The sequence below is a fragment of the Actinomadura craniellae genome, assembly GCF_003289645.1.
Taxonomy (GTDB): Bacteria; Actinomycetota; Actinomycetes; order Streptosporangiales; family Streptosporangiaceae; genus Actinomadura_D; species Actinomadura_D craniellae.
In genome coordinates, this window is sequence record NZ_QLYX01000002.1 from 1 (window position 1) to 57,671 (window position 57,671).

The 57,671-nt window shown below is 73.7% G+C and carries 38 protein-coding genes and 1 rRNA gene (1 of these 39 running past the window's edge); 19 read left to right on the forward strand and 20 right to left on the reverse strand.

What is annotated here, in order from left to right; genetic code table 11:
- Positions 1 to 108, reverse strand: a 16S ribosomal RNA gene (locus DPM19_RS03665); the annotation flags it as partial.
- Between the two features lie 594 nt (positions 109 to 702).
- On the opposite strand from DPM19_RS03665, the gene DPM19_RS03670 reads away from it, so the two are divergent.
- Complete coding sequence (locus DPM19_RS03670) at positions 703 to 1,461, forward strand: hypothetical protein (protein ID WP_111863386.1); 759 nt, start codon at positions 703 to 705, stop codon at positions 1,459 to 1,461.
- Here the strand turns inward: DPM19_RS03670 and DPM19_RS03675 are convergent.
- Positions 1,375 to 2,202 (reverse strand): putative RNA methyltransferase, encoded by an 828-nt coding sequence (locus tag DPM19_RS03675; protein WP_111863387.1) that lies wholly within the window; start codon positions 2,200 to 2,202, stop codon positions 1,375 to 1,377. The genes DPM19_RS03670 and DPM19_RS03675 overlap by 87 nt on opposite strands.
- A 7-nt stretch (positions 2,203 to 2,209) precedes the next feature.
- The gene (locus DPM19_RS03680; RefSeq protein WP_111863388.1) at positions 2,210 to 2,563 is read right to left on the reverse strand and encodes a thioredoxin family protein; all 354 of its coding nucleotides are present in this window, start codon (positions 2,561 to 2,563) and stop codon (positions 2,210 to 2,212) included.
- Positions 2,564 to 2,694: 131 nt separating this feature from the next.
- Here DPM19_RS03680 and DPM19_RS03685 point away from each other — a divergent pair, with 131 nt between their 5' ends.
- Together DPM19_RS03685 and DPM19_RS03690 are read left to right on the forward strand one after the other, a co-directional pair.
- Positions 2,695 to 3,648, forward strand: a complete 954-nt coding sequence (locus tag DPM19_RS03685; protein WP_111863389.1) for a sigma-70 family RNA polymerase sigma factor — start codon at positions 2,695 to 2,697, stop codon at positions 3,646 to 3,648.
- Between the two features lie 92 nt (positions 3,649 to 3,740).
- On the forward strand, positions 3,741 to 5,090 hold the full coding sequence (locus DPM19_RS03690; RefSeq protein ID WP_111863390.1) for a class II 3-deoxy-7-phosphoheptulonate synthase: 1,350 nt from the start codon (positions 3,741 to 3,743) through the stop codon (positions 5,088 to 5,090).
- 94 nt (positions 5,091 to 5,184) lie between these two features.
- On the opposite strand, the gene DPM19_RS03695 is transcribed toward DPM19_RS03690, so the two are convergent.
- The 3 genes from DPM19_RS03695 to DPM19_RS03705 are packed head-to-tail and all read right to left on the reverse strand — an operon-like array spanning position 5,185 to position 8,080.
- Entirely contained in the window at positions 5,185 to 5,553 is a 369-nt protein-coding gene (locus DPM19_RS03695; protein WP_111863391.1) for an ATP-binding protein, read from the reverse strand.
- Positions 5,554 to 5,557: 4 nt separating this feature from the next.
- Positions 5,558 to 5,869 carry an STAS domain-containing protein gene (locus DPM19_RS03700; RefSeq protein ID WP_233509835.1) on the reverse strand — a complete coding sequence of 104 codons (312 nt, stop codon included), beginning with the start codon at positions 5,867 to 5,869 and terminating at the stop codon, positions 5,558 to 5,560.
- A gap of 57 nt (positions 5,870 to 5,926) precedes the next feature.
- Positions 5,927 to 8,080: a SpoIIE family protein phosphatase gene (locus DPM19_RS03705; RefSeq protein ID WP_233509836.1), complete on the reverse strand. Its 2,154-nt coding sequence runs from the start codon at positions 8,078 to 8,080 to the stop codon at positions 5,927 to 5,929.
- A 124-nt stretch (positions 8,081 to 8,204) separates the two neighbouring features.
- Between DPM19_RS03705 and DPM19_RS03710 the strand changes: the two genes are divergently transcribed.
- Together DPM19_RS03710 and DPM19_RS03715 are read left to right on the forward strand one after the other, a co-directional pair.
- Positions 8,205 to 12,347: a HAMP domain-containing protein gene (locus DPM19_RS03710; protein ID WP_111863393.1), complete on the forward strand. Its 4,143-nt coding sequence runs from the start codon at positions 8,205 to 8,207 to the stop codon at positions 12,345 to 12,347.
- On the forward strand, positions 12,347 to 13,009 hold the full coding sequence (locus DPM19_RS03715; protein ID WP_111863394.1) for a response regulator: 663 nt from the start codon (positions 12,347 to 12,349) through the stop codon (positions 13,007 to 13,009). Before DPM19_RS03710 ends, DPM19_RS03715 begins: the two co-directional genes overlap by 1 nt.
- 72 nt (positions 13,010 to 13,081) lie before the next feature.
- Here DPM19_RS03715 and gltX read toward each other — a convergent pair whose 3' ends face one another.
- A complete protein-coding gene (gene gltX / locus DPM19_RS03720; protein ID WP_111863395.1) occupies positions 13,082 to 14,482 on the reverse strand; it encodes a glutamate--tRNA ligase in 1,401 nt (466 codons plus the stop codon).
- A gap of 22 nt (positions 14,483 to 14,504) precedes the next feature.
- Positions 14,505 to 15,089, reverse strand: a complete 585-nt coding sequence (locus tag DPM19_RS03725; protein ID WP_111863396.1) for a TIGR03086 family metal-binding protein — start codon at positions 15,087 to 15,089, stop codon at positions 14,505 to 14,507.
- An 87-nt stretch (positions 15,090 to 15,176) separates the two neighbouring features.
- On the opposite strand from DPM19_RS03725, the gene DPM19_RS03730 reads away from it, so the two are divergent.
- Both DPM19_RS03730 and DPM19_RS03735 read left to right on the forward strand, forming a co-directional pair.
- Positions 15,177 to 15,998 carry a helix-turn-helix domain-containing protein gene (locus tag DPM19_RS03730; RefSeq protein ID WP_111863397.1) on the forward strand — a complete coding sequence of 274 codons (822 nt, stop codon included), beginning with the start codon at positions 15,177 to 15,179 and terminating at the stop codon, positions 15,996 to 15,998.
- A complete protein-coding gene (locus DPM19_RS03735; protein WP_233509838.1) occupies positions 15,995 to 16,636 on the forward strand; it encodes an NUDIX hydrolase in 642 nt (213 codons plus the stop codon). Before DPM19_RS03730 ends, DPM19_RS03735 begins: the two co-directional genes overlap by 4 nt.
- An 8-nt stretch (positions 16,637 to 16,644) precedes the next feature.
- On the opposite strand, the gene DPM19_RS03740 is transcribed toward DPM19_RS03735, so the two are convergent.
- The 6 genes from DPM19_RS03740 to DPM19_RS03765 form a co-directional block, all read right to left on the reverse strand.
- Positions 16,645 to 17,175: an HAD domain-containing protein gene (locus tag DPM19_RS03740; RefSeq protein WP_111863399.1), complete on the reverse strand. Its 531-nt coding sequence runs from the start codon at positions 17,173 to 17,175 to the stop codon at positions 16,645 to 16,647.
- A 42-nt stretch (positions 17,176 to 17,217) separates the two neighbouring features.
- Positions 17,218 to 18,357 carry an ARPP-2 domain-containing protein gene (locus DPM19_RS03745; RefSeq protein WP_111863400.1) on the reverse strand — a complete coding sequence of 380 codons (1,140 nt, stop codon included), beginning with the start codon at positions 18,355 to 18,357 and terminating at the stop codon, positions 17,218 to 17,220.
- Positions 18,354 to 19,742, reverse strand: coding sequence for a hypothetical protein (locus tag DPM19_RS03750; protein WP_233509839.1), 1,389 nt, complete (start codon positions 19,740 to 19,742; stop codon positions 18,354 to 18,356). Before DPM19_RS03750 ends, DPM19_RS03745 begins: the two co-directional genes overlap by 4 nt.
- A 307-nt stretch (positions 19,743 to 20,049) precedes the next feature.
- Entirely contained in the window at positions 20,050 to 20,412 is a 363-nt protein-coding gene (locus DPM19_RS03755) for a VOC family protein (protein ID WP_111863402.1), read from the reverse strand.
- Positions 20,413 to 20,463: 51 nt separating this feature from the next.
- Entirely contained in the window at positions 20,464 to 21,096 is a 633-nt protein-coding gene (locus DPM19_RS03760) for a helix-turn-helix domain-containing protein (RefSeq protein WP_111863403.1), read from the reverse strand.
- Between the two features lie 30 nt (positions 21,097 to 21,126).
- Positions 21,127 to 22,419 (reverse strand): acyl-CoA dehydrogenase family protein, encoded by a 1,293-nt coding sequence (locus DPM19_RS03765; RefSeq protein WP_111863404.1) that lies wholly within the window; start codon positions 22,417 to 22,419, stop codon positions 21,127 to 21,129.
- 109 nt (positions 22,420 to 22,528) lie between these two features.
- On the opposite strand from DPM19_RS03765, the gene DPM19_RS03770 reads away from it, so the two are divergent.
- The 4 genes from DPM19_RS03770 to DPM19_RS03785 all read left to right on the forward strand — a co-directional run bounded on the left by DPM19_RS03770 (position 22,529) and on the right by DPM19_RS03785 (position 28,194).
- Positions 22,529 to 23,584 carry a phosphotransferase family protein gene (locus DPM19_RS03770; RefSeq protein WP_325050192.1) on the forward strand — a complete coding sequence of 352 codons (1,056 nt, stop codon included), beginning with the start codon at positions 22,529 to 22,531 and terminating at the stop codon, positions 23,582 to 23,584.
- Positions 23,585 to 23,745: 161 nt separating this feature from the next.
- Positions 23,746 to 25,392: an ABC transporter ATP-binding protein gene (locus tag DPM19_RS03775; RefSeq protein ID WP_233509840.1), complete on the forward strand. Its 1,647-nt coding sequence runs from the start codon at positions 23,746 to 23,748 to the stop codon at positions 25,390 to 25,392.
- On the forward strand, positions 25,389 to 27,158 hold the full coding sequence (locus DPM19_RS03780) for an ABC transporter ATP-binding protein (protein WP_111863406.1): 1,770 nt from the start codon (positions 25,389 to 25,391) through the stop codon (positions 27,156 to 27,158). The genes DPM19_RS03775 and DPM19_RS03780 overlap by 4 nt, the downstream gene beginning before the upstream one ends.
- A 259-nt stretch (positions 27,159 to 27,417) precedes the next feature.
- Positions 27,418 to 28,194 carry a sulfite exporter TauE/SafE family protein gene (locus DPM19_RS03785; protein WP_111863407.1) on the forward strand — a complete coding sequence of 259 codons (777 nt, stop codon included), beginning with the start codon at positions 27,418 to 27,420 and terminating at the stop codon, positions 28,192 to 28,194.
- A gap of 82 nt (positions 28,195 to 28,276) precedes the next feature.
- On the opposite strand, the gene DPM19_RS03790 is transcribed toward DPM19_RS03785, so the two are convergent.
- The 3 genes from DPM19_RS03790 to DPM19_RS03800 are packed head-to-tail and all read right to left on the reverse strand — an operon-like array spanning position 28,277 to position 46,876.
- On the reverse strand, positions 28,277 to 28,498 hold the full coding sequence (locus DPM19_RS03790) for an MbtH family protein (RefSeq protein ID WP_111863882.1): 222 nt from the start codon (positions 28,496 to 28,498) through the stop codon (positions 28,277 to 28,279).
- Between the two features lie 38 nt (positions 28,499 to 28,536).
- Entirely contained in the window at positions 28,537 to 45,804 is a 17,268-nt protein-coding gene (locus DPM19_RS03795) for a non-ribosomal peptide synthetase (RefSeq protein WP_111863408.1), read from the reverse strand.
- 58 nt (positions 45,805 to 45,862) lie between these two features.
- Complete coding sequence (locus DPM19_RS03800) at positions 45,863 to 46,876, reverse strand: iron-siderophore ABC transporter substrate-binding protein (protein ID WP_111863883.1); 1,014 nt, start codon at positions 46,874 to 46,876, stop codon at positions 45,863 to 45,865.
- A 182-nt stretch (positions 46,877 to 47,058) separates the two neighbouring features.
- On the opposite strand from DPM19_RS03800, the gene DPM19_RS03805 reads away from it, so the two are divergent.
- The 3 genes from DPM19_RS03805 to DPM19_RS03815 are packed head-to-tail and all read left to right on the forward strand — an operon-like array spanning position 47,059 to position 49,956.
- Complete coding sequence (locus DPM19_RS03805; RefSeq protein WP_233509841.1) at positions 47,059 to 48,081, forward strand: FecCD family ABC transporter permease; 1,023 nt, start codon at positions 47,059 to 47,061, stop codon at positions 48,079 to 48,081.
- Complete coding sequence (locus DPM19_RS03810; RefSeq protein WP_111863410.1) at positions 48,078 to 49,133, forward strand: FecCD family ABC transporter permease; 1,056 nt, start codon at positions 48,078 to 48,080, stop codon at positions 49,131 to 49,133. The genes DPM19_RS03805 and DPM19_RS03810 overlap by 4 nt, the downstream gene beginning before the upstream one ends.
- A 1-nt stretch (position 49,134) precedes the next feature.
- Positions 49,135 to 49,956, forward strand: a complete 822-nt coding sequence (locus tag DPM19_RS03815; RefSeq protein ID WP_111863411.1) for an ABC transporter ATP-binding protein — start codon at positions 49,135 to 49,137, stop codon at positions 49,954 to 49,956.
- Between the two features lie 28 nt (positions 49,957 to 49,984).
- On the opposite strand, the gene DPM19_RS03820 is transcribed toward DPM19_RS03815, so the two are convergent.
- On the reverse strand, positions 49,985 to 51,301 hold the full coding sequence (locus DPM19_RS03820; RefSeq protein WP_111863412.1) for a lysine N(6)-hydroxylase/L-ornithine N(5)-oxygenase family protein: 1,317 nt from the start codon (positions 51,299 to 51,301) through the stop codon (positions 49,985 to 49,987).
- A gap of 222 nt (positions 51,302 to 51,523) precedes the next feature.
- On the opposite strand from DPM19_RS03820, the gene DPM19_RS03825 reads away from it, so the two are divergent.
- Both DPM19_RS03825 and DPM19_RS03830 read left to right on the forward strand, forming a co-directional pair.
- Complete coding sequence (locus tag DPM19_RS03825; RefSeq protein ID WP_111863413.1) at positions 51,524 to 52,471, forward strand: methionyl-tRNA formyltransferase; 948 nt, start codon at positions 51,524 to 51,526, stop codon at positions 52,469 to 52,471.
- The gene (locus DPM19_RS03830) at positions 52,468 to 53,727 is read left to right on the forward strand and encodes an ArgE/DapE family deacylase (RefSeq protein WP_111863414.1); all 1,260 of its coding nucleotides are present in this window, start codon (positions 52,468 to 52,470) and stop codon (positions 53,725 to 53,727) included. The genes DPM19_RS03825 and DPM19_RS03830 overlap by 4 nt, the downstream gene beginning before the upstream one ends.
- Here the strand turns inward: DPM19_RS03830 and DPM19_RS03835 are convergent.
- Entirely contained in the window at positions 53,717 to 54,340 is a 624-nt protein-coding gene (locus DPM19_RS03835; protein WP_111863415.1) for a hypothetical protein, read from the reverse strand. The two genes, DPM19_RS03830 and DPM19_RS03835, sit on opposite strands and share 11 nt — an antisense overlap.
- Before the next feature lie 568 nt (positions 54,341 to 54,908).
- Between DPM19_RS03835 and DPM19_RS03840 the strand changes: the two genes are divergently transcribed.
- The gene (locus tag DPM19_RS03840) at positions 54,909 to 55,946 is read left to right on the forward strand and encodes a permease (RefSeq protein WP_111863416.1); all 1,038 of its coding nucleotides are present in this window, start codon (positions 54,909 to 54,911) and stop codon (positions 55,944 to 55,946) included.
- On the forward strand, positions 55,943 to 56,671 hold the full coding sequence (locus tag DPM19_RS03845) for a TIGR03943 family putative permease subunit (RefSeq protein WP_158566687.1): 729 nt from the start codon (positions 55,943 to 55,945) through the stop codon (positions 56,669 to 56,671). The genes DPM19_RS03840 and DPM19_RS03845 overlap by 4 nt, the downstream gene beginning before the upstream one ends.
- A 76-nt stretch (positions 56,672 to 56,747) precedes the next feature.
- On the opposite strand, the gene DPM19_RS03850 is transcribed toward DPM19_RS03845, so the two are convergent.
- A complete protein-coding gene (locus DPM19_RS03850) occupies positions 56,748 to 57,086 on the reverse strand; it encodes a hypothetical protein (RefSeq protein WP_111863418.1) in 339 nt (112 codons plus the stop codon).
- 199 nt (positions 57,087 to 57,285) lie between these two features.
- Between DPM19_RS03850 and DPM19_RS03855 the strand changes: the two genes are divergently transcribed.
- Positions 57,286 to 57,671, forward strand: the start of a protein-coding gene (locus tag DPM19_RS03855; RefSeq protein WP_111863419.1) for a helix-turn-helix domain-containing protein. The gene runs 532 nt beyond the window's last position; the window shows 386 of its 918 coding nt (coding positions 1-386); it begins with the start codon at positions 57,286 to 57,288; its stop codon lies off the right edge, out of view.

The window sequence follows — 57,671 nt, forward strand, 5'->3', positions numbered from 1 at the left end:
ACTCACCCGTTCGCCGCTCGAGTACCCCGAAGGGCCTTTCCGCTCGACTTGCATGTGTTAAGCACGCCGCCAGCGTTCGTCCTGAGCCAGGATCAAACTCTCCATCAAGGCCACACGACACACCCACAAAGCAGGCAGGCGCGCCAAACCTCGGAAAATCCAAACCCAGCAAACACAACCCCCCACAAAAAGAAGGGCTGCGCATTGCCTCAAAGAAATCCCCACCCCAGATCCTACAGACCCAGAGCAACGGGGTGACCCCCCACAACATGGGAGGCCGAAAGGCACTGGCTTTTAACACGCTGTTGAGTTCTCAAGCAACAGACACACCCAGCCGGTAGCCGCTTCCGCGGCATCCCCTCCGGGGCAACCCTTCAAGCTTACCCCACTCTACCCTGGCGTCAAACTCATCTTCTTCAAGATCTTTTTGACGGGCTTCGCGGGCCCCGAGACACCCACCAGTAACTCTCACTGGGGCTCCTCGGGATCGCCCTCGGGCCGGCCACCTTGCGGCGTCCTGCATCCCGTGTGGGCAGGTTCATCATCGTACCCCATCCTCGGATCACCTAAACCGGGCCCTGGCGCAACTTCTCCCATGGCGATCCGTCCCATGCGGTACGGTTCCGCCCACCCTCGGCACGTTCCGGACTCCGGTCCGGCGCTCTCCCAGGCCACGCCACCGGCCGGGGAAGGGACGGCAGCATGACCGCACACGTCGGCCCCCGTGGCTCCGCGGAACGTCTCGTCATCGCGGCGACCATCGGCCCGACCATCCACGACACCCATGCCTGGCGCTTCCAACCGGCTCCCGGCCTGATCGAAATCGTCGCCGACCCCGCCCGGTTCCGTCCCCGGCGTGACCCGAGGGCCAGGGAGGTGCACCTGAGCTGCGGTGCCGCGCTGACCAACCTGCGGCTGGCCGCCGCCCAGCTCGGCCGGCAGCCGGTGTTCCGCCTGCTGCCCGACCCGTCCCGCCCCGCCCTGCTGGCCACGGCCCGGCTGTCGGGCCGGCATCGTGTCTGCCGCAGCGAGCGCCTGATGTACGCGGCGACGCTACGGCCGTTCCCCGCCCTCCCCGCAGCCGGCGTTCCCCCGCCACGAACCGTTCTGACCGAGCTCGCCGAGGCGGCCCGGCTCGAGGGTGCCGCGCTCCGGTTCGCGCCCCAGGATCCGGCGACCGCCGTGCTGGTCACCGGAGGCGACTCCCCCGCCCAGTGGCTGCGGGCGGGCCAGGCGTTGCAGCGCGTGCTGCTCACGGCCTCGATCCATGCCGTCTCGGCGTCCTTCGCCTACGCCGTGGACGGCGGCCCGCCACGGGACCGCCTGCACCACGGGGACGTTCCGCAGGTGGTGTTGCGGCTGGCCCGGCGGACGCTACCCCGGCATCGCGCGGTACACCACGAGCTCGAACGACACCGGGACGGTGACGGGGTCCGGCAGCCGGGCCACGCGCTCTCGTAGTTCCGCGCCCGGGATGTGATGGGCGCTCGGCCCCATCCCCACCAGGGTCAGCACCTCCGGATGGGGCAGCACGAGCTCGTCCTCCCGGATCTCCCCGTCCTCCCGGCGGAACCGGCCGGCCAGTGCCTCGCCGACCCGGTCTGCCTTGCGTGGATCCACCGTCAACAGCCCGAGCGCCTCGACCAGCGGGCCGAGGTGCCGGGCCGTCGGGGTCACCACGTACAGCGTCCCGCCGGGCCGCAGCACGCGGTGGAACTCGGCGGCGTTGCGCGGCGCGAACACGTTCAGTACCGCGTCCGCCGCGGCGTCGCGCAACGGCAGCGGCCGCCACAGGTCCGCCACCACCGCACCGATCCGGGGGTGGGCGCGGGCGGCCCGGCGCATCGCGTGCTTGGAGACGTCCAGCGCCACGCCCGTGACGTCTGCGGCCTTCCCGAGCACGGCCGCCAGGTGGTGGCCGGTGCCCGCTCCCGCGTCCACCACGCATCCACCGCCGACCCGGTCCGCGAGCAGGTCGGTGAGGGCGCCGAACCGGCCGGCACCAAGGAACTCCGCGCGGGCCCGCACCATGTCGGCCGTGTCGGCGGTGCCCGGCCGGACATGCCCGGGCAGCAGGTTCACGTAACCCTGCCGGGCCACGTCGAACGCGTGCCCGGCGGGGCAGCGCAGCATCCCGGGAGCCGCCGAGAGGCCCGCCTGGCACACCGGGCAGCGCAGGAGGTCGACGATGTCATTCAGCACGGGACGGTCAGGACGGCAGCCTCTTGCGGACGTCTTCCATGTCCAGCTCGCGCACCCGCTCGATCACGCTCTCCAGGGCGCGCGGGGACAGGGCGCGCGCCTCGGAGTAGACGATCACTCCGTCGCGGATGGCCATCACCGTGGGGATGGACCGCACGTCGAACCGCTGCGCCAGCCCCTGCTCGGCATCCGTGTCGATCTTGCCGAAGACGATGTCGGGGTGCGTCTCGGACGACTTCTCGAAGACCGGGCCGAAGCGCCGGCACGGGGGGCACCAGGTGGCCCAGAAGTCGACCAGGACGATTCCCTCGCCCTGCGCCACCGCGTCAAAGGTCTTCTCGGTGAGCGTGACCGTCGCCATGTCAGAAGCTCCTCGTATGGGGGTATCAGGCGGTAGAGCGGTGAAGTGCTTCCCCGGTATTCCCCAGTGGGAATCACGGAGCGGTAATCAACGTTGTCAGGTCAGGGAGATCGCACCGAAGAAGGGTCAGGATGGCTGCAACCCGTGCCAAGGGCACCAAGGTCGAGACCCCCGACAAGGACCTGGTCGGAGCATATCTCGACGCGATCGGACGCACACCCCTGCTGGACGCCCAGCAGGAGGTCGACCTGGCGAAGGCGATCGAGGGAGGCCTGTACGCCGAGCACCTGCTCGAAGAGGGGCCGTTCCCCGGGGGCACGTCGCCGGAGGAGCTTCAGGCGGTCGTCGACGCCGGATTGCGCGCCAAGCAACGCTTCGTCGAGGCGAACCTGCGGCTGGTGGTCTCCATCGCCCGCAAGTACCCGACCGACGCGCTTCCGCTGATTGATCTGATCCAGGAGGGCAACCTGGGGTTGATGCGCGCGGTGGAGAAGTTCGACTACCGCCGCGGCTTCAAGTTCTCCACCTACGCGACCTGGTGGATCCGGCAGGCGATCGGGCGCGGGCTGAGCCACACGGCCCGCACCATCAGGTTGCCGGTGCACGTGGAGGAGGAGCTGTCGCGGCTGCGGCGGGCCGAGCGCTCGCTCGGCCGTGAGCTGGGGCGCGAGCCCACCCGGGACGAGCTGGCGGCGGCACTGAGCGTCACCCCGGCCCATGTCACCGAGTTGCTGCGGTGGCGGCGCGACCCCGCGAGCCTGGACGCGACCGTCGACGACGCGGGCGAGACGGCGATGGGCGATCTGCTGGAGGACCCCGAGGGCGTCACTCCGGAGGCCGAGATCCTGGCCCTGGACGATCTCGTGGGCCTGACCCGGCTGCTCTCCCAGCTGTCGGCCCGGGAGGCGGCGATCGTGCGCGCCCGGTTCGGCCTCGACGACGGCCAACCGCTGTCGTACGCGCAGATCGGGGCGCGGTACGGGCTCAGCCACAACCGGGTCCGCCAGATCACCGACCGGTCGCTGCGCCGGCTACGGCAGCTGGCGGCCGAGGAGGAGCGGCCCGGCCGCGCCGTGGCGGCCTGACCTGTCCGGTCGCCTTCGGCGGGCGGGCACGTCGCCACCACGGTGCGGGCGGGGGTTTGGCACTCCGCCAAGGTGGCTTAGCCTTGGGTCGTGTGAGCACCGAACAGAGCACGTTCGATCTCGATTCCTGGCGTACCCGGCCCGCCCTGCAGCAGCCGCAGTGGGATGACCCGGAGGAGGTCCGGTCCGCCACCGCGGAACTGGCCGGGTTGCCGCCGCTGGTCTTCGCCGGCGAGTGCGACCAGCTCAAGGAACGGCTGGCCGCGGTGGCCCGTGGCGAGGCCTTCGTCCTCCAGGGCGGTGACTGCGCCGAGACCTTCTCGGGCGCGTCCGCCGACGCGGTCCGCAACAAGCTCAAGACGCTGCTGCAGATGGCGGTGGTGCTCACCTACGCCGCGAGCGTGCCGGTGGTGAAGATCGGCCGGATGGGCGGGCAGTTCGCCAAACCGCGCTCCAAGCCGACCGAGACCCGCGACGGGGTGGCGTTGCCCGCCTACCGCGGCGACGCCGTCAACGGCCTGGAGTTCACCCCGCAGGCGCGGCGGAACGACCCGAGCCGGCTGGTCCGGGCCTACCACTGCTCGGCGGTCACGCTGAACCTGTGCCGGGCCTTCACCACGGGTGGGTACGCGGACCTGCGTCAGGCACACGCATGGAACCAGGACTTCGTGGCGGGCAGCCCCGCCGGGCAGCGCTACGAGCGGCTGGCCGGAGAGATCGACCGGGCGCTGTCGTTCATGGCGGCCTGCAAGATCGACCCCGAGGAGTTCCACGGGGTGGAGTTCTACTCCAGCCACGAGGCATTGATCCTGGAGTACGAGCGGGCGCTGACCCGCATCGACGCCCGTACGGGCCTGCCCTACGACGTCTCGGCGCACATGGTGTGGATCGGCGAGCGCACCCGTGACCTCGACGGCGCGCACGTGGAGTTCCTGCGGCAGATCCGCAACCCGATCGGGGTCAAGCTGGGCCCGACGACCTCTCCCGACGACGCGCTGGCGCTGATCGACCGGCTGAACCCCGACCGCGAGCCGGGCCGGCTGACGTTCATCACCCGGATGGGGGCCGGGCGCATCCGGGACGGGCTGCCGCCGCTGGTCGAGAAGGTCTCCCAGAGCGGCGCACCGGTGGCGTGGGTCTGTGATCCGATGCACGGCAACACCTTCGAGGCACCGAGTGGCCACAAGACCCGGCGGTTCGACGACGTCCTCGACGAGGTCGCCGGGTTCTTCGAGGTGCACCGGGCGCTGGGCACCCATCCGGGCGGCATCCACATCGAGTTCACCGGCGACGACGTGACCGAGTGTGTGGGCGGCGGCCACGAGATCGTCGAGGACGACCTGCACCAGCGTTACGAGACGGCCTGCGACCCCCGGCTCAACCGGAGCCAGTCGCTGGACCTGGCGTTCATGGTGGCGGAGATGTACCGCGAGACGCGCTGAGGGACGTTCCCCCGCCCGGTTCAGGCGGTGCCCGCCACCGCCCTCGGCTCGCTCGGTCGCTGCCCGGACCGCACGGCCGCTCCGCGCCTTCGGCTCAGACGGTCACTTCGGCCCAGACGACCTTGCCGCCCGGTACCGGCTCGGCGCCCCAGTTCTCGGCGTACTCGTCGACGATCAGCAGGCCTCGGTGGGCCTCGTCCATCGGGCCGGGAACGATCAGCCGGGGCAGCCGGGCGGCCCGGTCACGGACTTCGATCCGGACCCGTCCATCCTGGTGGGACAGCCGCAGTTCCAGTGTGGTCCCGGCGTGGCGGACGGCGTTGGCGACCAGTTCGGCCACGATGGCGGTGACCTGCTCCTCGCGTTCCAGCAGCGCCCAGGTGCGCATCGCCCGGGTGGCGGCTCGGCGCGCGTATTCGACCGCCTCCGTTTTGGGGGCGGCACGGAGCGTGGTCTGAGTCATGGCCTCATCCGTCGGCGGCCGGGTCTCCGATCAGGAACTTGTCGAGACCAGTGGTCCGCAGAACGTTCTCCACCCTGCCGTAGGCTCCCGTCACGGTGAACGTCGCGCTCTGCGCCCTGGCGTGCTTGTAGGCGCGGACCAGGACGTTCAGCCCGGAGGAGTCACAGAAGTCGACGGCGGTGAGGTCGACCACGATCACCTTGTTGCCCGCATCGACCAGTTCGGTGAGCCGTTCGCGCAGCTCCTCCGAGGAGTGCAGGTCGATGGAACCGCGCGCGGCAACCGTCGCGCGGCCGTCCTGTTGTGTCGTATGCAAGGCAAGCCCCACACCGCCACCCTAGAACATGTTTCGCCCGAGGCGCGATCGCACGGCTCAGGAGACGCGCAACACGATCAGTGCCACGTCGTCGCCGGAGGGCTCGGGGCCGTAGTCGCGGACGGCCCGCTGGATGTGCGCGGCGACCGCCCCGGCGCTCAGCCCGGCGCACTCGGCGAGGAGCCGTTCCAGCCCTTGGGCGTCGCCGAGCAGCCGGTTGCCGGCCCGCCGCTCGGTCACCCCGTCGGTGACGCACAGCAGGACCTGTCCCCGGTGCAGTTCGATGGTGTCGGCGGTGAAGTCGACCTCGTCGAACACCCCCAGCAGGGGTTGGGGCGTGCCGACCTCCCGCACCCGGCCGTCGGGGTCGAGCACCAGCGGGGGCGGATGGCCGGCGCTGACCATCGCGATCCGCATCCCGTCGGCGCCGGGCCGGGGGGTGATCTCGCCGTGCAGCAGGGTCAGCAGCCGGCTGCGGGCGCCCTCGCCGAGGATGAGCGCGTTCAGCCTGGCCAGCACGGCCGGTACGCGCATGCCCTCGGCGGCGAGGATGCGCATCGCCTGCCGGGCCAGCCCGGTGACGGCCGCGGCGGCCGGCCCGGTGCCGCACACGTCGCCTATCGCGAAGCGCCAGGTGGGCCGGCCGGTGGTCGGGTCGGGGGCGCAGCTGAAGACGTCGTAGAAGTCGCCGCCGACCTCGCTGCCCTCGCCCGCGGGTTCGTACACCACGGCCACCTCCAGCCCCGGGATGGCGGGGATGTCGGGAGGCAGCAGGCTGCGTTGCAGCGCCTGGCTCATCGCCGTCTGGGCGGAGTAGAGGCGGGCGTTGTCGACGGCCAGCGCGGCCCGCCGGCTCAGCTCCTCGGCCAGGTCGAGCGCGCCGCGGGGGAAGTGGTCGCCGGCCGGCCGGCCAATGACGATCATGCCGATCCGGCGGCCCCGGGCGACCATCGGGAACCCGTAGACGGTGTCGTCGGCGATCGGGCCGGCCGTCTCCCGGGCGGACTCCGGTGCCGCGCTCCAGGCGGGCCAGGGGCCGGGTACCTCGATCGGCGGGCCGGGCGGCAGGTGGTCGAGCAACCCGCGCAGGCCGTCCGACTTGTTCTCGTCGGTGTGCCAGACATAGGAGGGGCCGGCGGTCCCGGTGTCGTCCACGGTGTAGACGGCGCACCAGGTGGCCAGCCTGGGTACCACGAGTTGGGCCACGAGCGCCATGGTGCGCTCCTGGTCGAGGGTGCCGGCGAGCAGGTCGCTGGCCTCGGCGACGAAGCTCAGCCAGCCCCGCCAGGACCGCTCGAGCTCGCCGAGGCGGGCACGTTCCAGGGTGAGCGCCATCTCATCGGCGATCCGGGCGATCCGGGAGCCGTCGGACTCCTCGAACCTGCCGGGTTCGGCGGCCGTCGCGACGAGCAGCCCGATGAGCCGTCCCTGGGCCTGGAGCGGGGCGCCGACCAGGGAGCCGGCGCGCATCGCCGTGGCGAGCGGCCGGTCGGCCCCGTCCCGCCACACCCAGGGGGTACCGCCGATGTCTCCGGCGCCGCCCATGGTCAGCTGGGTCGTCGGGACGTCGGCGGGCAGCCCGGCGGACGCCTCCAGGGTGAGCCGGCCGTCGCGCTCGGCCAGCAGCACGGCCGCGCCGTCGGCCGACAGCAGGTCGCGGACGGCGTCGACGGTGCCCGCCACGGCGTCCACGGCCATGTCGGCACGGGACCGCCGCGCCTCCACCGGCGGGGCGGCGGAGACGGTGAAGTCGACCGGGAGCGGCGCGGGGCCGGTGGCCCCCCGGGAGAGGCGGAACCAGATGCCCTTGGTCGTCCGGTCGTAGTTCACCCCCCAGGCGGTGGCGAGCCGGGCCACCGACGGCAGGCCCCGCCCGCCGGACGCCTCGAGGCCGGGCATGGCGGGGCGGCGCAGCGGGTGGTGGTCGCAGACTTCGATCTGCAGGTCGTCGTCCTCCAGCCGGCAGCGGACCTCGAACGCGGTCCCGGCGTAGGCGACCGCGTTGGTGGCCAGTTCGCTGGTGGCCAGCACCGCGTCGTCGGCGAGTTCGGGCACCTGCCAGTCGGTCAGCACCTCGCGCACGTAGCGGCGTGCCTCGGCCACCGAGCCGGCGGAAGAGGGGAAGTGGGCGGACGCCGTCAGCGGGCCCGCCGGCCGGGTGCCGTCCTGCGGCGGCCCGGAGTCGGTCTGCTCCACCGTCTGCCGCTCCAACGCGGGCTCCCTGGGCTCGAAGAGGGGATACGGAACTCATCCATCGTGACAGACTGCTCATTGTGCGGCCCACAGGCGTGTCCGTCGTTCCGGGCGCACAGATCGTGGGCCAGGAGGAAAGCCTATGCCTCGAACCGCCTCCCGTTCGCGGGTCGGGTCGAACTCGCGGCGCGACACCACGCCGCGTTACAGCGACGCGGACCTGAAGCCGCTGCTGGACGCGCTCGCGGCGGTCCGGGACGGGAACTTCCGTCCCCAGGAGATCTCCGCGGAGGGCGCGGTCGCGGAGGCCGCCGCCCTGCTGGACGAGATCCGGGAGAACGGTGCCCACCTCGCCGGCGGGATCTCCGAGGTGCGCAGGGAGATCGGCCGCGAGGGCCATGTGCGCGAGCGGCTGGCCCCCGGGACGCTCAAGGGCTCCTGGGCGTCGGCGGTCAACGACACCAACGCGGTCATCGACAAGCTGACGGACCTGGTGACCGGGATGGGCCGGGTCGTGGAGGCGGTGGCCGCGGGCGACCTCAGCCAGCGGGTCGAGCTGCGGGTCGGCGGGCGGCCGATGCGCGGGGAACTGCTGCGCATGGGCCGGTCGGTGAACCAGATGGTGGAGCAGCTCGACCAGTTCACCTGGGAGGTCACCCAGGTGGCCCGCGAGGTCGGCACCGAGGGCCGGCTCGGCGGGCAGGCGCCGCTCCGCGGCATGTCCGGGCGCTGGCGGGACGTGACCAGTGCGGTGAACGTGATGGCCAGCCGGCTGACCGCCCAGGTGCGCGACATCGCCGTGGTGACGACCGCGGTGGCCCAGGGCGACCTCACCCGCCAGGTCACCGTGGAGGCCACGGGCGAGCTGCAGGAGCTCAAGCTCACCGTGAACACGATGGTCGACCAGCTGTCGGCGTTCGCCGACGAGGTCACCCGCGTCGCCCGCGAGGTCGGCACCGAGGGCCGTCTGGGCGGGCAGGCCAACGTGCGCGGGGTCAGCGGGGTGTGGAAGGACCTGACCGACAACGTCAACGGGATGGCCTCCAACCTGACCACCCAGGTGCGCAACATCTCGCAGGTGGCGAACGCGGTGGTGGCCGGGGACCTGAGCCGGAAGATCACCGTTGACGCGCAGGGCGAGATCCTCGATCTGAAGCTGGCGATGAACACGATGGTCGACCAGCTGTCGGCGTTCGCCGACGAGGTCACCCGCGTCGCCCGCGAAGTCGGCACCGAAGGCCAGCTGGGCGGCCAGGCGCAGGTGCAGAACGTCAGCGGGGTGTGGCGCGACCTGACCGACAACGTCAACGGGATGGCCTCCAACCTGACCTACCAGGTCCGCAACATCGCCCAGGTCGCCACCGCGGTGGCGCAGGGCGACCTGAGCAAGAAGATCACCGTCGACGCACAGGGCGAGATCCTCCAGCTCAAGGACACCCTGAACACGATGGTGGACCAGCTGTCGGCGTTCGCCGACGAGGTCACCCGCGTCGCCCGCGAAGTCGGCACCGAAGGCCGCCTGGGCGGGCAGGCGCAGGTGCACGGGGTCAGCGGGGTGTGGCGCGACCTGACCGACAACGTCAACGGGATGGCGAACAACCTCACCGCCCAGGTCCGCAACATCGCCCAGGTCACCACCGCGGTGGCGCAGGGCGACCTCACCAAGAAGATCACCGTTGACGCACAGGGCGAGATCCTCCAGCTCAAGGACACCTTGAACGCGATGGTGGACCAGCTTTCGGCGTTCGCCGACGAGGTCACCCGCGTCGCCCGCGAAGTCGGCACCGAAGGCCAGCTGGGCGGCCAGGCGCAGGTCCGCGGTGTGCGCGGGGTGTGGCGCGACCTGACCGACAGCGTCGACTCGATGGCGAGCAACCTCACCGCCCAGGTCCGCAACATCGCCCAGGTCACCACCGCGGTGGCGCACGGCGACCTGACCAAGAAGATCGACGTGGACGCCCGCGGCGAGATCCTGGAGCTGAAGACCACCATCAACACGATGGTCGACACGCTGTCCTCGTTCTCCTCCGAGGTGACCCGGGTGGCCCGCGAGGTGGGCAGCGAGGGCCGGCTGGGCGGGCAGGCCGAGGTCGAGGGCGTCTCGGGCACCTGGAAGCGGCTGACCCAGAGCGTGAACGAGCTGGCCTCCAACCTGACCACGCAGGTCCGGGCGATCGCCGAGGTGGCCAGCGGGGTGGCCCAGGGCGACCTGACCCGGTCGATCACGGTCGAGGCCCGGGGCGAGGTGGCCGAGCTCAAGGACAACGTCAACCTGATGGTCGCCAACCTGCGCGAGACCACCCGGGCCAACGAGGAGCAGGACTGGCTCAAGACCAACCTGGCCCGGATCGGCGGGCTCATGCAGGGACACCGCGACCCGATGCAGGTCGCCGGGCTCATCATGAGCGAGCTGACCCCGACCGTGTCGGCCCAGTACGGCGCCTTCTACCTGGCCCGTCCGGGCGAGGACGGCCCGACGCTGACGCTCATCGCGGGGTACGGCGTGCGCCGGGACACGATCGGGTCGAAGTCGTTCGCGCTCGGCGAGGGGCTGATCGGGCAGTCCGCGATCGAGCGGCGGCCGATCACCATCACCGACGCGCCGGGCGACTACGTCAAAATCGGGACCGGGCTGGGCTCGGCGGCGCCGACGAACATCGTCGTGCTACCGATCGTGTTCGAGGGCGAGGTCCTGGGCGCGATCGAGCTGGCCGGCTTCACCGCCTTCAGCAAGGTGCACATGGCGTTCTTCGACCAGTTCGCCGAGAACCTGGGCGTGACGATCAACGCGATCATCGCCAACACCCGGACCGAGTCGCTGCTGGGCGAGTCGCAGCGGCTGGCCCAGGAGCTGCAGGAACGTTCCGACGAGCTGCAGCGCCAGCAGGCCGAGCTGCGCCGCTCCAACGCCGAATTGGAGGAGAAGGCCGCGCTGCTGGCCAAGCAGAACCGCGCCATCGAGATCCAGAACTTCCAGATCGAGCAGGCCCGGCGGACCCTGGAGGACCGGGCCGAGCAGCTGGCCATGTCCTCGCGCTACAAGTCCGAGTTCCTGGCCAACATGTCGCACGAGCTGCGCACTCCGCTGAACAGCCTGCTGGTACTGGCCAAGCTGCTGTCGGAGAACCCCGGCGGCAACCTCACCGACAAGCAGGTCGAGTTCGCCAGGACGATCCACGACTCGGGAACCGACCTGCTCCAGTTGATCAACGACATCCTCGACCTGACGAAGGTCGAAGCCGGGAAGATGGAGGTCCACCCGCAGCGGCTGGCCCTGGCCAAACTCGTCGACTACGTCGACGCGACCTTCCGGCCAATGGCGGTCGATCAGGGGCTGGAGTTCGGTGTGGAGGTGGCCGACGACGTGCCGGGGATGGTGTACACCGACGGGCAGCGGCTCCAGCAGGTGCTGCGCAACCTGCTGTCCAACGCGGTCAAGTTCACCTCCGAGGGCTCGGTCCGGCTGTCCATCGGCCGGGCGAGGGACGACGAGCAGTTCGCCGCCCGAACGTTGCGTGCCGCGCCCGAGGTGGTCGCCTTCCGGGTGATCGACACGGGGATCGGCATCAGCGAGGACAAGCTACAACTGATCTTCGAGGCGTTCCAGCAGGCCGACGGCACCACCAGCCGGCGGTACGGGGGCACCGGGCTGGGGTTGTCGATCAGCCGGAACATCGCTCATCTGCTGCGCGGCGAGATCCATGCCGCGAGCAGGCCGGGTGAGGGCAGCGTCTTCACGCTGTTCCTGCCCACGCTCTACGACGACGGGCCGCAGGAGCAGTCCTGGGCCGAGGAGCCGTCCGAGACCGTCCCCGAGCCCCGGCCGCCGGCTCCGGTGAGCGTCGACACGCCGGTCGAGATGGTCGAGGAGCCGCCCGCCGAGTACCTGGACGCGGTGCTGTCCGGCCGCAAGGTACTGGTGGTCGACGACGACGTCCGCAACGTCTTCGCCCTCACCAGCGTGCTGGAGGGCTACGGGATGGAAGTGTTGTACGCCGAGGACGGCCAGGCCGGAATCGACCTGCTGCAACGCCACCCCGATGTGGCCCTGGTACTGATGGACGTGATGATGCCAGGCTTGGACGGTTACGCCACCACCGAGGTCATCCGCGGGATGCCACAGTTCACCGATCTCCCGATCATCGTGATCACGGCCAAGGTGATGAAGGGCGACCGGGAGAAGAGCCTGGCCTCCGGCGCTTCGGACTACGTACCCAAGCCCGTGGACGTGGATCATCTGCTGGAGGTCATGCGAACCTGGTTGCGGCGTGCCGTAACCCGCTGATGCGATCAGGAGAGTTCAGAGTGGACAAGGCGAGAATCCTGCTCGTGGACGACCGCGAGGAGAACCTCATCGCGCTGGAGGCCATTCTCAGCTCGCTCGACCAGGAGCTGATCCGGTCCCGGTCCGGTGAGGAGGCGCTGAAGGCGCTGCTGACCGACGAGTACGCGGTGATCCTGCTCGATGTCGTCATGCCGGGCATGGACGGTTTCGAGACGGCGCGCGACATCAAGCGCCGCAAGAAGACCCGCGACATACCGATCATCTTCCTGACGGCCGTGGACAGCGACCCCGACTACGCGTTCCGCGGCTATGCGGCAGGCGCCGTCGACTTCATCGCCAAACCGTTCGACCCGTGGGTGCTGCGCGCCAAGGTGTCGGTGTTCGTGGAGCTGTACAACAAGAACCGGCAGCTGCGCGAGCAGGCGACGCTGCTGCGGGAACAGGCCGCGCTGCTGCGCACCCGGCTGTCCGACGACGCCGAGGAGCCGCTGGACGAGCCGCTGCTGGTGGAGCTGACCCAGCGGGTGGAGACCGTCGAGGAACAGGTCGCGGTGGTGTCCGACCAGGCGCCGGAGCCGCTACGGCCCGCCGTCGCCGAGTTGGGCGCCCGGGTCGAGGCGTTGCGGACCCGGCTGGCGGGGCTGCGCACCCCGGGCCACTGACCCGGACACCGCCCGGCCCTCCTCACTCGCTACGCGGACCACTCGTCCCTCGCGGTCCACTCCGCTCCCTCGTCAGCCCAGGCGGGTGCGGGCGGCGGCGATGCGGGCGAGGGTGGTCTCGCGGCCCAGGATCTCCAGCGACTCGAACAGGGGCAGCCCGACGGTGCGGCCGGTCACCGCGACCCGGACGGGCGCCTGGGCCTTGCCGAGCTTGAGGCCGTGTGCGGTGCCGACCGCCTCCAGCCGGGTCTTGAGCTCCTCGGCCGTCCAGGGCGCGTCGCGGTAGGCGTCCTCGGCACCGGCGAGCAGTTCGGCGGCGGGGCCCTTCATGCCCTTGTTCCAGGCGGCCTCGTCGAAGGGCGGCTCAGGCAGGAAGGCGAAGTCGACCATCTCCACGATCTCCGCCAGCACCGCCACCCGGGTCTGGGCCAGCGAGGCGAGCCGCTCGAACACGGCCGGGTCGTAGGAGTCCCACGGGGCGCGGGCCGGGTCGAGCCAGGGCCGGCACTCCGCAGCGAACCGCTCGACCGGCAGCGCCCGGACGTACTCGCCGTTGATCGCGCGCAGCTTCTTGACGTCGAAGAACGCGGGTGAGGAGTTGACGTCCTCGATCCGGAACTCGGCCTCGATGTCCTTCCAGGGGACGATCTCGCGGTCCCCGGAGGGCGCCCAGCCCAGCAACATGAGGTAGTTGCGCATGGCCTCGGGCAGGTAGCCCTCGGCCCGGTAGTCCTCCAGGGCGACCTTGTCGCGGCGCTTGGACAGCTTCTGCCGCTTCTCGTTGACGATCACCGGGACGTGCGCCCAGACGGGCGGTTCGGCGCCCAGCGCCGTCCACAGCAGCTGCTGCTTGGGGGCGTTGGACAGGTGCTCCTCGCCGCGGACCACGTGGGTGATCCGCTGCTGGATGTCGTCGACGGCGTTGGCCAGCAGGAACGTCACCGACCCGTCCGCACGGGCGACGACGAAGTCCTCCAGTACGGCGTTCTCGAACACGGGGTTGCCGCGGATCAGGTCGACCACGGTGGTCTGGCCCTCGTCGGGGGTGCGGAACCGCACGGCCCGGCCCGGGCCGGGGCCGAGCCCGCGGTCGCGGCAGAACCCGTCGTAGCCCTTGTGCTGGTCGCCGGTGCGGGCGATGACGTCGTCGCGGGTGCAGTCGCAGTAGTAGGCCCGCCCCTGGTCCATCAGGGTGCGCAGCGCCTCGGCGTGCTGGGCCGCCCCGGCGGACTGGAAGTACGGGCCCTCGTACTCGTCGCCGTCCATGCCGAGCCAGGCCAGCGCCCGGATGATCCCCTCGGTCCACTCGGGGCGGTTACGGGAGGTGTCGGTGTCCTCGATCCGCAGGACGAGCGCGCCGCCGGACTGCCGGGCCATGACCCAGTTGAACAGGGCGGACCGGGCACCGCCGACGTGGAACATGCCGGTCGGCGAGGGCGCGAAACGAACACGGATCGAAGACGTGGCAGACATGGCCCCCAGCGTAGTGGGCCGATCAGGGCCGCCACGCCGGGTCGCGCCCGGCCAGGCCCAGCGCCCGGTCGAGCGGGGGCGCGCCGGCGGGCACCGGGACCTCCGGGCCGAAGATCTCGTACTCCCGGCCCATCTCCGCCATCCCGGCGACCTCCTGCCGCAGGGCCCGGGCCGTCTCGTCGTCGAGGGAGAGCTTCTGGCCGGTGGCCACGGCCAGGTCCCAGCCGTGCAGCAGCCACTCGGCGAACAGCATCCCGGCGGTGAACCGGGCGGGCATGGTGACGTCCCCGCCGCTGAGGTTCGTCTCGCCGGTCCACGCCGCGGGGTCGTCCCAGGCGCGCACGGCGGCGCGGACCTGCTCGGCGTAGCGGGCGGCCCAGCCGGGTTCGGCGGTGTGGTCGTGGCCCTCCTCGGGTCCGTCGGGGTAGGGGCCCTTGCGCGCGGCGGCCTCGGCTCGGGTCCCCGTCCAGTGGATCAGGTGGTTGATCAGTGCCCGGACGTCGTAGTCGGCGCAGGGCGTGCGGCCGCCCATCCGGTCGGAATCGACTCCCGCCACGACCTCCAGTACGGCCTCCGCCGCCGGGGTCATCATCGGCCGCAGTTCCATCGGTGCGTTCCTCCTGCTCATCGGGTCGGACGTCCAACGTAGGACGATCACTTCCGGACCGTCTTGAACAAATGCGACACTGGTCACATGGCCGAGGGGACGCTGGGGAGCACGCGCGGCATCCTGCGCCCGCAGCGGGGGCTGGAGCGGTTCCGCCTGTCCCGCCGGGAGCCCGCGGCCGACCTGGCGCCGTTCGTGGAAAACATCTGGATCCTGAACTGGGATCTCGTCGGGCAGGAGCCGCACCGGCAGCAGGTGCTGACCCATCCGGCGGTGCACCTGACGTTCACCACCGGCGGGCGGGCGCACGTCGCGGGCGTGGTGCGCGGGGTGTTCACCGAGACGATCGAGGAACGCGGCCGGGTGGTCGGGATGCGTTTCCGGCCGGGCGGTTTCCGGCCGTTCCTCGGCGGGCCGGTGTCCGATCTGACCGATCGTTTCGTGCCCGTCCCCGACCTGTTCGGCCCGGAGGGGCGCGCGGCGGGCGACGCGATCCTCGCCACCGAGGACACCGACACGGCCGTCCTGCTGCTGGAGGACTTCCTGCGCACCCGGCGGCCGGAGCCCGATCCGATGGTCGACGAGGTGGCCGCGATCGTGGCGGAGATCGGCGCCGACCCGTCGATCGTCCGGGTGGACGGGCTCGCCGCCGAGCTGGGGGTGGGCGTCCGGTGGTTGCAGCGGTTGTTCGGCGAGTACGTCGGGGTGGGGCCCAAGTGGGTGATCCGCCGGTACCGGATGCACGAGGCGGCCGACCGGGTGGCCCGGGGCCGGGAGCTCGACTGGCCGGCGCTGGCCGCCGAGCTGGGGTTTTCCGACCAGGCGCACTTCGTGCGGGAGTTCACCGCCACGGTGGGCGTGTCCCCCACCCGGTATGCCCGCGACTGCGCCGATAAAGTCGGTTCGTGAACGCATCCGGCCCCTTGGCGAGTTTGACCGCCTTCCGCACGGCCGTCGCCGCCAGATTCGCGGAGTTCGAGCCCGTCACGATCCCCGACTCCCCCGGCGGCCGCCGGGCCGCGGTGGTGCTGTGCGTGGTGGAGCGGGGACCCGGGAACCTCAGCGTGATCGTGATCAAGCGCGCGTACCGCGGCCGGAACCCCGGCCAGTGGGGGCTGCCCGGCGGGCGGCTCGACGACGGCGAGGGGCCCGAGCAGGCCGCGCTGCGCGAGCTGCACGAGGAGCTCGGGCTGCGGGTGGATCCGTCGGACGTGCTGGGCCGGCTCGACGACTTCCCGGCCTCGTCCGGGTTCGTGATCACCCCGATCGTGATCGCACCCGACGATCCGGGGCCGGTGGAGCACAGCCCCGACGAGGTGCATTCGGTGCATTACGTCGGGCTGGGCCGGCTGATGGCCGATGACGATGACCTGGTGCGCTGGGTGCCGCAGCTCGACGGCGGGCGGCTGCTCCAGCTCCGGCTGGCCGAGCGGATGGTGATCCACGCCCCCACCGGGGCGATGCTGTGGCAGTTCCGCGAGGTCGCCCTGTTCGGCCGGCACACCCGGGTCGCCCACTTCCTGCAGCCGGACTGGACCAGGCGATGAGCGGGACGCTAGGACGCGCCGGACTCTGAGGGGTCGGCCCGAAGAGCCGTCAGCCAGGCGCGGGCCCGGTCGAGGTGGCCTTCGAGCAGGCCCTTGAGGGGGTTGACCGACACCAGCAGGTGCGGGCCGACGTGCAGGAGGTCCGTCAGGCGCTCGGCGACGTCGGGCTCGTCCTCGAACCAGACGAACGGCCGGCCGGCCGCCCAGTCGGCGACGTGGCGGGCCTTCCAGGCGCCCAGCGTGCCGCCCGCCACCTCGCCCGGGAAGCGCGGGATGGGGACGTGCGGCAGGGGGTCGGGCAGGCCGATCCTGGGCGCGATCCACTCGTTGGCGCTGTCGCACCAGTAGCTGCCCCAGGCCAGCTCCGCTCCGGTCTCTTCGGCCAGTTCCAGGAGCATCCGGCCGTGCGCCGCGTTCAGCCACAGCTTGAACGTGACCCCGTCGGGCGACACGCGGTGCCGCCGGTAGCTCCGGTTCGGTCGGGTGAACGGGTTCAGCACCCCGTCGACATCGATCAAGATCACCGGCCCCGTGTTCATATCTGGACCGTATGCCGGAACCGTCCCGGGTGGAATGTCTTTTTACCGCCCGCGCCGGACCCGGGCGCGGTAACCGTCCATCACGTCCTGGCGGATCAGGGACCCGAATCCGGCGCGTTCGAGGCGCAGGCCGAGCTGGGCGGCGTCGGTGCCCAGCTCGGCGGCGGTGTCCTCGACGTGCCAGTCGTTGCGGGCCAGCGCGGCGAGCAGGTGGCCGCGCCGGACCTGCTGCTCCGACAGCCGGTAGGTCTTCAGGTAGGCGGCCCGTCCGGCCCCGTCGGTGACGATCTCGCCAAGGTGGTTCTCGCGGCCGCGGGCGAACGACGGCAGGAACCGGCTCAGCCGGAACTCCCCCACCTCGTGGACGTGCTGGTGGGTGTACTCGCCCGCCAGCAGGCCGCGGGACATCACGCCGTCGTGGAAGTCCGTCCAGGCGGCGGTCTGGGCGGCCGCCCGGGCGCGCAGGTCCGCGAGGGTGCGCACCCCGGCGTCGTCGATCCGCGCGCCGAACGCCGGCACCGGCGCGCTCAGCAGCGCGTAGTGGTAGATCAGCTCGCCGAACAGGTCGAGCAGGAGCGTGTCGTGCAGGACCCGGTAGTCGTCGGGGTGCGGGACGACGAAGGCGGTGGCGAGGGCGTCGGCGGCGTAGACCAGCACCCCGCACTGGCCGGGGTGGATCTCGAAGACCCGTAGCGCCTCGTCCAGCCCCTGGACGGCGGCCCCGGTGTAGCTCTCCTCGCAGCGCGGGGACAGCCCGTTGCGGATCGCCCGGTCGGACCACTCCTGCCAGCGCGTCGCGGGACCGCCGAAGTGCAGTGCCAGGTAGCCCTCCAGCGCCAGGTGCAGCGGCAGGAAGCGCAGCCGGTCCTTGTCGACGCGGCGGGCCATCCGGCGGTGGAACCTGAGCCGGGCGCGGCCGGGCGGGCGGGACTCGCCGGGCTGGTCGAGATGGGTGCCGTACACGGCCTCGGGCCCGGCGCCGAAGTTCAGCACGAAGGCGTGCGGGATGTAGGAGACGTAGGCGGCGCGCGGCCCGACCTGGACCACGCCCAGACCCTCGTCGTAGGTCTCCGGGGCCAGCCGCAGCCCGGGAACCGGCTCATCGCGCACCAGCGGCACCAGCCGCACCCCGCCCCAGACCTGGGACGGCCGGGCCGTGAGGCCGGTCAGGTCGATGCTCACGCAGCCTCCCCCAGGAAACGGTCGATCCGCCGAGACAGGTGGGCGCGCAGTTCGGCCAGGCCGGTGCGGCCCTCGGCGAACTGGGCGAGTTCGACCAGCGCGGGCAGGTCCTCGGCGTCGCGGATGCCGGCGGTCGGCACGGTCGGCGCCAGCCGCCGGACGTCGAAGCCGGCGGCGTCGTACACCGGGTTGAGGTGGACGACGCTGACCCGCCGGTCCGGGTCGAGCCGGGTGCGCCAGATGCGCAGCACCTCCGCGGCCAGGCCGGGCGGGGCGTTGTCCCGGCCGTCGGAGACGATGACGAGACGGTCGGGGGCACGCTCCAGACCGGCCAGGATCCGGTCGCCCAGCGGGGTGGGGCCGTGGGGGTGGAGCAGCAGCGCGTCCGACCGGCCCGACAGCCACAGCGGCGCGTAGTCGGCGGCCAGCACCTCCAGCAGGTGGTGCGCGGCCAGCGCGACCGCGAGCGGGCGGCGGCGCTTGTGCCCGGAGCCGTAGGCGGAGAAGCTGTCGTCGAGTACGGCGACGACCCTCCCCCAGCGGCCGGCCTGGTCGCCGGCGGCGCGGCGGGCGGCGGCGCGCAGCGCGCCGGTCAGCTCGGCCCGGCGGGCGGCGCGGTCGTCGAGTGACAGGCCCAGCGTGTAGGAGGCCAGCCGGGTCAGCGGCATCCGGGTCAGGTCGGCCGCGACGGCGCCCGCCTTCAGCCGGGCCGCGGACTCCTGCAGGCGGAGCCGTTCCAGCCGGGTCAGCCGGGGCTCGATCCGCTCCAGGAAGGCGGCGCGGTCGATGCGGTGCGCGGCGGCGAAGCCCTCCGCGACGGTGTAGGGAAGGTCGTAGATCGCGGTCGTGTCGTAGTGCGCCCGGCGCCAGCTGTCCAGCAGCGGGGTGTCGAACCGGACGGCCTTGCGGTGGGAGCGGAAGAGGAACGCGCCCAGTTCCCCGTCCAGGGGGAGGTGGGCGTGCCGGGCCGCGCGCTTGAGGGCACCCCGGTACTTGACCGCGTCCAGGGCCGGGTCGGGGCGGGCGGCCAGCCAGTCGCGCATGATCGCGCGGGTGCGCCGGTTGTTGGTCCGGGCCCGGCGCAGTTCGCCGAACAGCCGGTAGACGCGCTGCGGCGGCAGCAGGTCCAGCCGGCGGGCGATCAGCCGGCCTTCGGTCCGGCGCTGCGCCGCGGTGGCCTCGGCCGCGGTGGCCAGGAGGTTGCGGACCATCAGGGCCGCGTTGTGGTCGTTGATGTCGAGGGCCAGCGTCGCCGCGTACAGGTCCCGGTAGTTGCCCAGCAGGTAGGCGTGCAGGAAGTCCAGGGAGAGGCGCTGCTCGCGGGCGGTGGAGTGGAACTCGCGCTGGCCGGTGGCGGTGATCGCGGCGTTGACGAACAGCAGCACGTCCTCGGCGGCGACGAGGTCGGCGTGGGTCTCGATCGGGCCCTCCCTGCGAGGTGGTGGGGCCGGCCGGGGAATGGGGGCGCGAGCTGCGAATCATCGCTGTAAAGGCGGGTTCCGGAAGTCGCACCGAAGTCCCGCGGCCGGCCCCGGCACGGTAACACCGGGCCCGCACCCCGGTCCCCCGGTTTTTCGGCGGGTCGGACATGTACGGATCTCCACCGGGTGGTACATCCGGCGCGAGCCCGCACCCGTGCCGGCGTCCCGGACGGAACCGGCCGCCCGGGCACGGGGGCGGGCCCGGTGCGGGTCAGGGGCGGTAGGTGCCGAAGTACCAGGTGTTGCCCTCCAGGTCGCGGCAGGCGTAGTCGCGCGAGCCGTACGGCTGGTCGGTCAGTTCCCGGATGATCTCGGCGCCGGCGGCTTTGGCCCGGTCGTGGTGGGCGTCGGGATCGTCCACCGCGATGTAGATGCTTCCCACCTCCATGTCGGCGCCGCCGAGCATCAGGATGCCGGTGTCGTAGATCATCTCGGCATGGGCGATCGTCCCGTCGTCGTCGCGGTGGACGCTGTGCGGGGTGAGGCCGAAGGCCTTCTCCAGCCAGCCGATCGCCTTCTCCGGGTCCTCGTACCGCAGCAGGGGGTACATCGTGCGCCTGGTCTGTTCGCTCATGCGGCGAGCATGCCGCGGCGGGCCGGGCGCGGTCTTGGACGTTTGCGACCGTCAGCGGGACCGGGCCGCGTCGCGTTCGGCGGCCAGGCGGCGGGTCTCCGCCGAGACGGGGGCGGCCAGGATCGCGGTGACCATGTCGATCAGATGGCTGGTGAACAGGCGGTCGTCGGCGCGCGGGCCGGAGCGGGCACGGCGGGCCAGCTCGATCGCGGCGTACAGGATGGCGGCGAACCGCCGGTGCAGCCGGGCGGCGTCGGCCTCCAGCAGCGGTTCGACCAGGGCGCGCCAGCGGTGGATGCTGTCGACCGGGTCCTCGGGTGGGACCACGGGGGCGGGGCGGTTGAGCAGCCCCGCCCAGATCTGCAGGAACTCCGGCCCGCCGGACGGGTCGGCGAGCTTGGCCGCCGCCGGGCGCACCAGGGCGGCGGCGAGCTGCCGGATGTCCGGCTCGCCCGCCGCCTCGTAGGCGTCCAGCAGCGCGTGCCGCCGGGCGTCCACGTCCGGCAGGTGCTTGGCCAGGATCGCGCGGATCACCCCGGCCCGGTCCTTGAAGTGGTACTGGACGGCGATGGCGTTGCGCGCCCCCGCGGCCTGGTTGATCTCGCGCAGGCTGACGGCGTCGAGGCCGCGTTCGGCGAACAGCCGCTCCGCGGCCTCCAGCAGCCGGACCCTGGTGTCACTCACGGGGGTCGCTCACCTGTCCTTCCGCCCGGGTCAGGTGTTGCCGACCTCGAGCTCCAGCAGCTCGGCGTAGCGCTCGCGGGCGGCGGCACGGCGGGTGGGCAGGTGGCCGGACGGCCACATCCCCTCGACCGGCTCGTAGTCCTTGAGCAGCTGCCGGGCCAGCGTGATCTTGTGGACCTCGGTGGGCCCGTCGGCGATGCCCAGCGCCTGGGCGCCCAGCAGCATGCCGGTGAAGGGCATCTCGCCGGAGACGCCGAGCGCGCCATGCAGGTGCATCGCCCGCTGGACGACGTCGTGGAACACCTTGGGCAGGGCGGCCTTGACCGCGGCGATGTCCTTGCGGACCTTCTTGTAGTCCTGGTGCTTGTCGATCAGCCAGGCGGTGCGCAGCACCAGCAGCCGGAACTGCTCCATCTCGATCCAGCTGTCGGCGATCTTCTCCTGGGTCATCTGGAGGCGCGCCAGCGGGCCGGACCGGGTCTGCCGGGACACCGCCCGCTCGCACATCATGTCGAACGCCTTGCGCACCTGGGCGATCGTACGCATCGCGTGGTGGATGCGGCCACCGCCGAGCCGGGTCTGCGCGATGGCGAACGCGCCGCCCTCCTCGCCGAGCAGGCTCTCGGCCGGTACCCGGACGTCCTCGTAGCGCAGGTAGCCGTGCGAGCCCTCGCGCTCGCCGCCGACGCCCACATTGCGGACGATGGTCACCCCGGGGGTGTCGGCGGGCACGAGGAACATCGACATGCCCTGGTAGGCGCTGACGTCGGGGTTGGTCACCACCATCACGATGAGGAACTCGGCGTGCTTGGCGTTGGAGGAGAACCACTTCTCACCGTTGATCACCCAGCCGTCGCCGTCGCGCACCGCCCGGGTGGTGAACAGGGTGGGGTCGGAGCCGCCGTGCGGCTCGGTCATCGAGTAGCTGGAGGAGATCTCGCCGTCGAGCAGCGGGCGCAGGTACTTCTTCTTCTGCTCCTCGGTGCCGAAGTGGGCGATGATCTCGGCGTTCCCGGAGTCGGGGGCCTGGCAGCCGAAGACCGACGGCGCCCACCGGGAACGGCCGAGGATCTCGTTCAGCAGCGCCAGTTTGACCTGGCCGTAGCCGGCGCCGCCGAGTTCGGGACCCAGGTGGCAGGCCCACAGCCCGCGCTCCCGCACCTGCTGCTGCAACGGCCGGACGATCTTGATGTAGCGGGGGTCGGCCTTGTCGTAGGGGTCACCGAGCACCAGGTCCAGCGGCTCGACCTCGGTACGGACGAACTCGTCGGCCCAGTCGAGCCGTTCCTGGTACTCGGGGTCGGTCTCGAAATCCCATGCCATGGGGGCTCCTCTCACCTCGCCCTGATAATCGCCTCTCCTCAGGAAGTAATGCAAGTGCATCAATGTTACCCTCCGATCCCCGTAGGCGACCTTGGAACCGGAGTGAGCCGTGGCCGACATCGACCCCGCCCTCGTGGACTTCGCCGTGCTCGCGGACTGGATGGACGCCCAGGGGCTGCCCGGCGGGCCCATCGAGGAGGCGGTGCAACTCGGCGGCGGAACGCAGAACATCCTGCTCCGTTTCACCCGGGGCGGCCGGGCGTACGTGCTGCGCCGCGGCCCCCGGCACCTGCGGTCCAGGACGAACGAGGTGCTGCGCCGGGAGGCCCGGGTGCTCGCCGCGCTGGACGGCGGCGACGTTCCCGCGCCCCGGCTGATCGCGGCCTGCCCGGACGAGAACGTCATGAACGGCGCGGTCTTCTACCTGATGACGCCGGTCGACGGCTTCAACGCCACCGTCGCGCTGCCCGAGCCGTTCGCGAGTGACGCGGCGCTACGGCACCGGATGGGGCTCGACGCGGCGGCGGCGCTGTCGGCCCTCGCCGCGGTCGACCACGAGGCGGTGGGACTGGCGGACTTCGGCCGCCCGGCGGGCTTCCTGGAGCGGCAGGTCGGCCGGTGGACGGCCGAACTGGAGTCCTACGGCGCACTGGAGGGCTACCCCGGCCCGGAGATCCCCGGGCTGGCGGAGGTGGCCGGCTGGCTGGAGGCCAACCGGCCCACCACCTGGCGACCGGGCATCATGCACGGCGACTACCACCTGGCCAACCTGATGTTCGCCCACGACGCCCCCCGGGTGGCCGCGATCGTGGACTGGGAGATGTGCACGATCGGCGACCCGCTGCTGGACCTGGGCTGGCTGCTGGCCACCTGGCCGGGCGACGACGACAGCGCCGCCATCGCCGGGCCGCTGGGGCTGGCGGGCGGCCTGCCGACCACCGACGAACTGATCGCCCGCTACGCCGAACGCCCCGCGGCGACCGCGGGGCGGGACCTGGCGTCGATCACCTGGTACACGGTCATGGCCTGCTTCAAGCTCGGCATCGTGCTGGAAGGCACGCACGCCCGGGCCTGCGCGGGCAAGGCGCCCAAGGAGACCGGCGACCTGCTGCACTCCGTCACGCTCGGACTGTTCGGGCGGGCCCGCACCCTCATCAAAGCTTAGGTTAGCCTTAGCTAAATTATTTACCGGGTTTTCGGTTAGGCTTCCGGCGCGACGGAGCGCCCGCCCCCGGGCCCCGTACGGCGACGGAGGTGCGGGTGGGCGCTGCAAGAGCGCCGGGACGACGGGTCCTGGTAGGAGCGATCAGGAGCCGGGGCCGAGACGTGACCCTGAGCACGCTGCTGGCCACCGGCCACCAGGCCGGCGAGGCCCTGGTCCCCGTGGTGATCGGCGTGGTGATCGACCAGGCGGTGACCGGAGGCGACACCGGCGCGCTGGTGCGCTGGCTGGTGGTCCTCGGGCTGGTCTTCGCCGGGCTGTCCTACAGCTTCCGGTTCGGCGCCCGGTTCCAGGAGAGGGGCGCCGAACGCGCCGAGCACGCCCTCCGGCTACAGATCACCGAGCGGGTGCTGGACGCCCGCGGCGGGGCCGAGCAGGGCCGGCTGCCAGGCGCCCTGGCCAACATCGCCACCGGCGACGCCCGCCGGGTCGGCGCGGTGAACCTGGTGCTGCCCGCCGGGTTCTCCGCGATCGCCGGCCTGCTGGTCGGCGCCACCATGCTGCTGCGGGTCTCGGTGCCGCTCGGGCTGCTGGTCTTCCTCGGCCTGCCGCCGGTGCTCTGGCTGGCCCACCGGCTGGGCCGGCCGCTCGAACGGCGCAGCGAGGACGAGCAGGAGCGCGCGGCGCACGCCTCCGGGGTGGCGGCCGACCTGGTCACCGGGCTGCGGGTGCTCAAGGGAATCGGCGCGGAACGCGCGGCGGTCGACCGCTACCGGCGGACCAGCCAGGACTCGCTGGCGGCCACCCGGCGAGCCGCCGGCGCCCAGGCCTGGCTCGGCGGCGCCATGGTCACCCTGACCGGCGTGTTCATCGCGGCGGTCGCGCTGGTCGGCGGGCGGCTGGCCGCCGCCGACGAGATCAGCGTCGGGGAGCTCGTGGCGGCCGTCGGGCTGGCGCAGTTCCTGCTCACCCCGCTGTCGATCCTGTCGTGGGTGAACGGCGAGCTGGCCCAGGCGCGCGCGTCCGCCGGCCGGATCGCCGAGTTGCTGGCCGCCCCGCCGGCCGTGCCCTCCGGCACCGCCGCACCGCCGGAGCCCGTCCGCGGCCGGATCCGGCTCGCCGGCGTCTCGCACGCCGCGCTGCGCAACCTGGACCTGGAGACCGCCCCGGGCGAGATGCTGGGCGTGGTGGCCCGCGACCCCGCCGCCGCCACCGCCCTGCTCGCCTGCCTGGGCCGCGACCTGGACCCCGCCGCGGGCGAAGTGGAGCTGGACGGGGTATCGCTGCGCGACCTGGATCCGGCCGACGTGCGCGCCGCCGTCCTGGTGGCCGGGCACGACGCCGAACTGTTCGAGGGCACCCTGCTCGACAACGTCACCGCCTGCCGTCCCGAACCGGCGGCCGAGACCGTACCGGAGGCCGTGACGGCGGCGATGCGGGCGGCGGCCGCCGACGAGGTGGCGCGGGCGCTGCCCGAGGGGACGGCGACCCCGGTCGCCGAGCGGGGGCGGTCGCTGTCCGGCGGGCAGCGGCAGCGGGTGGCGCTGGCCCGGGCGCTGGCCGCCGACCCCCCCGTCCTGGTCGTCCACGACCCGACCACCGCGGTCGACGCGGTGACCGAGGCCCGGATCGCGGCCGGGCTGCGCGAGGCCCGGCGGGGCCGCACGACCATCGTGGTGGCCACCAGCCCGGCCCTGCTGGCCGTCGCCGACCGGGTGGTGGTCGTCGAGGACGGCGCGGCGGTCGCCGAGGGCTCCCATTTCGACCTGGTCCGCGACCACGCGGGTTACCGATCGGCGGTGTTGTCGTGACGGCTGTCGCGCAGGAGGAACGCGAGCTGCTGCCCCGGGCGAGCGGGGCACGGGTCCGCGCCACGGTGGGCGAGCTGCTGCGCCCGCACCGGGGGCTGCTGGTGGCCGGCTTCGGGATCCTGGTGGCGTCCACCGCGATCGGCCTGCTCATCGCGCCCCTGCTCGGGTACGTCGTCGACCTGGTGGTCGACGGGCGGCCGCCCGACGCGATCACCACGCCGGTGGTGCTGCTGGTCGCGGTCGCCGTCGCGCAGGGGATGACGGGCGCGGCCGGCGTGTCCCTGATCGCCCGGCTCGGCGAGGGGGTGCTGGCGACGCTGCGCGAGCGTTTCGTGGAACGTGCCGTGCACCTGCCGCTGGAACGGGTGGAGGCCGCCGGATCCGGCGACCTGTCCTCCCGGGTCACCAACGACGTGTCGGTGATCGCCGAGGCGGTGCGCCGGGCACTGCCCGAACTGGCCCGGTCCGCGCTCACCATCGTGCTGACCCTGGTGGGGCTGGCCGTGCTGGACTGGCGGTTCATGCTCGCCGCGCTGCTGGCCGCCCCGATCCAGATCAACACCGTGCGCTGGTACCTGCGGAACGCACCGCAGGTGTACACCGCGCACCGGGTCGCGGTCGGCGCCCAGCAGCAGCAGTTGCTCGACACGGTGGGCGGGGCGGGCACGGTCCGCGCGCTGGGCCTGGCCGACGAGCACGTGGCGCGGGTGACCCGGCGCTCGCTGTCGGCGGTGGACCTGGCGCTGCGCGGCATCCGGCTGCTGACCCGCTTCTACGCCCGGCTCAACCTCGCCGAGTACATCGGGCTCACCGCCGTGCTGGTGACCGGTTTCCTGCTGGTCCGCGGCGGCCACGCCAGCATCGGCACCGCCACCGCCGCCGCGCTGTACTTCCACAGCCTCTTCACCCCGCTCAACCTCGCCCTCGGCCTGGTGGACGACGCCCAGTCCGCCCTGGTCAGCCTGGCCCGCCTGGTCGGCGTCACCGACCTCGCGCACGAGGCGCCCGCGGCGGCGCCGGCGCGGCCGGAGTCCGCGGGGGTGCCGGTGAAGCTGGCCGGGGTGGGGCACGCCTACCGGCCGGGGCACCCGGTGCTGCACGGCGTCGACCTGGAGATCGCCGCGGGCGAGCGGGTCGCGCTGGTCGGCGCCAGCGGGGCCGGGAAGACCACGCTGGCCAAGCTGATCGCGGGCGTCCACCGGCCGACCGCCGGCTCGATCTCCCTGGGCGGCGTCGAGCCCGGGGACGGGCGGACGGCCGCGCTGATCACCCAGGAGGTGCACGTCTTCGCCGGGACGCTCGCCGACGACCTGCGGCTGGCCCGCCCGGACGCCACCGACGAGGAGCTGTCGGCCGCGCTCGACCGGGTCGGCGCGCTGGACTGGGTGCGGGCCCTGCCCGAGGGGCCGCGGACCGTGGTCGGCGAGGGCGGCCACCGCCTCACCGTGGCCCAGGCCCAGCAGCTCGCCCTGGCCCGGCTGGTGCTCGCCGATCCCCCGGTCGCCGTGCTCGACGAGGCCACCGCGGAGGCCGGTAGCGCCGGCGCCCGCGAACTGGAGCTCGCCGCCGACCGGGCGCTGGCCGGCCGGACCGCACTGATCGTGGCGCACCGCCTCACCCAGGCCGCCGCCGCCGACCGCGTGGTGGTGCTGGACGCCGGCCGGGTCGTCGAGAGCGGCGCCCACGACGAGCTGGCCGCCCGCCCCGACGGGCGGTACGCCGCCCTCTGGCGGGCCTGGTCCGACACCCGCCGGGACGAGGGGTAGCCCGCATCCCGGGCGGTCGGCGGGGTGCGTCCCGGGAGGAGGGGTAGCCCGCGCCCCAGGCGGTGGGCAAGGTGCGCCCCGGGGCGAGGGGTGGCCCGCGCGGTGGGCGGGGGTGCGTCCCCGCCGGCCCCGGGCCGGCCGCCCGGACGAGCGGCCGGCCCGGGGCCGGTGCCGGCGGGCTCACCGAACCGGACGTACGATCGACGGCTGGGCCGCCGGACTCCCCGGGCGGCCACGCAGTCAGCCCCAGGAGACCGTGATGGACCCCGCGCACGCCGCCCTGCTCGCCGGAGCGGGCTTCCTGGCCGGTGTCTGCAACGCCGTCGCCGGCGGCGGCACCCTGCTGACCTTCCCCGCGCTGCTGGCGACCGGGTTGCCGCCGGTGGCGGCCAACGTCACCAACACGGTGGCCGTCTGGCCGGGGTACCTGGGCGGGACGGCGGCCTTCCGGGAACGGCTGCGCGAACGGCGGCCGCTGATCGCCCGGCTGCTGGTCACGGCCCTGCTCGGCGGGGTGGTCGGCACCGTGCTGCTGCTGGCCGCACCGGCCGAGGTGTTCGACGCCGTGGTGCCCTACCTGGTGCTCGGGGCCACCGCGATCTTCGGTCTCCAGCCGATGCTGACGCGCCGGCTGAACCGGCGGCGGTCCGCGGACACCGCTGACGGTACCGGCTCCGAGGACCGGACGGTCGGTGCGCCGCTCACCGCGGCGATGTTCCTGGGCGGGGCCTACGGCGCCTACTTCGGTGGCGGGCTGGGCTTCATCCTGCTCGCCGTGCTCATGCTCGGCGTGAGCGCCGAGCTCAGGTTCCTCAACGGCGTGAAGGCGCTGCTGTCCCTGGGGGTCAACACGGTCGCCCTGCTGGTGTTCGTCGTCTTCGGGGACGTCCACTGGCTCTCGGTCGCGATCATCGGCCCGCTCTGCCTGCTCGGCGGCGTGGTCGGCGGGCGGCTGGCCCAGCGGCTCTCCGCGACCGCGCTCCGCACGGTGGTCGTGGTGTTCGGGCTCGCCGTCGGCGTCGCCATGCTCCGCTGAGCGTGCGGCCGGGGCCCGGCTGCCCGCGTGCCGGGAACGGGGCCGTCCGCACGCGGACCGGGCCACCGGCAGGTGGCCCGGATCAGCCGGTGGAGCGGGTCTCCATGCTCTCGACCAGGCTCCTGGGGCGCAGGTCGGTCCAGTTGGCCTCGACGTAGGCCAGGCAGGCGTCCCGGGTGTCCTCGCCGAAGGCCGTGGTCCAGCCGGCGGGGATCTCGGCGAAGGACGGCCACAGCGAGTGCTGGCCCTCGTCGTTGACGAGCACCAGGTAGCGGCCGTCGGCGTCCTCGAACGGGTTGGTCACGTGCGTCTCCTTGAACGGGTTGCGGATGGTCCGGCCGGTCACGCGCCGGGCGGCAGGGTCGAGAGCGGGCGGGCGGGGTCGGCGGTGGCGGCGGCCAGCAGGCGCAGCAGGTCGCCGGTGATCCGGCGGGCGGTCGCCGGGTCGAACAGGTCGGTGTCGTACTCCAGCAGGCACTCCACCGGGTCGTCGCCGCGAGGCTCGTAGAGGCTCAGCGCGAGGTCGGCCCGGACCGCGCCGGTGTCCACGGGCTCGAAGCCGCCGCCGAGGTCGGCCAGGCCTGCGGCCTCGTGCTGGATGATCATCACCTGGGGGAACGTCCGGGGCAGGTCGAGGTCGGCGGCGACCGCGTCGAACGGGACGTCCTGCCGGTCGAGGGCGGCCAGCGTGGTCTCGCGGACCCGGCCCAGGAGGTCGCCGAACGAGGGGTCGCCCCCGGTGTCGGTGCGCAGCACGACGGTGTTGAAGAAGCAGCCGACCAGGTCGGTCAGCGCTTCCTCGGAGCGGCCCGCCGTCCGGGCGCCGATCGGCAGGTCCGGGCCCGCGCCGTACCGGGTGAGCAGCGCGGCGAAAGCGGCATGGACCACCATGAACAGGCTCGTCCCGCTCTGCCGGGCGAGCCGGTCGGCGGCCCGGTGCAGGTCGGCGTCGAGCTCGAACTCCACCAGGTCGGCGCGGCCGCCCGGTGCGGCCGGGCGCGGCCGGTCGGCGGGCAGGGGCAGCTCGGCGGGCAGGTCTCGCAGGGTCCGGCGCCAGTAGCCGAGCTGCCGGCCGCCGGGGCTCTGCCGGTCGGCGAGGTCGCCGAGCAGGTCGTGCGCCCACACCGTGTAGTCCGCGTAGCCGACGGGCAGCGGCGCCCAGTCGGGGGCGCGGCTGGCGTGGCGGGCCCGGTACGCCTCGGTCAGGTCGCGGGCCAGCGGCACCGTGGACCATTCGTCGGCGGCCTCGTACCGCAGCGTCAGCAGCAGCGCCCGCGCGCCCGACCCGTCGGTGAGCAGCCGGGCCCGCAGCGGCGCGTCCGGCGCGGACCGGGCCAGTTCCGCGATCCGCCCGTCCAGGTCCGCGCACTCCTGAAGCTCCAGTTCCGGTGCGGGCGCCGGCCGCTGGACGACCCGCCCCGCCTCCTCGGCGAGGACGGTGCGCAGCGGCTCGTGCCGGGCGGCGACGTCGGCCAGGGCCGCCGCCAGGGCGGCGACGTCCAGGTCACCGGGCAGGCGGAACGCGAACGCCAGGTCCCAGGCGGACCGGGGCCGGGCCCACTGGGCCCGCTGGACGGGCGCCGCGGGCAGCACCCCGGGACGGGCCACGGGACGCAGCGCCGGCCGGGCCGCCGCTCCCCCGGCGCCCTCCAGCAGGGCGGCCAGCCCGGCCACGGTGGGCGCGTCGAAGACGTCCCGCAGGGCCGGGTCGGCGTCGAGGTCCGCGCGGATCCGGCCGAGCAGCCGCATCGCCGCCATGGAGTGGCCGCCCAGTTCGAAGAAGTTGTCGTGCACCCCCACCTCGGGCAGGTCGAGGATCTCGGCGAACAGCCCGGCCAGGTCATGCTGCAGCGGGGTCTCCGGCCGCGCCCCGCCGGCGCCGGCCGACCAGTCGGGAGCGGGCAGCGCGCGGCGGTCGAGCTTGCCGTTGGGGGTCAGCGGCAGCGGCCCGTCCAGGACCACCACCGCGGCGGGCACCATGTAGTCGGGCAGGAACCGCGCCACGTGCGCGCGCACCTGTGCCGGGTCGGCGGAGGCCCCGGGGGCACCCGCCGGAACCACGTAGCCGATCAGCCGGGCCGACTCGCCCTGCCGGTCGACCACAACGGCCGCCTGCGTCACGTCCGGGTGCCCGACCAGCGCCGCCTCGATCTCGCCGGGCTCGATCCGGTAGCCCCGGACCTTCACCTGGTCGTCGCTGCGGCCCAGGAAGTCCAGAATGCCCTCGGGGCGCCAGCGGGCGCGGTCACCGGTGCGGTACATGCGGGTGCCGGGCGGGCCGAAGGGGCAGGCCACGAACCGCTCGGCGGTCAGGCCCGGCCGGCCCAGGTAGCCGCGGGCCAGCCCGCGCCCGGCGATGTAGAGGTCGCCGGCGACGCCCGGCGGGACCGGGCGCAGCCGCTCGTCCAGGACGTAGGCGGTGGTGTTGGGGTCGGGGCGGCCGATCGGGACGGGGCCCGTCCAGCCGGGCTCGGCGTCCCAGAGGGTGGAGTTGACCGTGGCCTCGGTCAGCCCGTACGCCCCGAACAGCCGCAGCCGGGCCGCCCACCGCCCGATCAGGTCGGGCGGTACCGTCTCGGTCCCCACCAGCAGGGTGGCACCCTCGGGCAGCTCGCAGTTCGGTGGCAGCGCCCCCACCAGGGACGGCGGCAGGATCATGGTGGTGATCGCCTGCTCGGCCAGGAAGTCGCACAGCTCCTTGCCGGGCAGCCGGACCTCCTCGGGGGCCAGCACCAGCCGGCCGCCCCAGCACAGCGCCATGGACAGCTCGAACACCGCCACGTCGAAGCCCACCGAGGCGAACTGGAGCACGTGGCTGTCGCGGGTGAGGCCCATCCGGTCGGTCGCGGTGGCGACCAGGCTGGCGATGCCCTCGTGCGGGACCACCGCGCCCTTGGGGCGGCCGGTCGAGCCCGAGGTGTAGATGACGTAGGCGGCCTGGTCGAGGTCCACCGGGACGCCCGGGTCGTCGTCGGCGAGCCCGGCCAGCTCCGCGGCGACCGCAGGGTCGTCCAGCAGCAGCGGCGAGGAGCCGGAGGAGCCGGGAACGCTGCCGGCCACCTCCCCAGTGGCGACGACGACGCTCGCCCCGGAGTCGGCCAGCATGTACGCCAGCCGGTCCGCGGGGTGCTTGAGGTCCAGCGGGAGGTAGGCCGCGCCGAGCTTGAGCGCGCCGAGCACGGTGGCGACCATGTCCGCGGTGCGCGGCACCGCCACGCCGACCACGTCCTCGGCGGCCACGCCGCGCCCCGCGAGCAGCCGGGCGATCCGGTTGGCCCGGGCGTTCAGCTCCGCGTAGGTGACGGTGCGGGAGCCGTCCACCACCGCGACGGCCCCGGGGCGCTCGCGCACCCGCTGCTCGAACATCGTGTGCAGCGGCAGTTCCGGCACCGGCCGGGCGGTGGCGTTGAACTCCGCCAGCACCCGGTGCCGCTCGGCGGTGTCGAGCAGGTCGAGTTCCCGCACCGGGCGGTCCGGGTCGGCCGCGACGGCGGCGACCAGCCGGTTCAGGCGGGCGGCGACGTCCTCGGCCGCCGCGCGGTCGAACACGTCGTGGCGGTACTCGATCACGCAGCCGACCCGTCCGCTGTCATCGCGCTCGGCGAAGCTGAAGACCAGGTCGAACTTGGCGGTCCGGATCTCGACCGGCTCGTCGGTCACGGTCAGCCCCGGCAGGGCGAACCCGCCGGCGGGCCGGTTGCGGTAGCCGACCATCACCTGGAAGAGCGGGTTGCGGCCGGGCGAGCGGACCGGGTTCAGCTCCTCCACCACGGCCTCGAACGGCACGTCCTGGTGGGAGAAGGCGGCCAGGTCCGTCTCGCGGACCCGCTCGACCAGTTCGGCGAAGGTCGGGGCGCCCGACACGTCGGCGCGCAGCACCAGCGTGTTGACGAAGAACCCGACCAGCTCGTCCAGGGCCTCGTCGGTACGGCCCGCCACGGGGGCGCCCAGCGGGATGTCGGTGCCGGCGCCCAGCCGGTACAGCAGGGCGGCGACCGCGGCCTGAAGCACCATGAACATGCTCGCGCCGGTCCGGCGGCCCAGCTCGCGCAGCCCCCGGCAGGCGGCCGGGTCGAGCTCGATCTCCAACTCGCCGCCGGCCGTGCCGGGGCGGGCGGCCGGGGTGCGGCCCCCGGGCAGTTCCAGCTGTTCGGGGGCGCCGGCCAGCGCGTCCCGCCAGTAGGAGAGCTGCCGGGCGCCCAGGCCGTCGGGCAGCCAGCCGCCCGCCGGGTCCGCGCCGAGCAGGTCGCGCTGCCAGAGGGCGTAGTCGGCGTACTGGACCGGCAGCGGCTCCCATGCGGGGGCCCGGCCGGCGCGCCGGGCCGTGTAGGCGGCGGCCAGGTCGTGCAGGAAGGGCCCGTCGGACCACTCGTCGGTGGTGATGTGGTGCAGCAGCACGACGAGCACGTGCTCGTCGATGGCGACCCGGAGCACGGTGGCCCGCAGCGGGACCTCAGCCGTCAGGTCGAAGGGGCGCTCCACCAGTTCCTCGACCAGGCCGGGGGCGTGGTCGAGGACGTCCACGACCGGGTCGGCAAAGTCCAGGACGCGCTGGTAGGGGTGCCCGTCGCGCTCACCGAACACCGTGCGCAGCGCCTCGTGCCGGCCCGCGACGTCGGCGAGCGCGGCCCGCAGCGCGGCCACGTCGAGCTCGCCGCGCAACCGGAACGTCAGCGGGAAGTTGTAGGCCGCCGAGGCCCCTTCGAGCTGCTGGATCACCCACAGCCGGCGCTGGGCGTACGACAGCGGCAGCTCGGCCGGGCGTTCGGCGGGCACCAGGGCGGGCCGGGCGGGGGCGGTCCGCTCGGCCGCGCGCACCGCCAGTTCGGCGGGGGTGGGCGCCTCGAACAGGTCGCGGATGGCCAGTTCGGCGGGCAGCGCCGCGCGCGCCCGGCTGACCAGCCGGGTGGCCAGCAGCGAGTGGCCGCCCAGGTCGAAGAAGGAGTCCTCGGCGCCGACCCGCTCCAGCCCGAGGACCTCGGCGAACAGCGCGCACAGCGTCTCTTCGGCCGGGGTGGCCGGCGGGCGGCTCACCGGGGCCGCTGCGACGTCGGGGGCGGGCAGCGCCCGCACGTCGAGCTTGCCGTTGACGGTCAGCGGCAGCCGATCCACCGGCACCAGCGCGGCGGGCACCATGTAGCCGGGCAGCCGGGCCTTGAGGTGGTCGCGCAGCGCGGTGCCGGCGAGCTCGGCGCCACCGGCCGGGACGACGTAGCCGATCAGGCGGGTGACCCCGCCCGGGCCGGCGGTGTCGGCGACCACGGCGGCGTGCGCCACCGCGGGGTGCTCGTCAAGCACCGCCTCGATCTCGCCCAGCTCGACCCGGTAGCCGCGGATCTTGACCTGGTCGTCGGTGCGGCCCAGGAAGTCCAGGTTCCCGTCGGGCCGCCGGCGGACCAGGTCGCCGGTGCGGTACATCCGGGCGCCGGGCGCGCCGTGCGGGTCGGCGACGAACCGCTCGGCGGTCAGGCCGGGCCGCTCGTGGTAGCCGCGGGCCAGGCCGACGCCCGCGATGTACAGCTCGCCGGGGGCGCCGGGCGGCACCGGGCGCAGCGCGGAGTCGAGCACGTAGCCGCGGGTGTTCCAGATCGCGCGCCCCACCGTGGGGGTGGCGCTGTCGCCGGTGCCGGCGCCGAGGGTGTTGATGGTGTACTCGGTCGGCCCGTAGAGGTTGTAGCCGAACGTCCCCTCGGTGTCGCGCAGCCGGGCCCACACCGTCTCGGAGACGGCCTCGCCGCCGAGCAGGACCAGCACCGGGCGGTGCCGGCCCGGGCCGTCCGCCAGCAGGCCCTCCTCGATCAGGTGGTGGGCGTAGGTGGGGGTGACGTTGACGACGTCGACGCGGTGCCGGTCGCAGTAGGCCACCAGCGCCTCGGCGTCGCGGCGCAGTTCCTCGTCGCAGACGTGCACCTCGTGGCCCTCGACGAGCCAGAGCAGTTCCTCCCAGGACATGTCGAAGGCGAAGGAGACGGTGTGCGCGATGCGCAGCCGGCGTCCCCCGGCCGCGGCAATCGCCGGCTCGAAGATCGCCTCCCGGTGGTTGAGCTGCATGTTCGTCAGCCCCCGGTACGGGGTGACGACGCCCTTGGGACGGCCGGTCGAGCCGGAGGTGTAGATCACGTACGCCGGGTGTTCCAGCCGGCCGGGCCGGCCGGGGGCGAACTCCGCCCGCTCGGCCGCGGTGAGGTCGGTGCCGGGCAACCCGCCCAGTTCGGCCGCCACCGCGGGGTCGTCCAGGGGCAGCGTCGCCGGGCCGCCGGCACCGGGCAGGCCCAGCCGGGCCGCCACGGCGGTGGTGGTGAGGACGCAGCCGGGAGCGGTGTCCTCGATCATCAGGCGCAGCCGTTCGGCGGGGTGGTCGAGGTCCAGCGGCAGGTACGCGGCGCCGGTGCGCAACACCGCGAACAGCGCGACGACCATGTCGGTCGAGCGCGGCAGCGCCAGCGCCACCACCCGCTCCGGGCCGGCCCCGCGGGCGAGCAGCAGCCGGGCGAACCGGTTGATCCGGGCGTCCAGCTCCGCGTAGGTCAGCCGCTCGTCGCCGCAGACCAGGGCCACCTCGGCCGGGGTGCGGGCGGCCTGCTCGGCCAGCAGCTCGGCGATGGTCTCCGTTCCGGCCGGGCGGGCGGTGGACCCCCACTCGGCGGCGAGCAGCGCGCGCTCTGCCGCGGGCAGCAGGTCGAGCGTGCCCACCCGGGCCGCCATGCCGCCGGCCAGCCGCTCCAGCGCGGTGACGTAGCGGGCGAGGAGGGTGTCGGCGGCCGTGGCGTCGAAGACGTCGGTGCGGTGGATGAGCATCACCCGCACCCGCTCCCCCGGGGTCACCACCAGGGTGAGCGGGTAGTGGGTGGCGTCGACGCCGCCCGACCCGACGATGCCGTGCCGGGCCCGCAGATCGGCGGCGGCGTTCTCGTCGTGGAAGTTCTGCAACACGTACAGGGTGTCGAACAGCAGGTCGTGCCCGGCGGCGCGCTGGATCTCGCCCAGCCCCAGGTACTCGTGCGGCATCATCGCCGCCCGCTCGGCCTGCACCCGCCGCAGCAGGTCCAGCACCGGTTCGCGGGGGTCGAGGGTGATCCGGGCCGGGACGGTGTTCAGGAACAGCCCGATGGTGTTCTCGACATCCGGGATCTCCGGAGGACGGCCCGCCACGGTGGTGCCGAACACCACGTCGTCGCGGCCGGTCAGGCCGGCGAGCACCAGCCCCCAGGCGGCACTGAACGCGGCGTTGGGGGTCAGGCCGTGCCGCCGGAGCCCGGTCCGCAGCCGGTCGGCGAGCCCGGCGGGCAGTTCGATCCGGCGCTGCTCGGGGATGGCCGGCTCGGGGTCCCGGCCGGCGGGGCCCGCCAGGGTCGGCTCGGCCAGGCCGGCCAGCGCGTCCCGCCACGCGCCCGCGGCGGCGCCGGCGTCCTGGCGGGACAGCCAGGTCAGGTAGTCGCCGTAGGAGCCGGGCCGGGGCAGGCCCCGGTCGTCGCCGGCGCGCTCGTACAGGGTGAACAGCTGCTCCAGGAACAGCGCCGCCGACCACCCGTCCCACAGGATCAGGTGGTGGCTGAGCACCAGGCGGTCGCGCCCGTCGCCCAGCCGCAGCAGCATCAGCCGGAACAGCGGCGGGGCGGCCAGGTCGAACCGGCGCCGCCGGTCGGCCGCCAGCAGTTCCGTGACGCGGGCCGCGCGCTCGGCCTCGCCCAGCCCGGACAGGTCGATCTCGGTCAGCGGCGTCTCGGGTGCGGCGGCGACGAACTGCACCGGGCGGGAGAGGCCGTCGCCGGTGAACCCGGCGCGCAGGCCGGGGTTGCGGGCCAGCAGGGCGGTCAGCGCGGCGCGCAGCCGGTCGGCGTCGACGCGGCGCTCGAAGTCGAAGACGTCCTGTGCGGTGTAGACGTCCAGGGCGGTCTGGTCGTACCCGGCGTGGAAGTACAGGCCCTCCTGGAGCGGGGACAGCGGCCAGATGTCGGCGAGGGGGCCGGGGCACACCCGCTCGACCGTGTCGATCTCGTCCTGGGAGAGGTCGAGCGCGGTGAGGTCGGAGGGGGTGAGCCCGCCGGCCCCGCCGGCGCCCGCCGCCAGTTCGCGCAGCGCCGCGAGCCAGCCCTCGGCCAGTTCCCGGACGTCGCCTGCGGCGAGGGCGCCCTCGGGCCAGGTCCAGGTGGCGCGCAGCCGGGGGCCCTGCGGGGTGTCCTCGCAGACCGCGTCGATCTGCAGGGCGTGGGCCAGGCCCAGCCCGGCGTCGCCGGGGAGGGCGAGCGCGTCGGACTCGGGGGCGGGGGTCCAGTCGTCCTCGCGGGCGGCGGGGAACCGCCCGTAGTAGTGGAACAGGACCTGCGCCCGGGCCGCCCCGGCCAGCAGCGGGGCGGTCTGCGCGTTGAGGTGGCGCAGCATCCCGTGGCCGATTCCGCCGTCGGGCACCTCGCGGAGCCGTTCCTTGACGTGCTTGAGGGTGCCGGGCGCGTCCGGCCGCGACTCCAGCCGGACCGGCTGCACGCTGGTGAACCAACCGATGGTGCGCGCCAGGTCGAGCCCGTCGGCGACGTCCTCGCGGCCGTGCCGCTCCACGTCGACGAGCAGGTCGCCGGGCTCCCCCGGGCGCCGGGTGACGGCCAGCCGGAACGCGGCCAGCAGCACGTCCGTGACGTCGCCCCGCACCGCGGCGGGCACCTCGGTCAGCAACGGCAGCGTGGCGGCGGCGTCCAGCCGGACCTCGTGCCGCCGGGCCGGGCCACCGGCCGCCGGGGGCCGGCCCGGGACCAGGCCCGGGATCAGGTCGGCGCCGGGGGCGAGGGTGCGCGCCCAGTGTTCCAGTTCGGCGAGCCGGGCCGGGCTCTGCGCCTGCTCGACCATCGCCCGGGCGAAGCCGCGCAGCGAGGTGCCGACGGGGTCCAGTTCCGGGACGCGCCCGGCGGCGACCGCCGGCCAGGCGGCGGCCAGGTCGCCGAGGAGGATGCGCCAGGACACCCCGTCCACCACCAGGTGGTGCACGGCCAGGATCAGCCGGCCGGGCCGGTCGCCCCGGTCCAGCCAGACCGCCTGGACCATGGTTCCGGCGTCGGGGTCGAGCCGGTCCGCGGCGGCGTCGAACTCGGCGGCGACGAGCGCGTGCAGGGCGGCGTCGTCCAGGCCGGTGGCGTCCGCGCGCCGCAGCAGGTCGGCGGCCCGGACGCTGCCGGCGGGCCGGGTCTCCAGCGACCAGAGCAGGCCGCCGATCCGGGTGAGTTTCAGCCGCAGCCCGTCGTGCCGGTCGAGCACGGCCTGGAGCACGGCGGCCAGCGCCGCCTCGTCCGCGCCCGCGGGGACGCGCAGCAGGTTCGGCAGGGTGTACCGGCCGATCTCGCCGCCCAGCTCGCGCAGCCAGTGCACCACCGGCAGCAGGGGCACCTCGCCGATGCCGTCGGGGTCGGGCGCCGGGGCCGCGACGGCCTCCTCGGGGCCGGTGGCGGCGGCCAGCGCCGCGGGGGTGCGGTGCCGGAACACGTCACGGGGACTGATCGCGTACCCGCGGCGGCGGGCCTTGCCGGCGACCGCGATGGACAGGATGCTGTCGCCGCCGAGCACGAAGAAGTCCTCGTCGACGCCCGCCTCGGGCAGTCCGAGCACCTCGGCGAAGATCTCGCAGAGCGCGCGTTCCCGGTCGTCGCGGGGAGCGCGCGCCCGGTCGTCGCGCGGGGCGCGCTCCGCGGCCGGGGCGGGCAGGGCGGCGCGGTCGAGCTTGCCGCTGGGGGTCAGCGGCAACTCCGCCAGCGGGACGATCGCGGCGGGCACCATGGGTTCGGGCAGGGTCGCGGCCAGCGCGGCGCGCAACGCCCCGGGGTCCGGGGTCGCGCCGGGGGCCGGGACGACGTAGCCGACGAGCCGGGCCGCTCCGGGCCCGTCCTGGCGTGCGATCACCGCGGCCCGGGCCACGCCCGGCTCGCGGAGCAGGGCGGCCTCGACCTCGCCGGGCTCGACCCGGTTGCCGCGGATCTTGATCTGGTGGTCGGTGCGTCCCAGGTACTCCAGGTCGCCCGCGGCGGTCAGCCTGACCAGGTCGCCGGTGCGGTACATCCGGGTGCCGGGCGGGCCGAAGGGGTCGGCCACGAAGCGCTCGGCGGTCAGCCCGGCGCGGCCGTGGTAGCCGCGGGCGAGCTGGGCGCCGGCGAGGTAGAGCTCACCGGGGACGCCCGGTGGCACCGGCCGCAGGCAGCCGTCCAGGACGCGCAGCGCGGTGTTCCAGACCGGGGCGCCCAGCGCCGGTTCCCGCCCGCCGGCGCCGGGCCAGTAGGTGACCTGGACGGCCGCCTCGGTGGGCCCGTAGAAGTTGTCCATCGGCACGCCGGTCAGCGCCAGCCAGCGGTCGGCCAGGTCGCCGGTGAGCGCCTCGCCGCCGCTGGAGGCCCAGCGCAGGCTCGCCGCCCAGCCGGGGTCGGCGGTGACCTCGTCGGTGGACAGGAACGCCTCGATCATCGAGGGGACGAAGGTGATGGCGCTGACCCGCCGGTCGCGGATCAGCCCGGCGAGGTATGCCGGGTCGCGGTGGCCGCCGGGCTCGGGCAGCACCATCCCGGCGCCGGCGTACAGCGGCCAGAAGATCTCCCAGACGGAGGTGTCGAAGCCCGGGGAGGCCAGCGGCAGCATCCGGTCGGGGGTGTCCAGCGGCATGCGGTCCTGGGTCCAGGCGAGCTGGTTGACGATCGCCCGGTGGGAGACCGGCACGCCCTTGGGCCGGCCGGTGGACCCGGAGGTGTAGATCAGGTACGCCGGGTGGTCGGGCCGGGCCGGCACCGGCTCCGCGGCCGGCTCACCGGGCCCGCCGTCGACCGTCATGACGTCGACCGGCACCGCGGGCAGGGTGACGCCGGGGACGGTGACCAGGAGGCGGGCACCGGAATCGGCGATCATGTACGCCAGCCGGTCGGCCGGCAGGTCGACGTCGAGCGGCAGGTAGGCGGCGCCCGCCCGCAGCACGCCCAGCAGGGCCACGACGAGCTCCGCCGAGCGCGGGACGGCGACGGCGACGACCTCCTCGGGGCCGGCGCCCCGGGCGGCCAGCCGGCCGGCCAGTTCCGCGGCGCGGCGGTCGAGCCCGGCGTAGGTCAGCTCCGCGTCACCGCAGACCACCGCGACCGCGTCCGGGGTGCGGGCCGCGCGGTCGGCGACGGCGGCGGCCAGCGTGGTGTCGGGCACCGGGCGGGCGGGGCCGGTGAGGGCGGCCCGGACCCGGTCGAGCCCGGACCCGGTCAGCACTTCGGTGCGGGCCACCGGGCGGGCGGGGTCGGCGGTGATCGCGGCCAGCACGGCGGACAGCCCCTCGGCGACGTGGTGCACGGTGCCGGGGTCAAGCCGGTCGGCGTCGTACTCCAGCCGCAGCTCCAGCCGTCCCCCGGCGCCGGGCAGGACGACCAGGGCGAGCGGGTAGTGCGAGGCGTCCACGACCTCGAAGCCGGTGATCTCGACGGTGCCGCCGGGGTCGCGCGGCGTGCCCTGCGCGGGGTAGTTCTCGACGACCACCAGGGTGTCGAACAGCTCGCCGAGCCCGGCCAGCCGCTGCACCTCCGGCAGCCCGACGTACTGGTGGTCGAGCAGCCGTGTCTGTTCCTCCTGGACCCGGTCCAGCACCGCGCCCAGGGCGTCGCCCGGGCTCCACCGCAGCCGGATCGGCAGCGTGTTGATGAACAGGCCCGCCATCGACTCGATGCCCGTGACCTCGGCCTCGCGGCCGGAGACCGTGCTCCCGAACACCACGTCCCGGCGGCCGGTGAGGCGGCCGAGCAGCACGCCCCAGGCCCCGTGCAGCACGCCGCTCAGGGTCAGGCCGCGCTCCCGGGCCCGGGCCGTGAGGGCGGTGCCGGCGCCGCCCGGCAGGTCGACGCGCAGGCGCTCGAACCGGGACGGCACCCGCCCGGGTTCGAGTTCGGGCACCAGCCGGGTCGGCCCGTCCAGCCCGTGCAACGCGTCCCGCCAGGCGCGGTGCGCCGCGGTCCGGTCGAGCCCGGCCAGGTGGGTCAGGTAGTCGCGGTAGGGGGTGACCGGCGGCATCCGGGGCGGCTCGCCGCCCGGCGCGTACAGCGCCATCAGGTCCCGCAGGATGATCGCCACCGACCAGCCGTCGGCGATGATGTGGTGGTGGGTGAGCAGCAGCCGGTGCCGCTCCGGCCCGAGCCGCAGCAGCGCGCAGCGCAGCAGCGGCGGCCGGCCCAGGTCGAACCGCTCGGCCCGCTCGGCCGCGGCCTCGGCGCGCAGCCCGGGCTCCGGGTCGGCCAGGTGTGACAGGTCCGCCTCCCGCCAGGACGGTTCGGCGCCGTCGGCGACGAACTGCACGGCCCGGCCGTCGGCGCGCTGCCGGAACCCGGCCCGCAGCGGGGCGTGCCGCTCCAGCAGGGCCCGTACCGCGCGGCGCAGCGCCGCGGCGTCGACCGGCCCGCTCAGCTCGATCGTCTGCTGGACCAGGTAGGCGTCCTCGGCGGACTCGTCGAACAGGGCGTGGAAGACCAGCCCCTCCTGGAGGGGGGCCAGCGGGAGCACCTCGGTCAGGCCGGGCACGGCCGCGGCCAGGTCGTCCAGCTCGTCCTGGTCCAGCCCCGCCAGCGGCACGTCGGAGGGGGTGAGCCCGCCGGCGCCCGGGCGGGCGGCGTGGTCGGTCAGCGCGGCCAGCGCGGCGAACCAGCCCTCGGCCAGGTCGCGCACGGTGTCCTCGTCCAGCAGGTCGGCGGGCCAGGCCCAGGTGACGCCCAGCCCCATGCCGTCGGCCCGGTCCTCGGTGAAGGCGTTGATCTCCAGGGTGTAGGGCGCCACCGGCATGGCGGTGTCGAACCCGCCGGCCAGCACCCCGGTGCCGGGCAGCGCCGTCCAGGGCGTGCCGGCCGTCTCGTCGACGGCGAACCGGCCCAGGTAGTTGAAGCTGATCTGCGGGACGGGCAGTTCCGCCAGCCGCGGCGCGGTCTCCGGGTTGAGGTACCGCAGCAGGCCGTAGCCCAGCCCGTGGTCGGGCAGTTCGCGCAGCCGCTCCTTGGTGCGCTTGATCGCCCGGCCGGCGTCGTCCTCCCCGGCCAGCGCCCGGGCGACGTCGATCCCGGCCAGGTCCAGGCGGACGGGGAAGATACTGGTGAACCAGCCCAGGGTGCGCGACAGGTCGGTGCCCGCGACGGCCTGCTCCTCCCGGCCGTGCCCTTCCAGCGCGACCAGCACCGACGGCTCGTCGCCCAGGCCGCGGCGGGTCCGCCAGTCGGCGACGGCCAGCGCCAGCGCGGTGAGCAGCACGTCGTTGACGCCGCCGCGGAACGCCGCGGGCAGCGTGGTCAGCAGCGGGACGGTGCGCTCGGCCGGCAGCCGCAGGGTCAGCCGCCGCACCGACGCGAGGTCGGCGACCGGGTCGAGCGGGCGGGCGGTCAGCGCCGGGTCGGGGCCGTCCGCCATCCGGGTCCACAGCTCCAGTTCCGCCGCCCGGCCGGGGCGGACGGCCTCCTCGGCCAGCGCCCGCGCCCAGCGGCGGAACGACGTGCCGCCGTCGGGGGGTTCCGGCCGCCGGTCCTCGGCCACGGCCGTCCAGGCGGTGGCCAGGTCGGGCAGCAGGATCCGCCAGGTGACGCCGTCGACCACGGCGTGGTGGATCACGATCAGCAGCCGGCCGGGGCGGGCGGCGCCCGCGTCGGCCCAGACGAACTGGATCATCACCCCGGTCTCGGGGGCGAGCCGCCGGTACGCGGCCTCCGTCTCGGCGTCGAGGTCGGCGTCCTCCGGCACCCGGCGGATCACGGACCCGGCGGGCACCGCGCCGGGCGGTTCGACCACCAGCGAGCCGGGTCCGGCCTCCGTGGCGCGGACCAGCCGGGCGCGCAGCGCCCCGTGGGCGTCGAGGACCGCCTGCACCACCCGGTCGAGCTGTTCGCCGGTCATTCCGGCCGGGGTGGCCACCGCCATCGACTGGCTGAACCCGTCGATCGGCCCGCCGCACTCGTCCAGCCAGCGCAGGATGGGCGTCAGCGGGAGCTCGCCCACCCCGGCCTCCGGCGGCTCGGCCGCCGTCCCCGCCGCGACCGCCGCCAGCGGCGCCAGCTCGGCGACCGTGCGGTACTGGAAGATCTGCCGGGGGGTGAGCACCAGGCCCGCCTGGCGGGCCCGGATGACCAGCTGGATGGCGACGATGCTGTCGCCGCCCAGCGCGAAGAAGTCGTCCTCGACGCCCACCTCCGGCAGGCCCAGGACCTCCGCGTACAGGGCGCACAGCAGTTCCTCGCGGGCGCCGCGGGGCTTGGTCCCGCCGGTCAGCGCCGCGTAGTCGGGCGCCGGCAGGGCGGCCCGGTCCAGCTTGCCGCTGGTGTTCATCGGCAGGCGGTGCAGCGGGACGAACGCCGCGGGCACCATGTAGTCCGGCAACCGCTCGGCGGCGTACGTCCGCAGCGCCTTGGTCAGCGCGCCCACGTCGCGGAAACCGGCCGGTACGCCGGCGTGCTCGCGCGGGTCCCGCGAGTCACGGGCCGGGCGGTAGGGGCGGGCGGGCTCGTCCAGGGCGAACACCGCCTCCAGCGCACCGTCGGCGGCCCCGGCGGCCCAGGTGACTGCCGTCCGGTAGCCCAGCCGGGCGCCCAGCGCGTGCAGTTCCTCCGGGTCCACCCCGGGTTCCCCGGCCGGGGTGCCGTCCAGCGCGTGCAGTGCGGCCAGGTCGGCGGTCAGCCGGGCGTTGGGCACTCCGGTGACCCGCAGCCGGGCGGGCCGGTCCGCCGTGAGCGCCGCGGCCAGCGCGTCCGGACCGGTCCAGGGCAGCACGGTCTCGGCCGGGGCCGGGCGGGGGGCCGCCTTGCGCAGCACGGCGTCGTACCGGTACCGGCTCAGCTCGTTGTGGTGGCGGGCGCGCTGGATCTGCAGGTCGGTGCACTCGACGCCGTCGATGACGTGTTCGAGGGCGGGGAAGAAGCCCGGGTCCAGCAGCAGCTCCGGCTCCCAGGCCAGGGCGCGCTCGACCTCGGCGCGGGCGTCGGGCCCCGGGCCCGCCACCGCCGCCCGCAGGCAGCGCAGCAGCCCCTGGTGGCGCACGTCGCCGACGAACACGTGCCCGCCCGGCACCAGCAGGTCCACGGCGCGGCGCAGCACGTCGACGAGGTAGCCGCCGCCCGGGAAGTACTGCACGACGGAGTTGATCACGATCGTGTCGAAGTGGCCCTCGGGCAGGCCGGACAGGTCGTGCGCGGGGCGGGCCAGCAGCTTCACCCGCTCGGCGAGGTCCGGCACCCGGCCCACCTGCTCCCGCAGGACCGCGATGGCCTCCTCCGACAGGTCCAGGCCCCAGTACTCCTCGGCGCCGGGCGCGACCCGTGACAGGATCAGGCCGCTGCCCACGCCGATCTCCAGCACCCGGCGGGGCCGCAGCGCGGTGATCCGTTCCACGGTGGCGTCCCGCCAGGCGCGCATCTCGGCCAGCGGGATGGGGTGCCCGTCGTAGGTGCTGTTCCAGCCCGCGAAGTTCTCGGTGAAGTCCTCGGTCCGGGCCGCGGTGTACAGCAGTTCGTGCAGGCCCTTCCACTCGCCGACCCGGGCCCGCTCGGCGCTGCCGTTCCCGGCGGCCGTGCCGGTCGCCGGGACGACGTAGGCCACCAGCCGGCGGTCGCCCGGCCGGTCCTCCCGGACCACGACGGCGGCCTGGGCCACGGTGTCGTGGGCGGCCAGCACCGACTCGATCTCGCCCGGCTCGATCCGGAAGCCGCGGACCTTCACCTGGTCGTCCACCCGGCCCAGGAACTCCAGCCGGCCGCCCTGCTCGCCCGGGGCGAGCCAGCGGACGAGGTCGCCGGTGCGGTAGAGGCGGGAGCCGGGCGGGCCGTAGGGGTCGGCGACGAACCGCTCGGCGGTGAGCCCGGGGCGGCCGAGGTAGCCGCGGGCCAGCCCGGGGCCGCCGAGGTACAGCTCGCCCGGCACGCCGGGCGGGACCGGCCGGAGCCGGGCGTCGAGCACGTACGCCCGGGTGTCGGGGTCGGGGCCGCCGATCGGCACGATGCCGCCGGGCGGGGTGGCGGGGTCGCACAGGCCGAGCGTGGAGTTGACCGTCGCCTCGGTCGGGCCGTACGCGTTGAACATGCGGCGGCCGTGCGCCCAGCGGGCGACCAGTTCCGGGGACACCCGTTCGGTGCCGGCCAGCAGTGTGGCGCCGGCCGGCAGCTCACAGTCGTCGGGCATGGCCGCCAGCAGCACCGGCGGCAGGATCATGAAGGTGGCGCCGTGCTCGCGGGCGTAGTCGGCCAGCGGCGGCCCGGGCACCCGCCGCTCGGCGGGCACGACCACCAGCCGGCCGCCCGACAGCAGCCCCAGGCACAGGTCCCAGAAGGCGACGTCGAAGCTGGGCGAGGCGAACTGCAGGACGCGGCTGTCGGGGCCGACCCCGAACCGCTCGCTCTGGGTGGCCACCAGCTTGGCCACCCCGGTGTGGGACAGCACCACGCCCTTGGGGCGCCCGGTGGACCCGGAGGTGTAGATCACGTACGCGGCGTTGAGCGGCGACAGCGCGACCTCGGGTGCGGTGGTGGGCGCCGCCGCGAGCTGCGGGGAATCGGGAGAGCCGATCGTCAGCCGGGCCATGCCCTCGGCGGCCGGGACGTGCTCGTCCAGCTCGGCGGTGGTGACCAGGCAGGTCGGGGACGCGTCCGCCAGCATGTAGGCGATCCGGTCCGCGGGGTGGTCGGGGTCGATGGGCAGGTACGCGGCGCCCGCCTTGAGCACGGCCAGCTCGGCGATGATCATCTCGGCCGAGCGGGGCAGCGCCAGGGCGACCACCTGTTCGGGTCCCGCGCCCAGGCCGGCCAGCACGTGCGCCAGCCGGTTGGCCCGGGCGTCGAGCTCGGCGTAGGTCAGCTCGGTGTCCTCGAAGACCAGCGCGACGGCGTCGGGACGGCGCCGGACCTGGACCGCGAACAGCTCCGGCAGCGTCGCCGCGGGCCGGCCGGAGGCGGTGGCGTTCCACTCCACCAGCACCTGGCGCAGCTCGGCCTCCGGCAGCACCGCCAGGTCGCCCACCGGCCGGTCGGGGTGGGCCTGGACGTCGGCCAGCAGGGTCTCCAACTGCCCGAGCAGCCGGTCGGCGGTGGCGGTGTCGAAGAGATCGGTCCGGTAGGCCAGCGTGACGCCGGCGGTGGTCACCTCCAGCGCCAGGTCGACCCCCTCGGGGACGGGCGCCCCGTCCACCGCGAGGGCGGTGTTGAACAGCACCGAACCGCCGCGGAACGGTTCGGGCCGCAACTCCGCGACGATCTCGGCGAGCGGGACCCGGTGGTCCCGGGCGGCGGCCAGAGCCGCCTCGGCCCGCTCGACCAGGGCCGCGAAGGGCAGGTCGCCGCTCACCTGGAGCCGGAGCGGCAGCGGGTCGTGCGACCCCTCGGCGAACCCGATCACCAGGTCGCCGCCACCGCCCCAGCGGTGCAGCAGCGCGGCGAGCACCGCCGGGCCCGCCGCCGCGGTGAACCGGCCGCCGGCCGGCCTCGGGCCGCGCCGCCCGAGGCCGGCCGACGACGCGGCCGCATGCGAGCGGTCGGCCGGGAGCGCCGTTGCACCGGGCGGTGACGCGAGCGTCTCGCGCCAGTGCCCGAGGCGTTCCCGCCCGGCCGCGTTCCCAACATCACCGGAATGACCGGACACCGATGACAGCGTCATTTCCCCGACTCCCCGACTTCCAGACTCCGTACTCGGTGGTGGTGATGCGTGGGCGCGTTCAGCGAGCCAGCAGCGGCAGCAGCTGGTCGAGCGCGTACGGGATGCTCAGCACGGTCATGAAGGACAGCGCCGCGCCGACCGGCGGCTCCTCGTAGGGAACGAACAGGGCCCGGTTCTCCTGGGCGACCTTGAGGGTCTTGTAGACCCGGTCGTTCTTGACGTTCTTCTCGGCGGCGGGGTCGCTGTTCAGGAAGACCAGCCGGTCGACCTCGACCAGGTCGAGCCGCTCGGAACCGATCTCCGCCGCGTACTCCTTGCCGACCGCCTGGACGATCTTGGGGGGGACGGCGAAGCCGAGCGACTTCATGAAGTCGACCTTGGGGTCGGTCGGGGCGAACACGGCGTACTTGCCGGGCTCGTAGGCCTCGACGACGGCGACGGTCTTGCCGGCCCACTGCGGGTACTGCTTGCGGGCGTCGGCGAACCGCTTCTCGATACCGGCGATCAGGTCGTTCATGCGCTTCTCTTCGCCGAGGGCGCGACCGATCACCCGGGACATCTCCTGCCAGGGCATGGCGTAGTCGTCGTACTTGGGAGACTGCCCGACGGTCGGGGCGATCTTGGAGAGCTTCTCGTACTGGCCCTTGTTCATGCCCGAGTACTGGGCGATGATCAGGTCCGGCCGGAGCGCGGCGATCTTCTCGATCTGGAAGTCGTCACGCTCGCCGACGATGGTGGGCGGGGTGGACCCCCACAGCGGCTGCGTCCAGGGCCACTTGCCGTACGGGCGCTCCTTGAACCAGTCGATGGCGCCGACCGGCTTCACCCCGAGGGCGAGCACCGCGTCGTGGTCGCTCAGGCCGAGCGTCACCACCCGGGTGGGCTTGGACTTGATCTCGGTGGTGCCGTACTTGTGCTGGATGCTCACCGGGAAGGCGGCGCCTGCCGGGGAGGCACCGCCGGTGGCGGCCTTCTCCTCCTCGCCGCCACAGGCGGCCAGCGCCAGGGCGAGGACGAGCGCGAGCAGTACCGCCACGAAACGTGGGGCGGCGAGCCGGGGGGATATGGACATCGGTTCCTCTTCGGGGATCGGGGGCACGGTCCAATCGTTCGTGGACCAGCCAAGCGATACTAAGGTGAGCCTTACCTAATCACAAGGTCGCCCGGCTATTGCCCCATCCCGCCCGCTAAGGTATGCCTGCCCTAATATCCGCAGATAGGGTTTTCGTGACCATAACCAAGAATTCGCCGCCCTTGGAGATACCCCCGGCGACCCGAGCCCGAACCGTACGGCTGACGCTGCTGTTGCTCGCGGCGGTGGCGGCGCTGGCGCTGATGTGCCTGCCGTCGATCGCGGTGGGCAGCCGGGCGGTACCGCTCGGCGATGTGGTGCAGGTCCTGACCGGTTCCGGCGATCCCCGGGTCGACGCGATCGTCTGGGGCGTCCGGGTGCCGCGCACCCTGCTCGGCCTGCTCGCCGGCGCGGCCCTGGGCCTGGCCGGCGCGGTGATGCAGGCGCTCACCCGCAACCCGCTCGCCGACCCCGGCCTGATGGGCGTCAGCGCGGGCGCCGCCTTCGCCATGGTGCTGGCCATCAGCCTGTTCGGGCTGTCCTCACTGTACGGCTACATTTGGTTCGCCTTCGCGGGCGCGCTGGCCGCCAGCGTGGTCGTGTACGTGCTCGGCGGGATGGGCCGGAGCGGTTCGACGCCGGTCAAGCTGGCACTGGCCGGAGTCGCCGTCACCTTCCTGCTGACCTCGATCACCCGGGGCATCGCGCTGGTCGACCCGGAGGCACTCGACCGCTACCGGTTCTGGTCGGCCGGTTCCCTGGCCGGCCGCGGTACCGGCGTGCTGCTCCAACTCCTGCCGTTCGTGGCCGTCGGCGTGGTGCTCGCGCTGGCCCTGGCCCCCGCGCTCAACAGCCTCGGCCTGGGCGACGACGTGGCCGCGTCGCTGGGCCGCCGGGTAGGCCTGATCCGGTTGCAGGGCGCCCTGGCCGTGACGCTGCTCACCGGTGCGGCGGTGGCGGTGGTCGGCCCGGTCGTTTTCGTCGGCCTGGTGGTGCCCCACGCCGCCCGCGTGATCACCGGCCCGGACCACCGCTGGCTGCTGCCGTTCTCGATGGTCCTGGCCCCGCTGCTGCTGCTGGCCGCCGACACCCTCGGCCGGGTGGTGGCCCGGCCCGAGGAGATCAACGTGGGCATCGTCGCCGCGTTCCTCGGGGCCCCCTTCTTCATCCTCCTGGTCCGCCGCCGCCGGCTGGCCGAGCTGTGAGCGCCGCCACCGGCCTGCGGCGGCCCGCCGTCCGGCTGTCCCGCCCGCCCGTCTCCGCGGTGGTGCGCCCGCGGGTCCTGCTGACCTGCCTGGGCCTGGCCGTGGCCGTCTTCGCGGTGTGCTGCGCCGGGCTGAGCATCGGTGACTACCCCGTCCCGCTCGCCGACGTGGTCCCCGCGCTGTGGGGGGCCGGCGACGGCGGCTCCGTGTTCATCGTGCAGGAGCTGCGGCTGCCCCGGGTGCTGGTCGGCCTGCTCGTGGGGGCGGCGTTCGGCGTCTCCGGAGCGATCTTCCAGGCCATGACCCGCAACCCGCTGGCCAGCCCCGACATGATCGGCATCAGTGCCGGGGCCGACACGGCCGTGGTCGCCGGGATCGTGCTCGGCGTCGGCGCGGGGCTCGGCGCCCCGGCCCTCGGCCTGCTCGGCGCGCTGGCCAGCGCGGCACTGATCTACGTGCTGGCCTGGCGGCGCGGTACGACCGGCTACCGGATCGTGCTGGTCGGGATCGGCATCTCCTGGATGTGCGTCAGCGCCACCGAGTGGCTGCTGACCAAGGCCCGGCTGCACCAGGCCCAACAGGCGCTGGGCTGGCTGGTCGGCAACCTGAACGCCCGCGGCTGGGAGCACGTGCGCCCGCTGGCCCTGGCCCTGGCCGTGCTGCTGCCCGCCGCGCTCCTGATGACGCACCGGCTGCGGGCGCTGCAGTTCGGCGACGAGGTCGCCGCGGGGCTGGGCGTCCCGGTGCAGCGGGCCCGGCTGGTCCTGGTGCTGGTCGGGGTCGGCCTGATCGCCTTCGGCACCGCGGCGGCCGGGCCGATCGCCTTCGTGGCGCTGGTCGCGCCGCAGGTCGCGCTGCGGCTGGCCGGCACGGCCGGGCCGCCGCTGCTGACGTCCGCGCTGACCGGTGCGCTGATCGTGTCGGCCAGTGACCTGTTCGCCCAGCGGTTCTTCGACAGCGACCTGCCGGTCGGAGTGGTGACGGGCGTGCTGGGCGCGCCGTTCCTGCTGTGGCTGCTCGCCCGGACCAACCGTTCCGGATCAGGAGGCTGAAATGTCCCACTCACCGCACCGGCCCGAGCTGCGGGCGCACGGCCTCCGGCTGGGTTACGACGACCGGGTCGTGGTCGACGGCCTCGACCTGACGCTCCCGCCCGGCAAGATCAGCGTGATCGTGGGCGCCAACGCCTGCGGCAAGTCCACCCTGCTGCGGGCGCTGGCCCGGCTGCTGGCGCCCCGGTCGGGCGAGGTGCATCTGGACGGGCAGGCGATCCACTCGCTGCCCACCCGGCAGGTGGCGCAGCAACTGGGCATCCTGCCGCAGCAACCGGTCGCGCCCGAGGGGCTGACGGTGCTCGACCTGGTGGGTCAGGGCAGGGCGCCGCACCAGTCGTGGTGGCGGCAGTGGTCGGCCGGCGACGAGCACGCCGTCGCGGCGGCGCTGGAGGCCACCGGGATGCTCGAACACGCGCACCGCCCGGTGGACGAACTGTCGGGCGGGCAGCGGCAGCGGGCGTGGATCGCGATGGCGGTGGCCCAGGGCACCCCCGTCCTGCTGCTCGACGAGCCGACGACCTTCCTGGACCTCGCGCACCAGATCGACGTCCTCGACCTGATCGTCGATCTCAACCGGCGGGAGGGCCGGACGGTGGCGATGGTGCTGCACGACCTGAACCAGGCCTGCCGCTACGCCGACCACGTGATCGCGATGAAGGCCGGCCGCGTCGTCGCCGAGGGCCCGCCGGCCGGGATCGTCACCGGCGAGCTGGTGGAGGAGGTGTTCGACCTGCGCTGCCAGGTCGTCCCGGACCCGGTCAGCGGCACTCCCCTGGTCATTCCGATCGGCCGCCACCACACCGCGCCCGCCCCCCTGTGAACGCGTGCCGGGGGGCGGGCGGTACCGGTCAGGGGGTGAGGGCGTAGGTGTCCGGGGCCGCGGTGCGGCGCGCCGCGAGCGAGCGGACGATCTCGCCCGCCCGGACGGCGGTGTTGGACAGCAGGGTGGAGGTGAGGCCGTGGGTGTGCTCGGTGGCACCCTGCACGTAGATCCCGCAGCTCAGCTCCGGAGCGGTGGCGATCCGGTAGTCGCGCTCGACCCGCAGCCCGCCCTCCGGCCGGCGCAGGCAGTACTCCCCCGCCTCGCCCAGCAGGGTCAGCGGGTCGCCGGGCCGGTAGCCGGTCGCGTACACCAGCGCGTCGGCCCGCAGTTCGGCGCGGTCGCCGGTCGGCAGGAACTCCACCGTGGCGCGGAGCCCGTCGCCGTCCTCGGCGACGGCGACGAGGCGGGAGGCGTTGAGGATCCGCAGCCGCTCGGCGCCCTGCACCTTCTCCTGGTAGGCCCGGCGGTAGAGCTCGTCGATCAGGTCCAGGTCGACCGCCGAGTAGTTGGTGGAGTGGTGGTAGTCCATGAGCATCCGCTTCACCGACTCCGGGGCGGCGTAGTAGTCCTCGACCGCCCCCGGGTCGAAGATCCGGTTGGCGAAGGAGCTGTCGTCGGCGGGCGTGTAGCCGTACTTGGCGAAGACCGCGCAGACCTCGGCGCCGGGGAAGGTGCGGTGCAGGTGGTCGGCGGTCTCGGCGGCGCTCTGCCCGGCTCCGACCACGATCACCCGGCGCGGGTCGGTGAGCCCGGGCAGCCGGTGGAGCAGGTCGTTGCTGTGCCAGACGCGCTCGCCGGCCACCACGCCCTTGGGCAGCACGGGCTCCAGCCCGGCCGCGATCACCAGGTTCCGGGTGCGGGTGGTGGCGAGTTCGTCGGCGCCGTCGCCCCGGCGTACGACGACGTCGAAGTACTCGACCGTTCCATTTTCGCCGGCGACCGGCCGGACGGCGACCACCTCGGAGCCGTACTCGACCTCATGGGGAAACCGGGCGGCGGCCCACTCCAGGTAGTCGTGAAACTCCAGCCGGGAGGGGAACATGGTCTTGTGGTTGATGAAGTCGGCCAGCCGCCCCCTGTCCTGCAGGTAGTGCAGGAAGCTGAAGGAGCTCCCCGGGTTCCGCATGGTGACCAGGTCCTTCAGGAAGGACACCTGCATGGTGGCGTCCTCCAGGAGCATGCCGCGATGCCAGCCGAAGGCGGGTTGCCGCTCGAAGAAGACCGCGTCGAGCGCCTGGCCGGTCTGCTCGCGATGCTCGCGCAGCGCGATCGCCAGGGCCAGGTTCGAGGGGCCGAAGCCGATGCCGACCAGATCGCGGACATGCTCGTACGAGGGGGACATGGGCGCCCTTTCCAGGAACGTACTCACGAGAACTCGGGGGAACGGGAGCGCCGGAACGCGCCGCCCATATTACCTTAGGTAAGGCTTACCTAAGAATGGCAAGCCTGACCACACCCAAGCACCGCCCGCCAGGGGCTGTCAAGGACCCCTCCACACCACTGTAGGTTAGGCTCCCCTAACAAAGGTTCTCCTAATCTTCCCCCCTGCCCGAGGAGAAAACGTATGCGGGTCGTCATGTTCGGCTACCAGACCTGGGGCCACCGCACGCTGCAGGCCCTCGTGGACGCCGGCCACGAAATCCCCCTGGTGGTGACCCACCCGCCCAGCGACCACGCCTACGAGAAGATCTGGGACGACTCGGTGGCCGACCTCGCCGCCGAGCACGGCCTGCCCGTCCTGCTGCGCAACCGCCCCGACGACGAGGAGCTGATGAGCCGGCTCAAGGAGGCCGACCCCGACGTCATCGTCGCCACCAACTGGCGGACCTGGATCCCGCCGCGCATCTTCGACCTGCCCCGGTACGGCACCCTCAACGTGCACGACTCGCTGCTGCCCAAGTACGCCGGCTTCGCCCCGCTGATCTGGGCGCTGATCAACGGCGAGAAGGAGGTCGGCGTGACCGCGCACATGATGACCGAGGAGATGGACGCGGGCGACGTCGTCCTCCAGCGGGCGGTGCCCGTGGGCGACACCGACACCGCCGCCGACCTGTTCCACCGGACCCTGGAACTGTTCGGCCCAATCACCGTGGACGGGCTGGAGCTGATCGCCTCCGGCCGCACCGACTGGGCCCGGCAGGACCGTTCCCAGGCCAGCTTCTTCCACAAGCGGTCCATCGAAGACAGCCGGATCGACTGGACCTGGCCCGCCGAGGACCTCGACCGGCTGATCCGCGCCCAGTGCGACCCCTACCCCAACGCCTTCACCCACCGCGGCGGCGAGCGCATCCGCGTCATCAAGGCGTCGGTGTCCAAGGGGATCTACGGCGGCACCCCGGGCCGTATCTTCATCCGCGAGGGGGACGGGGTGGTGATCGTCGCCGGGGCCGAGGCGCGGCGCGGCCGCAGCCACGGCCTGGTCATCGAGCGGATCCGGCTCGACGACGGCACCGAACTGCCGGCCACCGAGTACTTCACCACCATGGGCGGCTACCTCACGAGCCACCCGTGAGGGACCGGCTCGCCGCCGCCCTGGCCGCCGAGACCGGCGCCCTGACCAGGCTGCTCACCGAACTGGTCCGGATCCCCAGCCCGGGCGGCTCGCCCGGCGAAGTGGCGATCCAGTCCCGCCTGGCGGAATGGCTGCGCGCCGAGGGCCTGGACGTCGACCACTGGCGGTTGCCGCTGGCGGACTTGACCGCACGGCCGGACTTCCCCGGCATGGAGGTCCCGCGGGTGGAGGCCTGGGGCGTCGCCGCCCGGCTGCCCGGCAGCGGCGGCGGCCGGTCGCTGATGTTCAACGGGCACGTCGATGTGGTACCGCCCGGTGAACCGGCGGCCTGGCGCGAGTGCGGACCCTACGACGCGCTGGTCCGCGACGGGATGCTGTACGGGCGCGGCGCCTGCGACATGAAGGGCGGCCTGGTCGCCGCCCTGTTCGCGGTGCGGGCGCTGCGCCGGTGCGGGATCCGGCTGCGCGGCGACCTGATCGTCGCCTGCGTGGCCGGCGAGGAGGACGGCGGGCTCGGCACCTACGGTCTGCTCGACCGGGGCTGGCGGGCGGACGCCTGCGTGATCCCCGAGCCCACCGGGCTGGACGTGGTCCCCGCCAACGCGGGCGCGCTGACCTTCCGGCTGAAGGTCACCGGCCGGGCGGCGCACGCGGCCCGCCGCACCGCGGGAATCAGCGCGGTCGAGCGGTTCTGGCCGGTCTTCGCCGCGCTGCGCGAGCTGGAGGCGCGGCGCAACGCCGACGTCGACCTGCTGATGCGCCGCTGGGACGTCCCGTACGCGATCGAGGTCGGCACCGTGCACGCCGGCGACTGGGCGGCCACCGTGCCCGGCGAGCTGGTCGCCGAGGGCCGGATCGGCGTGGCGCTGGGCGAGCCGGTGGAGGCGGCCCGGCAGGCCCTGGAGGACGCGGTCACCGGCCACGGCGCCGAGGTCGAGTGGTGGGGCGGCCGGTTCGCGGCCGGCCCGCCGCCCGCCGGTGACCTGGTGGCGCGGCTGGCCGCCGCCCATCGGGCGGCGGCCGGCCGTGCACTGGACTCACCGGACGTCTGGGGCGCCCCATACGGGAGCGACCTGCGGCTGCTCGCCGCGGCGGGCGTCCCCACCGTCCAGTACGGCCCGGGCGAGCTCGACCGGATGCACGCTCCGGACGAGCGCGTGCGGATCTCCGAGGTGGTCACCGCGGCGCACGCGCTGGCCCTGCTCGCCCTGGACCACTGCGGGACGGCTCCCGGGGCGGCTGGGGTCAGCCCTTGAACGGCTGGGGCGCGCCCTTCTCGCCGGCGCCGGAGCCCCAGGAGAGGACCTCGTACTTGACGTCGTTCAGGTGGCCGGCGCCCACCCCGGCGTCGTAGTTGCTGGACGGCTTCCCGCCGTCGTAGAGGTAGCGGAAGGTGTAGGTGTCGAGGTCGAGCATGACGCCGCGGTGCGACGGCTCGCCCGGCCCGCGGTCACCGACGAAGCCGGTCACGCTGCGGCCCTGGTAGGTCACCCTGACCTTGCTGTGCAGCGGCCAGCTCGGGCTGGCGAACAGGCCCTTCTGCATCGGCTTGCCGCCGGCGGGCGCGCCGGTGTCGCCCCGCACACCCGACCCGTCGTCCCAGAAGTAGGACGCCTTGGTGGTGCCGGAGGCCAGGGCCCGAGAGCGCATCTCGGGCGCGGCGGCGCCCTGGCGTTTCTGGATCTTCCACACCGGTCGCTCGGAGTCCCTCGCGAGTGCCAGTTCCTGGGACTGCGCGGCCGCACGGTTCCCGGTCGGCTCCTCGTTGGCGGCGTTGGCGACCTTGGTCGCGGCCCCGGCGGCGACGCCGCCGACGAACACGGCTCCGAGGATCCCGGCGACGGCCGTGTTGAGCGCTTGCTGCTTCATGGAAATCCTTTCCGGGGTGACGGGAACCGTTTCGCTTCGACTCGGGTATGCGGAAACGGCCCCGGGAGAGGGCATGGACGTCTGTCAGGGAGTGCCGTCACAAGGACCGCGAAAGCGGCTCCGCAAATGCCTTTCCGGCGCACTGTGATACCGCGGCGGAAAATTGCATGGAGATCACCGGATCGAACCCGACCGCCTGTATCCATGCAGGTCAGCAAGATGGGAACGAGGGTGGTGGCCACTCCGGCCGGAAGCCGGGAGCTGACGGCTATGCGCTATGGGCTATACGAAGTTGGTGGGCTCTTGACCCCGCTTGGTGCCACATATAAGCATACGAGAACCAGAACAGCCAAATCTTTGGGGTTTAATCCAGAATGAAGGTAGATCTTTTTGGCCCGGGCCTGGCTCAGGAGACCCGACCATTCTTCGAAAAGGCCTGTGGAATAAGGGATGGCGCCCGATCGGGCCGCTCCCCGCCGCCGGGCCGGATCGGGAGAGACCGGTAAAGCACCGGTACGCCACCCCGGAACGGGCCGTAGTACCACGAGCACCCATCGTGTCTGGCACCATGATTGCCATGACCGACCGAGCCGGGGCAGGGACGGCCGCCGAGGACGATCTGTATCCGCCCCCCGATTGGGCCGCCCGGCGCACCGCGCCGGGAACCCGGGCCCTGCTGACCTTCGCCGCGCTGGCCGCCCTGCTGGTCGCGGGCCGCCTCTGGGTCGCCCCCGAGGTGGGCGGGCGGGCGCTGGACGCCTGGACGACCATCTTCGTCGCCATCTGCGTCCAGGCGCTGCCCTTCCTGGTCTTCGGCGTCGCGCTGTCCGCGGCCATCACGGCGTTCGTGCCGCCCGGCGTCTGGAACCGGCTGCTTCCGCGGCGGCCCGGCCTGGCCGTACCCGTCGCCGGCGCAGCCGGGGCGGTACTGCCGGGCTGCGAGTGCGCCTCGGTCCCGGTGGCGAGCGGGCTGATGGCGCGCGGGGTGGCGCCCGCGGCGGCGCTGACGTTCCTGCTGGCGGCCCCCGCGATCAATCCCATCGTGCTGATCGCGACCGCGGTGGCGTTCCCCGGTCAGCCCGAGATGGTGCTGGGGCGGTTCGGCGCCTCGCTGCTGGTCGCCGTGCTGGCGGGCTGGGCGTGGCTGCTGTTCGGCCGGGGCGAGTGGCTGAAGATCCCCGCCCGCCCGCACGCCGAGGCCGGCCGGCGCTGGGAGGCGTTCCGCCAGGCCATGCGGCACGACATCATGCATGCCGGAGGGTTCCTCGTGGTCGGCGGCGTCGCGGCCGCCACCATCAACGTCGTGGTACCGGCCGAGTGGGTGACCGGGATCGCCGGGATCCCCTGGGCCGCGGTGCTGACGCTGGCGGTGCTGGCGGTGCTGATGTCGATCTGTTCGGAGGCCGACGCGTTCGTGGCGGCCAGCCTGAGCCAGTTCTCCCCCACCGCCAAGCTCACCTTCCTGGTGGTCGGCCCGATGGTGGACCTCAAGCTCATCGCCCTGCAGACCGGCTTCTTCGGCCGCCGGTTCGCGGTGCGATTCATTCCACTGACCTTCGCCCTGGCGGTGGGGGTCAGTTCCCTGGTGGGATGGGTGCTGTTGTGACGAAGTCTGCGCAGAACCTCCTGCTGATCACGCTCGGCGCCGCCACGCTGTGGATCACCGTGGCCACCGACGAGTACCTCAACTACGTCAAGCCGTGGTTCCGCTGGGCTCTGATCGCCGCAGCGGTGGCGGTGGTCGTGCTGGGCGCCGCCGGGCTGCGCCGCGAATGGCACGACGCCGACGACCACGACGACCACGGGCACGACGACCACGGGCACCACGGCCCGCGGGTGGCCTGGCTGCTCTGCCTGCCGGCGCTGGGCATCTTCCTGATCGCGCCGCCGGCGCTGGGCTCCTTCACCGCCGACCGCAACTCCACCCGGACCGCGGCGCCGCCCGCCCCCGACGAGGGCTACGGCGCGCTGCGTCCGACCGGAGGCCCGCTGGCCATGACGATCAGCGAGTTCATCGGCCGCTCGTTCGAGGCGCAGACAGGCGACCCCGGCACGCTGCGGGGCATCCCGGTCCAGCTGTCGGGCTTCGCGGCACCGCGGCCCCAAGGAGAGGGCTGGTACCTCACCCGGCTGCGGATGGCCTGCTGCGCGGGCGACGCGATCCCGATGCGGGTCATCGTGCACGGCGCGGCCCGGCCCAAGACCGACACGTGGGTGTCGGTGGTCGGCACCTGGATGCCGCCCACCGCGGGTGCGCCCGTCACCGGAGTGCACGAGGTGCGGGCGCAGCACACACGGCCGATCAAGAAGCCCAAGAACCAGTACGAGTGACGGGGAGTCCCGGCAGCCACAGGGCCCACGGCGTCGGGGGCTCCGGCCGGCCCGGCGGAACCGCCGGGCCCTCGGTTCAGGGGTACATCGGCGCCAGTGGCTGACCCGGCGCGCCGACCGGGTACGGCGCCGGCATCGGGTCATGCCGGGGCTCGAACTCGTGCGCCGGCGCGCCGACCGCCTGGTGGCGGCCCGCGAGCACAGCACGGTACTCGCTCAGCATCATCATCAGCACTCGCGCGGAGTCGGCGTCCATGCGCACCAGGGCGCTCGGCCGGCCGGCGGCGTCGACGTACGGGGATACCGCCGGAGTGTCCGACGTCGCCCCCGGTCTGAGGGTCTGCCGCAGTTCCTCGCGCAGTTCATGCGCGAGGCGCAGCGCTTCTCGGTCACTGGCGTTCAGATGTCCTGTCATCGCGATCTCTCCAAGGAGTTCACGTGGCCCTGTCCGGGCCATCCTGTCCTGATCTACTGTGCAGGTGCAAGATCTGATGCACGTGCATTCTCACAGAATCAACGCGGCGGCCGCTGTGCGGCCCCCCGGCAGGCGGCTGGACATGAAAGACTGGACACCCGACGTGCCCAGGCCCGGCCCCTCCCGAGGAGCGCCTTTCATGAGCCCCAGTCCGGTGGACACCGGCGACGTCACCCCGTCCGGCGGACAGGTCCTGTCCTACCCGCGCGGCGGGCCGACGGCGCTGCGCATGCTGCTGGGCACCCAGTTACGACGGCTGCGCGAGGGACACGGGATCTCCACCGAGGACGCCGGGCACGCGATCCGCGGCTCGCACTCCAAGATCAGCCGGATGGAGAACGGCCGGGTCGGGTTCAAGCACCGCGACGTCGCCGACCTGCTGACCCTCTACGGCGTGACCGATCCGAAGGATCGCGAGTCACTGCTCGACCTGGCGCGACAGGCCAACACCCCGGGCTGGTGGCACCAGTACAACGACGTCCTCCCCTCCTGGTTCGAGGTCTACATCGGCCTCGAACAGGCGGC

Excerpts from the sequence above, each read along its gene's own strand:
- DPM19_RS03670 (WP_111863386.1), top strand. The coding sequence starts at position 703 with ATGACCGCACACGTCGGCCCCCGTGGCTCCGCGGAACGTCTCGTCATC.
- DPM19_RS03680 (WP_111863388.1), bottom strand. The coding sequence starts at position 2,563 with ATGGCGACGGTCACGCTCACCGAGAAGACCTTTGACGCGGTGGCGCAG.
- DPM19_RS03685 (WP_111863389.1), top strand. The coding sequence starts at position 2,695 with ATGGCTGCAACCCGTGCCAAGGGCACCAAGGTCGAGACCCCCGACAAG.
- DPM19_RS03695 (WP_111863391.1), bottom strand. The coding sequence starts at position 5,553 with ATGACTCAGACCACGCTCCGTGCCGCCCCCAAAACGGAGGCGGTCGAA.
- DPM19_RS03710 (WP_111863393.1), top strand. The coding sequence starts at position 8,205 with ATGCCTCGAACCGCCTCCCGTTCGCGGGTCGGGTCGAACTCGCGGCGC.
- DPM19_RS03715 (WP_111863394.1), top strand. The coding sequence starts at position 12,347 with ATGCGATCAGGAGAGTTCAGAGTGGACAAGGCGAGAATCCTGCTCGTG.
- gltX (WP_111863395.1), bottom strand. The coding sequence starts at position 14,482 with ATGTCTGCCACGTCTTCGATCCGTGTTCGTTTCGCGCCCTCGCCGACC.
- DPM19_RS03725 (WP_111863396.1), bottom strand. The coding sequence starts at position 15,089 with ATGGAACTGCGGCCGATGATGACCCCGGCGGCGGAGGCCGTACTGGAG.
- DPM19_RS03730 (WP_111863397.1), top strand. The coding sequence starts at position 15,177 with ATGGCCGAGGGGACGCTGGGGAGCACGCGCGGCATCCTGCGCCCGCAG.
- DPM19_RS03740 (WP_111863399.1), bottom strand. The coding sequence starts at position 17,175 with ATGAACACGGGGCCGGTGATCTTGATCGATGTCGACGGGGTGCTGAAC.
- DPM19_RS03755 (WP_111863402.1), bottom strand. The coding sequence starts at position 20,412 with ATGAGCGAACAGACCAGGCGCACGATGTACCCCCTGCTGCGGTACGAG.
- DPM19_RS03765 (WP_111863404.1), bottom strand. The coding sequence starts at position 22,419 with ATGGCATGGGATTTCGAGACCGACCCCGAGTACCAGGAACGGCTCGAC.
- DPM19_RS03785 (WP_111863407.1), top strand. The coding sequence starts at position 27,418 with ATGGACCCCGCGCACGCCGCCCTGCTCGCCGGAGCGGGCTTCCTGGCC.
- DPM19_RS03795 (WP_111863408.1), bottom strand. The coding sequence starts at position 45,804 with ATGACGCTGTCATCGGTGTCCGGTCATTCCGGTGATGTTGGGAACGCG.
- DPM19_RS03800 (WP_111863883.1), bottom strand. The coding sequence starts at position 46,876 with ATGTCCATATCCCCCCGGCTCGCCGCCCCACGTTTCGTGGCGGTACTG.
- DPM19_RS03815 (WP_111863411.1), top strand. The coding sequence starts at position 49,135 with ATGTCCCACTCACCGCACCGGCCCGAGCTGCGGGCGCACGGCCTCCGG.
- DPM19_RS03820 (WP_111863412.1), bottom strand. The coding sequence starts at position 51,301 with ATGTCCCCCTCGTACGAGCATGTCCGCGATCTGGTCGGCATCGGCTTC.
- DPM19_RS03825 (WP_111863413.1), top strand. The coding sequence starts at position 51,524 with ATGCGGGTCGTCATGTTCGGCTACCAGACCTGGGGCCACCGCACGCTG.
- DPM19_RS03835 (WP_111863415.1), bottom strand. The coding sequence starts at position 54,340 with ATGAAGCAGCAAGCGCTCAACACGGCCGTCGCCGGGATCCTCGGAGCC.
- DPM19_RS03840 (WP_111863416.1), top strand. The coding sequence starts at position 54,909 with ATGATTGCCATGACCGACCGAGCCGGGGCAGGGACGGCCGCCGAGGAC.
- DPM19_RS03850 (WP_111863418.1), bottom strand. The coding sequence starts at position 57,086 with ATGACAGGACATCTGAACGCCAGTGACCGAGAAGCGCTGCGCCTCGCG.